This is a genomic window from Methylobacter sp. Wu1 (assembly GCF_036553575.1).
Taxonomy (GTDB): Bacteria; Pseudomonadota; Gammaproteobacteria; order Methylococcales; family Methylomonadaceae; genus Methylobacter.
Genome location: NZ_JAZHOC010000055.1, coordinates 1 through 57671, shown reverse-complemented (window position 1 = coordinate 57671; position 57671 = coordinate 1). Strand labels below are relative to the sequence as shown.

At 52.1% G+C, this 57671-nt stretch carries 46 protein-coding genes and 3 tRNA genes (1 of these 49 running past the window's edge); 32 read left to right on the top strand and 17 right to left on the bottom strand.

Annotated elements, in window-relative coordinates; genetic code table 11:
- Positions 1-912 carry the 3' portion of a glycerophosphodiester phosphodiesterase family protein gene (locus tag V2P20_RS10645; protein WP_331818166.1) on the top strand. The gene continues 9 nt to the left of window position 1, outside the view, so the window shows 912 of its 921 coding nt (coding positions 10-921); the start codon falls outside the window, past its left edge; its stop codon occupies positions 910-912.
- A gap of 108 nt (positions 913-1020) precedes the next feature.
- Here V2P20_RS10645 and V2P20_RS10640 read toward each other — a convergent pair whose 3' ends face one another.
- From V2P20_RS10640 to V2P20_RS10630, 3 genes are all read right to left on the bottom strand, one after another.
- Entirely contained in the window at positions 1021-2142 is a 1122-nt protein-coding gene (locus V2P20_RS10640; protein ID WP_331818165.1) for a glycoside hydrolase family 5 protein, read from the bottom strand.
- Between the two features lie 17 nt (positions 2143-2159).
- Positions 2160-3851, bottom strand: a complete 1692-nt coding sequence (locus tag V2P20_RS10635) for an ABC transporter ATP-binding protein/permease (protein ID WP_331818164.1) — start codon at positions 3849-3851, stop codon at positions 2160-2162.
- Between the two features lie 119 nt (positions 3852-3970).
- Complete coding sequence (locus V2P20_RS10630) at positions 3971-4144, bottom strand: hypothetical protein (protein ID WP_331818163.1); 174 nt, start codon at positions 4142-4144, stop codon at positions 3971-3973.
- A gap of 166 nt (positions 4145-4310) precedes the next feature.
- Here V2P20_RS10630 and V2P20_RS10625 point away from each other — a divergent pair, with 166 nt between their 5' ends.
- Positions 4311-4676, top strand: coding sequence for a DUF393 domain-containing protein (locus V2P20_RS10625; protein ID WP_331818162.1), 366 nt, complete (start codon positions 4311-4313; stop codon positions 4674-4676).
- Between the two features lie 208 nt (positions 4677-4884).
- On the opposite strand, the gene V2P20_RS10620 is transcribed toward V2P20_RS10625, so the two are convergent.
- Positions 4885-5388 carry a YgjP-like metallopeptidase domain-containing protein gene (locus tag V2P20_RS10620; RefSeq protein ID WP_331818161.1) on the bottom strand — a complete coding sequence of 168 codons (504 nt, stop codon included), beginning with the start codon at positions 5386-5388 and terminating at the stop codon, positions 4885-4887.
- Positions 5389-5516: 128 nt separating this feature from the next.
- On the opposite strand from V2P20_RS10620, the gene V2P20_RS10615 reads away from it, so the two are divergent.
- Both V2P20_RS10615 and V2P20_RS10610 read left to right on the top strand, forming a co-directional pair.
- On the top strand, positions 5517-6764 hold the full coding sequence (locus tag V2P20_RS10615) for a glutaredoxin family protein (protein ID WP_331818160.1): 1248 nt from the start codon (positions 5517-5519) through the stop codon (positions 6762-6764).
- A gap of 894 nt (positions 6765-7658) precedes the next feature.
- Positions 7659-9743 (top strand): ATP-binding protein, encoded by a 2085-nt coding sequence (locus V2P20_RS10610; RefSeq protein WP_331818159.1) that lies wholly within the window; start codon positions 7659-7661, stop codon positions 9741-9743.
- A gap of 10 nt (positions 9744-9753) precedes the next feature.
- Here the strand turns inward: V2P20_RS10610 and dapE are convergent, their stop codons facing one another.
- The 6 genes from dapE to V2P20_RS10580 form a co-directional block, all read right to left on the bottom strand.
- Positions 9754-10881 carry a succinyl-diaminopimelate desuccinylase gene (dapE, locus tag V2P20_RS10605; RefSeq protein WP_331818158.1) on the bottom strand — a complete coding sequence of 376 codons (1128 nt, stop codon included), beginning with the start codon at positions 10879-10881 and terminating at the stop codon, positions 9754-9756.
- Positions 10882-10941: 60 nt separating this feature from the next.
- Positions 10942-11403: an ArsC family reductase gene (locus V2P20_RS10600; protein WP_331818157.1), complete on the bottom strand. Its 462-nt coding sequence runs from the start codon at positions 11401-11403 to the stop codon at positions 10942-10944.
- Between the two features lie 7 nt (positions 11404-11410).
- Positions 11411-11653, bottom strand: a complete 243-nt coding sequence (locus tag V2P20_RS10595) for a hypothetical protein (protein WP_194971415.1) — start codon at positions 11651-11653, stop codon at positions 11411-11413.
- Between the two features lie 107 nt (positions 11654-11760).
- Positions 11761-12579: a 2,3,4,5-tetrahydropyridine-2,6-dicarboxylate N-succinyltransferase gene (gene dapD / locus V2P20_RS10590; RefSeq protein ID WP_331818156.1), complete on the bottom strand. Its 819-nt coding sequence runs from the start codon at positions 12577-12579 to the stop codon at positions 11761-11763.
- A gap of 8 nt (positions 12580-12587) precedes the next feature.
- A complete protein-coding gene (gene dapC, locus V2P20_RS10585; protein ID WP_331818155.1) occupies positions 12588-13790 on the bottom strand; it encodes a succinyldiaminopimelate transaminase in 1203 nt (400 codons plus the stop codon).
- Positions 13791-13793: 3 nt separating this feature from the next.
- On the bottom strand, positions 13794-14579 hold the full coding sequence (locus V2P20_RS10580) for a M48 family metallopeptidase (RefSeq protein ID WP_331818154.1): 786 nt from the start codon (positions 14577-14579) through the stop codon (positions 13794-13796).
- Positions 14580-14918: 339 nt separating this feature from the next.
- On the opposite strand from V2P20_RS10580, the gene V2P20_RS10575 reads away from it, so the two are divergent.
- From V2P20_RS10575 to V2P20_RS10560, 4 genes are read left to right on the top strand one after another with little or no spacing between them, the layout of a single operon-like run.
- Positions 14919-16178: a formylmethanofuran dehydrogenase subunit B gene (locus V2P20_RS10575; protein ID WP_331818153.1), complete on the top strand. Its 1260-nt coding sequence runs from the start codon at positions 14919-14921 to the stop codon at positions 16176-16178.
- Between the two features lie 8 nt (positions 16179-16186).
- The gene (locus V2P20_RS10570) at positions 16187-17854 is read left to right on the top strand and encodes a formylmethanofuran dehydrogenase subunit A (RefSeq protein ID WP_331818152.1); all 1668 of its coding nucleotides are present in this window, start codon (positions 16187-16189) and stop codon (positions 17852-17854) included.
- Complete coding sequence (gene fhcD, locus V2P20_RS10565) at positions 17851-18747, top strand: formylmethanofuran--tetrahydromethanopterin N-formyltransferase (RefSeq protein WP_331818151.1); 897 nt, start codon at positions 17851-17853, stop codon at positions 18745-18747. Before V2P20_RS10570 ends, fhcD begins: the two co-directional genes overlap by 4 nt.
- Entirely contained in the window at positions 18744-19559 is an 816-nt protein-coding gene (locus V2P20_RS10560; RefSeq protein ID WP_331818150.1) for a formylmethanofuran dehydrogenase subunit C, read from the top strand. Before fhcD ends, V2P20_RS10560 begins: the two co-directional genes overlap by 4 nt.
- Positions 19560-19664: 105 nt before the next feature.
- Here the strand turns inward: V2P20_RS10560 and V2P20_RS10555 are convergent, their stop codons facing one another.
- Positions 19665-19787, bottom strand: coding sequence for a hypothetical protein (locus V2P20_RS10555; protein WP_331818149.1), 123 nt, complete (start codon positions 19785-19787; stop codon positions 19665-19667).
- A gap of 25 nt (positions 19788-19812) precedes the next feature.
- Here V2P20_RS10555 and V2P20_RS10550 point away from each other — a divergent pair, with 25 nt between their 5' ends.
- The 11 genes from V2P20_RS10550 to V2P20_RS10500 all read left to right on the top strand — a co-directional run bounded on the left by V2P20_RS10550 (position 19813) and on the right by V2P20_RS10500 (position 31367).
- Positions 19813-21321 (top strand): ABC transporter substrate-binding protein, encoded by a 1509-nt coding sequence (locus tag V2P20_RS10550; protein ID WP_331818148.1) that lies wholly within the window; start codon positions 19813-19815, stop codon positions 21319-21321.
- A gap of 167 nt (positions 21322-21488) precedes the next feature.
- Positions 21489-22343 (top strand): radical SAM protein, encoded by an 855-nt coding sequence (locus V2P20_RS10545; RefSeq protein ID WP_331818147.1) that lies wholly within the window; start codon positions 21489-21491, stop codon positions 22341-22343.
- Positions 22344-22684: 341 nt separating this feature from the next.
- Positions 22685-22768, top strand: a tRNA-Leu gene (locus V2P20_RS10540).
- A gap of 119 nt (positions 22769-22887) precedes the next feature.
- Positions 22888-24189, top strand: coding sequence for a trigger factor (gene tig / locus V2P20_RS10535; protein ID WP_331818146.1), 1302 nt, complete (start codon positions 22888-22890; stop codon positions 24187-24189).
- Between the two features lie 8 nt (positions 24190-24197).
- Positions 24198-24836 carry an ATP-dependent Clp endopeptidase proteolytic subunit ClpP gene (gene clpP / locus V2P20_RS10530; protein ID WP_331818145.1) on the top strand — a complete coding sequence of 213 codons (639 nt, stop codon included), beginning with the start codon at positions 24198-24200 and terminating at the stop codon, positions 24834-24836.
- Positions 24837-24927: 91 nt separating this feature from the next.
- Positions 24928-26199, top strand: a complete 1272-nt coding sequence (gene clpX / locus V2P20_RS10525; protein WP_194971426.1) for an ATP-dependent Clp protease ATP-binding subunit ClpX — start codon at positions 24928-24930, stop codon at positions 26197-26199.
- Between the two features lie 171 nt (positions 26200-26370).
- Positions 26371-28782, top strand: a complete 2412-nt coding sequence (gene lon, locus V2P20_RS10520; protein ID WP_331818144.1) for an endopeptidase La — start codon at positions 26371-26373, stop codon at positions 28780-28782.
- Between the two features lie 190 nt (positions 28783-28972).
- Entirely contained in the window at positions 28973-29245 is a 273-nt protein-coding gene (locus V2P20_RS10515) for an HU family DNA-binding protein (protein WP_020160249.1), read from the top strand.
- A gap of 13 nt (positions 29246-29258) precedes the next feature.
- Positions 29259-29334: transfer RNA gene (locus tag V2P20_RS10510), tRNA-Val, on the top strand.
- Positions 29335-29340: 6 nt separating this feature from the next.
- A tRNA-Asp gene (locus tag V2P20_RS10505) sits at positions 29341-29417 on the top strand.
- 78 nt (positions 29418-29495) lie between these two features.
- The gene (locus V2P20_RS10500) at positions 29496-31367 is read left to right on the top strand and encodes a SurA N-terminal domain-containing protein (RefSeq protein WP_331818143.1); all 1872 of its coding nucleotides are present in this window, start codon (positions 29496-29498) and stop codon (positions 31365-31367) included.
- A gap of 64 nt (positions 31368-31431) precedes the next feature.
- Here V2P20_RS10500 and V2P20_RS10495 read toward each other — a convergent pair whose 3' ends face one another.
- Positions 31432-32214, bottom strand: coding sequence for an enoyl-ACP reductase (locus tag V2P20_RS10495; protein WP_331818142.1), 783 nt, complete (start codon positions 32212-32214; stop codon positions 31432-31434).
- A gap of 257 nt (positions 32215-32471) precedes the next feature.
- Here V2P20_RS10495 and V2P20_RS10490 point away from each other — a divergent pair, with 257 nt between their 5' ends.
- The 9 genes from V2P20_RS10490 (at position 32472) to wrbA (ending at position 43783) form a co-directional block, all read left to right on the top strand.
- Complete coding sequence (locus V2P20_RS10490; protein WP_331818141.1) at positions 32472-34664, top strand: ABC transporter substrate-binding protein; 2193 nt, start codon at positions 32472-32474, stop codon at positions 34662-34664.
- Positions 34661-35638, top strand: a complete 978-nt coding sequence (locus V2P20_RS10485) for an ABC transporter permease (RefSeq protein ID WP_331818140.1) — start codon at positions 34661-34663, stop codon at positions 35636-35638. Before V2P20_RS10490 ends, V2P20_RS10485 begins: the two co-directional genes overlap by 4 nt.
- Positions 35638-36984 (top strand): ABC transporter permease, encoded by a 1347-nt coding sequence (locus V2P20_RS10480; RefSeq protein WP_331818139.1) that lies wholly within the window; start codon positions 35638-35640, stop codon positions 36982-36984. Before V2P20_RS10485 ends, V2P20_RS10480 begins: the two co-directional genes overlap by 1 nt.
- Positions 36977-38620, top strand: a complete 1644-nt coding sequence (locus V2P20_RS10475; protein WP_331818138.1) for a dipeptide ABC transporter ATP-binding protein — start codon at positions 36977-36979, stop codon at positions 38618-38620. The genes V2P20_RS10480 and V2P20_RS10475 overlap by 8 nt, the downstream gene beginning before the upstream one ends.
- A gap of 445 nt (positions 38621-39065) precedes the next feature.
- Entirely contained in the window at positions 39066-40121 is a 1056-nt protein-coding gene (locus V2P20_RS10470; RefSeq protein WP_331818137.1) for an AI-2E family transporter, read from the top strand.
- Between the two features lie 394 nt (positions 40122-40515).
- A complete protein-coding gene (locus V2P20_RS10465) occupies positions 40516-41679 on the top strand; it encodes a hypothetical protein (RefSeq protein WP_194971909.1) in 1164 nt (387 codons plus the stop codon).
- Positions 41680-41705: 26 nt separating this feature from the next.
- The gene (locus V2P20_RS10460) at positions 41706-42443 is read left to right on the top strand and encodes a ferritin-like domain-containing protein (RefSeq protein WP_194971910.1); all 738 of its coding nucleotides are present in this window, start codon (positions 41706-41708) and stop codon (positions 42441-42443) included.
- A 184-nt stretch (positions 42444-42627) separates the two neighbouring features.
- Complete coding sequence (locus V2P20_RS10455; RefSeq protein ID WP_331818136.1) at positions 42628-42978, top strand: DUF1622 domain-containing protein; 351 nt, start codon at positions 42628-42630, stop codon at positions 42976-42978.
- 196 nt (positions 42979-43174) lie between these two features.
- Positions 43175-43783 (top strand): NAD(P)H:quinone oxidoreductase, encoded by a 609-nt coding sequence (gene wrbA / locus V2P20_RS10450; RefSeq protein ID WP_331818135.1) that lies wholly within the window; start codon positions 43175-43177, stop codon positions 43781-43783.
- A gap of 340 nt (positions 43784-44123) precedes the next feature.
- Here the strand turns inward: wrbA and V2P20_RS10445 are convergent, their stop codons facing one another.
- The 3 genes from V2P20_RS10445 to V2P20_RS10435 all read right to left on the bottom strand — a co-directional run bounded on the left by V2P20_RS10445 (position 44124) and on the right by V2P20_RS10435 (position 46896).
- Complete coding sequence (locus V2P20_RS10445) at positions 44124-45758, bottom strand: thiamine pyrophosphate-binding protein (protein ID WP_331818134.1); 1635 nt, start codon at positions 45756-45758, stop codon at positions 44124-44126.
- Positions 45759-45925: 167 nt separating this feature from the next.
- On the bottom strand, positions 45926-46318 hold the full coding sequence (locus tag V2P20_RS10440) for a hypothetical protein (RefSeq protein ID WP_331818133.1): 393 nt from the start codon (positions 46316-46318) through the stop codon (positions 45926-45928).
- A 53-nt stretch (positions 46319-46371) separates the two neighbouring features.
- The gene (locus tag V2P20_RS10435) at positions 46372-46896 is read right to left on the bottom strand and encodes a Slp family lipoprotein (protein WP_331818132.1); all 525 of its coding nucleotides are present in this window, start codon (positions 46894-46896) and stop codon (positions 46372-46374) included.
- Between the two features lie 392 nt (positions 46897-47288).
- On the opposite strand from V2P20_RS10435, the gene V2P20_RS10430 reads away from it, so the two are divergent.
- From V2P20_RS10430 to V2P20_RS10415, 4 genes are all read left to right on the top strand, one after another.
- Positions 47289-49022, top strand: a complete 1734-nt coding sequence (locus V2P20_RS10430) for an autotransporter assembly complex family protein (RefSeq protein ID WP_331818131.1) — start codon at positions 47289-47291, stop codon at positions 49020-49022.
- Entirely contained in the window at positions 49019-52468 is a 3450-nt protein-coding gene (locus V2P20_RS10425; protein WP_331818130.1) for a translocation/assembly module TamB domain-containing protein, read from the top strand. Before V2P20_RS10430 ends, V2P20_RS10425 begins: the two co-directional genes overlap by 4 nt.
- A gap of 124 nt (positions 52469-52592) precedes the next feature.
- Entirely contained in the window at positions 52593-53693 is a 1101-nt protein-coding gene (locus tag V2P20_RS10420; RefSeq protein ID WP_331818129.1) for a transglycosylase SLT domain-containing protein, read from the top strand.
- A 369-nt stretch (positions 53694-54062) separates the two neighbouring features.
- Complete coding sequence (locus tag V2P20_RS10415; RefSeq protein ID WP_331818128.1) at positions 54063-55226, top strand: hypothetical protein; 1164 nt, start codon at positions 54063-54065, stop codon at positions 55224-55226.
- Between the two features lie 129 nt (positions 55227-55355).
- Here V2P20_RS10415 and V2P20_RS10410 read toward each other — a convergent pair whose 3' ends face one another.
- On the bottom strand, positions 55356-55580 hold the full coding sequence (locus tag V2P20_RS10410) for a hypothetical protein (protein WP_268117662.1): 225 nt from the start codon (positions 55578-55580) through the stop codon (positions 55356-55358).
- 521 nt (positions 55581-56101) lie between these two features.
- Entirely contained in the window at positions 56102-57193 is a 1092-nt protein-coding gene (locus V2P20_RS10405) for a GRAS family protein (RefSeq protein ID WP_331818127.1), read from the bottom strand.
- Between the last annotated feature and the right edge of the window lie 478 nt (positions 57194-57671).

Below are 57671 nucleotides of genomic sequence, written 5' to 3'. Positions count from 1 at the left end.
GAACTGAATCCGCTACGGACGGGAGACAAGCGCCCGGCCGGCGTACTGAATATCACCCATCGCGGCGCGCGCGCATTTGCGCCCGAGAATACACTGGCCGCGTTCGAGAAGGCGAAGCGCTTCGGTTGCCAGATGTTCGAGCTGGATGTCCATCTGTCGAAAGATGGCGAATTGATCGTGCATCACGACGAACAGCTCACACGCTGCACCGATGCCGGCGTGAGATTTCCGGGCCGCGGCAGTTATGCGGTTTCCGATTTTACCTATGATGAATTACGGCAACTGGATGCCGGCAGCTGGTACGTTGAACAGTTGTCATTGCCGGCCTCCCGGCGGCAGTGGTTTTTGCAGGGCTTGACTGAAGAAGAGATCGAGCAATTTGTCAGCGCGCAGGATCTTATCTTTTATGCATCCGGCGAGATCAGGCTGCCTACATTACGGGAGGCTCTGGAACTGGCGTTGCGTGAAGATCTGATGGTCAATATCGAGCTTAAGGCTTTGCCGCGCATGTATCCGGGCATGGCCGAAGCGGCCGCGGGACTCGTTAAGTCACTGGACATGGAAAACCGCGTTTTGATCTCGTCGTTTGATCACGAACAGCTGGTCAGCGTGCGCCGGCTTTCGGAAAATATAGCGACGGGTGTTTTAACCGGCGACAGGCTGGCAAAACCGGGCGCCTATCTGGCGCTGTTCGATGCTGATGCCTATCACCCTAATACTGATTCAATGGGATTTTATTCGTTGGCACGAAAGCTCGATCCATGCGGGATTATCGATGTGCTGGCATCTGGCCGCGCCGTCAATGTCTGGACCTGCAATGACAAGAACGAAATGCGGCAGCTGATCGCGGCTGGCGTTACCGGCGTGATTTCGGATTTTCCTAACCGGGTTCGTGATGTATTGCAGGAATAATGTGGGGGCGACTTCAGTCGCCTTAGTCGCCTTTTTATGCCTGAATGGGCGAGACTGCTAACAGTAGGCGACTGAAGTCGCCCCCACAGCCGGTTTTATCGCCAGCAGTCAGGCAAAGCGATCAGGCAGCCAGCCTCTATTCACGCATTCCCGAAAACTCCAGCCCGGCATGGTTTCGGTCTTGTAGCTCCAGAAGAACCAGCCCAGGTATTTCTCGAAAGTCGCCAGCTGGGCTGCGGCATAGCCGCGATAAGCAACGGACAGCTGGAACTCGTCCATCTCCGTCAAATTATGATCGAAAGGCCCGTCCGCCCAGAGCGAGACCATTTTTAAATCCAGCCCCAGACTCCATTCGCCCACATAAGTCGGCAGGCCGAGATGGCTGATGATGTCGTCGGCTTCATTTTTCCAGTCAATGGCGGCCTTTTTTATATGTCCGTAAATGTCCGTGTTGACATCGGCAGGGACAAAACACTGGTAACGGTGAATATCGAATACGACATTGCTGAACTCGGGCTCCTGAAGAAAGCCCGCATATTCCGCATAGGAGCGAAAGCCGTCATGGAAGACCACGGCGACATCGCGGGCCTGGCAGTACTGGCGTATCCGTCGGTAGCCATCGGTTGTGTATCGCTTTAACAGCGCCGTATCGATGTCCCAGCGCGGCTCGTTCAATACCTCGATGGCGTGCAGGGCAGGACGGCTATGGTAGCGCTCGGCCAGGCGCTCCAGTACCTGCAGCGAATAATCGATATACTCCGGCTTGGTATGCCATTCGCAGACGTTCTGGATGCCGCCGTTATCAAAACCGTTCTGGCAGCCGGGCGCGGCATGCAGATCGAGCACGATCAACAGTCCGTACTCTTCCGCCCAGTCGAAAGCGCGGTCGAGAATTTCCAGGCCGCCCTGAACATACGGGTACGAAACCGAGCCATAGGCGCGGTGGTAAGGATAATCGGGGCCGATGATCCAATGGCCGACGGGAATCCGGACCGCATTGATGCCGATCCGGGCCAGCCAAACGAAATCCTCGCGCGTGATAAACGTATCCCAATGCCTTTTCAGCACTGACTCGGTGCGCGGGCCGAGTTCCACGCAGAAGGAAGTCTCGTCCACGGCTTGCAGGCCTTCGAAGAGACTCGGCGTCATCCATTTTTCCAGCAGCAGCCAGCCGCCGAGATTGACGCCGCGCAGCTTCTTGCCGCATTTATTGTCAAATACCGTTTTCATTTATCGTCCTGCCGTGATTACAGCACAATCCGGCGCTGATGAAACATCTCAGCCTTGGGTTCATTGCTGATCGTCAGCATGGCGGCATCGGGCAGCATCTGACAGATCAATCGCATCATTTCGGCTTCTCCCTCGGGGTCCAGCGAATCGAACGCCGTTTCCGACAAAATCCATTTGGGTTTCTGCAGCAGCACGCGGACCACGCCCAAACGCTGCTGCTGTTCGCGCGGCAGCACTTTTTCCCAATCATCGATCTGGTCAAGCTGCTCAATTAATTCTGCCAGACCTACAAGCTCAAGCGTTTCTGTGAGCACGGCAGGGCTGAAGTCGTCACAGGAAGACGGATAACAGATGGCTTCGCGCAACGTGCCGGTCGGCAGATAAGGCCGCGGCGGCATGAAAAACATATATTCATCATCGGGCAGTTCTATGCGGCCTTCGCCCCATGGCCACAGGCCCGCTATGGCCTTGAGCAATTTGGAACCGGTAAAGATATTACCGGTAATAAGAACCCGTTCTCCGGCCTTGATCTCGTCAGTAATATGCGATGCACAGACAATGCCGTCGAGCCGGCTGATGCACAGATTGTCGAAACGCAGGGTCGGCTTATCCGTTTTTACCAGTACAATGCGGTGCGGATCAGGACGCACGATCTCGTCTTCCAGATCGTCCAATGCCTGGATCAGGCTCAATACACGCTCAACCGAAGCCCGCCATTGGGCGACCAAGGCCATGTTATCGACCGGCCAGGATAGGGCGGAGGCCACGTGCTGGAATGACTGGGCCGACTGCATCAGCGCGCCCAATGTGATAGTTCCCCAAATGTAGCGCGGCGCCGACACCAGCACAGGGACGGCTGTAGACAACACTGAATAGCCGGAAGTAAAAAGCAGAATATGCGCCCAGGCATGGGTTTGCTGGTGATAAGCGTCAATAATATCCTGGAAAAGTTTCTGAAAATGTTTTTTCTCGTGAGTTTCGCCATGAATCAGAGCAATTGCCAGGGAGCTTTCGCGCGCTTTCACGAGACTAAAACGGTAATTGGCTTCCATGGTTTGCCGGATATTGGTCGTTTGGCTTAAAGGCTGACCGATCAGCCAGCCCAAAGCCGATGCGCCGGCTGCATAAATCAGCGCTACCCAGACCAGATGCCCATAGATAGGCATTTCAATAAAGCCCAGATCAAGCGTGACAACGCCTGAAAGTGTCCAGAGAATTTCAATAAAACTGATCAGGATCAGCAGGCTGTAAAACAGCGAGTGAAACAGGGCAATGCCGTCTTCAGTGGCGATACGTATATCTTCCGCGATGCGGCTGTCCGGGTTATCGTGCCCGGCGGTCTGTAAGTGGGTGATTTGATAATGACGGCCTTTGTTCATCCAGCGATTGGTCACATGATCGGTCAGCCAGGCTCGCCAGCCGATCTGCAGGCGGCGCTTGACCGTTAAATGCAGGCCTGTGGCCGCCATGCTGGCGGCAAAAATCAATATGAGCAGCCCGATCTGTCTGAAAAATCCTGACATCGAGCGCTGCTCCAGCGCATCGAATAACGCGGCGCTCCACTCCGTGATGATGACGGCAATAAACATCTGCACGATGGTCAGCGCAATCAGGGCCAAGGTCAGCTTGCGAATGGTTGCCTTGTCTTCTGAATGCCAGTAAGCGCCGGCCAGACGCATGAATTGGATAAAAAAATCGCTGGATCCCATGGGTGATTCTCCGCGTTGGGGTGAAAATATTACATAAAGCTCAGGCTTGATTTTGTAAGTTTTATGCCTGAATCATGCGAATTCGATGAGTCTTGACGAAATCGACGCAACGCGAAATTCTATTCAGCCTGTGTTTCAGCAACCGCAGAGGATGCTTCGTGTGTGGATGCCTGTTTGGCTTTTTCCTTTTCCTGTTGGGAAATATAAGTTCCTCCGAGGATAAACGCCATGATCGATACATACACCACTGAAGCGATATAGCGGGCCTTTTTGGACTGTTCGTAACTATTCATCAGTATCTAAAAAAATTATTAATTTGAAGGAATTCCCCATTAAATCAATCCTCATAGAGATGGTCAAGCCAATAAACAAGGTCAGGCGTTTGACGGCTTCGTGCTTGATTTGCATTTTGGGATTCGGTTAGGGCGCCGGTCTGGCGTGAGTTTTGTAGGGGGGGTTATGGATAAAGACAAGATTACGGTTTATTACGATGGCGCTTGTCCTAAATGCATTCGCGACAGGCAACATTATGAAAAACTCGCAGGCAAGAGGGGAGAGCAGGTCTGCTGGTTTGACATCACAGGACAGGAGAATCGGCTTCGCGAGCTGGGCATCGATCCCGGCAAGGCTTTGACGGAGCTGCATGTCAGCGATGAGCAGGGCAGAATCGCGTCGGAACTGGACGCCTATATTCTGCTGATGAAGCGAGTGCCGGTACTGAAACCCATAGCCTGGCTGATTGGGTTGCCGTTGATCCGGCCGTTGCTGGCCAGGATTTATCATCGCCAAGTGAGCCGGCGGTTGAGGAAAAGAGGAGGGCTATGAGAGGGGAGTAATTTTGCTTTGCCTCAAGCAGGATGGGGTTTGCAACCCCGTCTTAATGTTTTTGCAATGTCTGAGCTTGGAATCTCCACTTAACCCATGCTGAATTTTTTGGGCGAGGCAACATGCCCCGTCCAGCAAGGGCTTACTGCTGCCAAAAGCTCCGGTGCTCGGTGCTGCAAACGGGAAAAGGTGCCAGTAATAAGATTAGTCAGTAAAGCTTGCCAAACAAATCCACATGCGTCAGATAAAGTCTCATATCAAGCTCATATTGATGATAGGCCGGCTCCATATACTCGCATAACTTGTAAAAGGCCTTGTTATGCTCTTTTTCCTTTAAATGCGCCAGTTCGTGCACGACAATCATGCGCAGAAATTCAATCGGCACCTGCTTGAAGACCGATCCTATGCGGATTTCGTTTTTCGCTTTCAGTTTGCCGCCCTGTACGCGGGAGATATAGGTATGAAGTCCAAGGGCATGGTGCAGGACGTTGATTTTATCGTCATAAATGATTTTGCTGAGCGGCTGGGACTGGCGGAGCCTTTCATTCTTCAGATCGACGACATAGCCGTAAAGCGCTTTGTCCGTTCTGATGTCGTGAGCCACAGGATATTTTTTCAACAGCAGTTCACCCAGCTTGCCGGTATGAATCAGATGCAGTGCCTGGTCAGTGATTTTTTCGGAATAGCCGGCCAGATATTTTAATTCTTGCATGGTTTACCTTGATTACGAGATATTGCCGATCTGCATGACGGCCTGCTTACGTTATGATAGCGGCGATAGCGATGTCAATAAGTCCCGTCAGGGAGCAGTTTGGGTAGTCAGAAGAAAATGAGGATGCGATGGCGAGAAAACGAGTGAAGATGATAGGTTGGGATTTTTTCTTGGCGATGCTGTTCTGGATGTCGATTCTGGGGGGCGTGACGCCAGCCGATGCGCAGGACGCTGCATTGTTGCCGGCCGCTGGTCAAGATGCGGCTCGCCAGGCGCCTGCCGATATTGAAGCTTTCGTGCGCGAGGGCTGCCCGCACTGCGAGAAAGCTGAAGAATTCCTGAAAGCATTGGCGCTTGAGCAGCCGTGGCTGCGCATCGTTGTGCGCGATATCCAGCGCGATCCTGAAGCCCTTGAACGTTTGAAGCAGATAGCCGAAGCAACAGGCGCCAACGTGAGCGTGCCGACTTTTTATGTGCACGGCCAGACTATCGTCGGTTACACCGACCCGTCTACTACGGGAAAGCTGATCCGCAATGCACTGGCTCAAACCCCGCCGGAGCAGAAAATATCGCCAGAGGCGGCAGAGAGCTGCGAAGCGGAAGCAGCACTGTCCTGCGGACCGGAAAGTGTTTCGCCACCGCCTGAGCCGGAGTTTACGTTTCTGGGACAACGCATTACCTTGAAGCAGTTTGGTTTGCCGCTTTTCACCCTTACGATGGGGCTAATGGACGGATTCAATCCCTGCTCCATGTGGGTTTTGATCCTGATGATTTCGTTGCTGGCGCCCATGCAGGACCGCATGCGCATGTTTGCGGTCGCCGGCGCCTTCATTGCTGTAGAAGGCATTGCCTATTTCGTTTTCATGGCCGCCTGGCTCAACCTTTTTCTGATCATAGGCCTTTCGCGCCTGTCGCAGATCATCATCGCCGGCATCGCCATACTGGCCGGCGCGATTAACCTGAAGGATTTCTGGGCTTACGGCTGGGGCGTTTCGCTGTCAATCCCCGAGTCTGCCAAGCCCGGCATTTACGCCAGAATCCGCGCTATCCTGCAAGCCGAAAGTCTGCGCGGCGCCATGATCGGCGCCGTGGTGCTGGCCATCCTGGTACAGATCGTCGAATTTCTGTGCACTTCAGGTTTTCCGGCGCTTTATACCCGCATACTGACGATGCAGCAATTGGACGGAGCAAGCTATTACGGCTATCTGCTGCTTTACAATCTTGCTTATATGCTTGATGACGCTATCGTGCTGGGTATCGGTATCATCACGCTCAGCCAGCGGCGATTGCAGGAAAAGGAAGGACGCTGGCTGAAACTGATCAGTGGATTGGTCATGGTGGGATTGGGTTTGTATCTGCTGATTTCATTGCCTTGAGGCTCTTGGATTCGGCCTGGCAGGAGCCTTCGCGCAGCGAGAGGGCTTCTTTACAGAAGTAGTTCTCTCTGCGCTGGACCGCCATAATCTCCGGCAACTTCGCGATTTGTTGTGGCTAGTAGTTGCTGAACGGACGCTCTAGACGGAATCTTACTACTGGCAACGCGCGCTGGCTGGGGCGTGGATTCCGGCTGTCAGCCTGTTGTAGGCGGCTTGTACGTCCAGCGCCATGCCGCCGCTGACGTGAGCCACTGGGAAAGAAGTGCCGGATACACAGTTATAAAAGAGCGGCATGACGTCGGTTGTTATGATTTAGGCTCCGGCAACGCTCGGGAAAATCCCGCCGTCACAAACGCCGGGGCCGACTGCTGCTAGTGGCGGCCGCCAGCAAGTTAAGTTGCCTCCAGCTATGCCGGAGGCGGAAGAAAACTGCTAGTGTCGAGGAAAGTCCCGAAGGGTATGGGTTAAGGCAGTCAAGCTATGAGAAAAGCGGAATCGTTTCAGTCTCCTGAAGGAAATGTCAACGGTAAGCGCTTCAGGAGCATTCGTATCTGCCGTGCAGGTGCACATTGATTCGCACTGCATAGGCCGGTACACTGGCGTTTGTCCCGCCTCGAATGTCCTGAACGGCAGCACAAGCGCATTCGGCTCTACAACGGCGTAACATCAGTTATTGAACTTTCGGAGCCATTAAGTGACGTACCAGTGATTGTCTGCGAGAGGTAAAAGAGAAAACAATTATGATCAAATATTATTCTGCCATGATTTTATCTTTATCGTCATGAATAATGGCATTTAGTGGGCCGCCGTTTCATGCAAATAAAGCAATGCCGCAATTTCGTGATGCATCAGATATTACCGGCATCAATATAAAAAATTAAGGAGCTGTGAGAAGTGCAAGCGCTGATACAATTTTTATTGGGTGCGGGAGAGTTTATGCCGCATGGTTTCTGTTTTCTCTGGAAGCCTCAGTTATTGTGGCTGTTTGTGGTTTCCGACCTGATTATTTCGCTGGCGTATTTTTCCATTCCTCTTGCCTTGGGTTATTTTGTCCATAAGCGTCGGGATATCGAATACAAATGGGTTTTCGTGCTATTCAGCCTCTTTATTTTGGCCTGTGGAACGACTCACTTAATATCCCTTATCACTATCTGGAAGCCAATCTATGGATTGGAAGCAGGAACCAAGGCTGTTACTGCGCTCCTCTCCCTGGCGACTGCGGTCGTGTTATGGCCTCTCATCCCAAAAGCTGTCCTGATTCCGAGCCGAAATCAGTTAATTAAAGCGAACCGGGAGCTGGAAGAAGAAATCCTTATCCATAAAAAAACTAAAAAAGCATTAAAGCAATTAAATGAAGACCTGGACCGTCAAGTTGAGCTAAGAACCAAAGAACTGCTAAGCGCCAACCAGGCGCTCAAAGGCAGCGAACAACGTTTCAAGCGGGTAGTGAACATTATCCCAGCGGCGATTTTTACTATCGAGCGAACCGATAACCCTAAAATCCCCTGTAAAATTTCTTTTATCAGCGATTCGATTACTACCATTTCAGGATTTGAGCCATTCAGATGGTGTACGGATGAAGCTTTATGGATGGATCATACTTGTTCTGACGGGAAAAATGCGCTGCTTGCCTTCATCAATGCGCTTGAGCTTGATAAACTTCATATAACCGCCGAATCGGTGCACTGCCTGCCGCCTTGGCATAACCAATGGCGGCTATGGCATCCGACCAAGGGAGAAATCTGGCTGGAAGGCTGCTCGATTCCGGAGGTCGAGGCCGATGGCAGTATTTTATGGTATGGCTTTATTCATGACATTACCGAACGCAAGCGCCCCGAGGAAGCACTGCGCGAGGCCGATCGCCGCAAGGACGAGTTTCTGGCGATGCTTGCGCACGAGTTGCGCAATCCGCTCGCGCCTATCCGTAATTCTGTGCAATTGTTGAAAGGACAGAATACGGCCGCCAATCCCATGCTGGAATGGTGCCGTAATGTCATCGACCGTCAAGCCAGCCATATGGCCCGCCTGCTGGATGATCTGCTCGATGTGGCGCGCGCCATGCAGGGCAAGATCTCGCTGAAGACCGAGCATTTCAATCTGGCCGAGATCGTGGATAGCGCCATAGAAACCAGCAGTCCCTTGATTAAAGCCCGTGGGCAGAAACTGGTCATTTTGCACTCGGCAACGCCGCAATGGCTTAAAGGCGATCGCTTCCGTCTGGCCCAGGTTCTCTCGAATCTGCTCAATAATGCCGCAAAATATACCGATGAAGGCGGCCGGATTACGCTGAGCGTGAGTCAGGAAGACTCCATGGCGCTGATCAAGGTCCGGGATACGGGCATTGGCATTGCCCCTGATATGCTGCCGCATATCTTCGATCTTTTCATTCAGGCCGATGGCTCGTTGTCCCACTCTCAGGGCGGTTTAGGGATAGGACTTACACTGGTGCGCAGACTGGTCGAAATGCACGGTGGGAGTGTCAGCGCATCAAGCGCGGGCATCGGGCAGGGCAGTGAATTTACGGTTCGTTTGCCGTTGCTATCGAACGAATATAATGAAGTTGTTGAATCTGCGCCGTCAGGAGGTGCTATGCCGTTATGTTCCAAGTTGCGTATTCTTGTGGTGGATGATTATCCTGATGCATTGGATAGTCTGTCGATGCTGCTCCAGGCGGAAGGGCATGAAGTCGACACGGCCAATAGCGGCGCGAAAGCGATTGAGCGTGCGCAAGCCTTCCGGCCGCAGGCGATATTGCTGGATATCGGTCTCCCCGATATGGACGGTTATGAAGTGGCGCAACGGTTGCGCGAATTACCGGAAACGCAGTTGGCCGTCCTGATTGCCTTGACCGGTTATGGGCAGCCCGAAGACCGCTCGCGCTCAAAGCGCGCCGGGTTCGATCATCATCTGCTGAAGCCGGTAGACCCTGATATCCTGTCCTCCTTGTTGGCATCTTTGACCAACGAAGCCGGCCAGTAAACGGGCTTTCCTATGCCAGCAAGTTAACGAGCATGTTTTCATAGATTCGGGCCAGGATCTCCAGATCTTCCAGGCCGACATTTTCATTGACCTTATGGATGCTTTCATTGAGCGGCCCGAGTTCGATTACCTGCGCGCCGGTCGGCGCGATAAATCGGCCATCGGACGTGCCGCCGCCCGTGTCATCGAGCGTTTCAAAACCGGTAACGGCTTTGATGGCGGCATGGGCCGCATCGATCAGCGCGCCTTTTTCGGTCAGAAACGGATTGCCCGATAAGCGCCATTGCAGCTCATACCGGAAGCCGTGTTTGTCCAGTATGGCTTGCGTACGCCGTTTGATGGTCTCCTCGTCCAGCTCCGTGCAGAAACGCAGGTTGAACTGGATTTCCACACTGCCGGGGATGATGTTTTCAGCACCGGTGCCGCCATTGATATTGGATACCTGCAGGCTGGTCGGCGGGAAGAATCTGTTGCCGCGATCCCAGACTTCTTCGGTCAATTCTTTCAACGCAGGCGCAAAAGTGTGAATGGGATTTTCAGCCAGTTCGGGATAGGCAACATGGCCTTGTATGCCAAGAACAGTCAGTCTGGCGCATAAAGAGCCGCGGCGGCCGACACGGATGACATCGCCGATCTTCTTGTCGCTGGACGGTTCGCCGACCAGGCACCAGTCGATTTTCTCGTTGCGTTTTTCCAGGACTTCGACGACTTTGACGACGCCATTGGTGGCGATACCTTCTTCGTCGCTGGTCAGCAGGATGGCGATAGAGCCTTTATGTTCAGGATGTTGGGCGATAAAGCGCTCAACGGCGGTGATAAAACAGGCGATGCCGCCTTTCATGTCGGCGGCGCCGCGGCCGTAGAGCTTGCCGTCGCGGATGGTCGGTTCAAACGGTGGCGAAACCCAGGCTGCCAATGGCCCTGGCGGCACGACATCTGTATGTCCCAGGAAGACGAATAACGGTTTCGCGTCGCCGCGTCTGAGCCAGATGTTTTGCGTATCCTCAAAATCCAGCCGTTCTTCTTTGAAGCCCAGCTTGTTCAGGCGCGCGGCCAGCAGGTCCTGGCAGCCGGCATCCTTGGGTGTTACCGAGTCGCGTTTGATGAGGTCTTTAAGCAGTTCTAGTGTATCGCTCATGTTGATTTTGAGTTATTAAGGTTTAGCGTCGGAGAGAGCTGAATAAGCGTCGGTTTTCGTCTAGTCTGTTCCCGGCAGGCTTGCGGCATACCCGCCATCCTTGGCGTCCGCCGCACCTGTTCCCGACAGGTTTGCGGCATACCCACCATCCTTGGCGTCCGCCGCACCTGTTCCCGACAGGTTTGCGGCATACCCACCATCCCTGGCGGTAAAACCTACGAGGATCTGAGCGCCGGTATCCAGAACCGGGCGTTTGATCAACGTGGGCATTTCCAGCATCAGTTTCAGGGCTTTGTCCTGAGTCAGATCGGCTTGCTGTTCGGCGCTGAGCTGGCGCCAGCTGGTGCTGCTGCGGTTCAGCAGTTTGTTCCAGTCGACATGGGCGGCAAAATGCGCGAGCTGCTCGGAAGTGAGCCCATCGGTCCTGAAATCATGGAACCGGTAGGTTATGTTGTTTTCGTCCAGCCATTTGCGGGCTTTTTTGACGGTATCGCAGTTTTTTATGCCGTAGAGTACGTACATGGCGGGATTACAGTTGGCTAGTCAGTAATTCGTCGATGCTGGGCAGTTCTTTGTCGGCCTTGCAGCGGGATTTATACAGGTCGACAAATTCCATAAACGCCTGCTCAAGGTCGGACAGTATGTCTTCTTCGTTTGCACGCTCATCAGCGGGGACATCGGGGGATGCCAGGTATTCTTTCTGCAGCGCTATTTCGCTGTTGAGTGCAAGCGTGGCATAAATGATGGCATTATTGGATAAATTTTTGCTCATGGCTGTATGTCCTGCGATCGGAAAAGCATAGTCTGATAAAAAAATAGGGGCGATACAAGTATCGCCCCTAGGTTTATTTTTATTGTTTAGTTCGTTGTTATTGGTATTTAGTCGCGTAACAACTCATTGATGCCTGTCTTGCTGCGGGTTTTTTCATCGACCTGTTTGATGATTACTGCACAGTATAAGCTGTATTTGCCGTCTGCGGAAGGCAGGTTGCCTGACACGACAACTGAACCGGCCGGGATGCGGCCATAGGTGATTTCGCCGGTCATGCGGTTGAAGATTTTCGTGCTCTGGCCGATATACACGCCCATGGAAATCACGCAGCCGTCTTCAACGATAACGCCTTCGACGATTTCGGAACGCGCGCCGATAAAGCAGTTGTCGCCGATAATGGTCGGGTTGGCTTGCAAAGGCTCCAGCACGCCGCCGATGCCGACGCCGCCGGACAGATGCACGTTCTTGCCGATTTGCGCGCAAGAACCGACCGTCACCCAGGTATCGACCATGGTGCCGCTGTCGACATAAGCGCCGATGTTGACGTAAGACGGCATCAAGATGGCGCCCGGCGCGATGTAAGAGCCATGGCGGGCTACGGCGTTCGGCACGACGCGGATGCCGGCTTTGGCGAAATCATCAGGCATATAAGAGGCGAATTTGCTTTCCACTTTATCGTAGTAACGGGTATTGCCGCCTTCCATGATGCGGTTTTCGTTAATGCGGAAAGACAGCAATACCGCCTTTTTCAACCATTGGTTGACAACCCAGTCGCCGTTGACTTTTTCCGCCACTCTAAGCGTGCCGCTGTCGAGCAGGTTGATGGTTTCTTCAACAGCATCGCGAATTTCGGCAGATACAGTGGCTGGCGTGATTTCCGCACGGTGTTCAAAGGCGTCATTAATGATCTTTTCAAGTTGTGACATGTTTTTCTTTACTTTAAGGAGTTAATAAAACTTTTAATGCGGCGTGCCGCGTCAAGGCATTCATCTAACGGTGCAACCAGAGCGATACGGACATGGTTCTGGCCGGGATTGAAGCCGTCGAATTCGCGCGACAGGAAGCTGCCGGGCAGTACAGTGACGTTTTCCTGGGCGAAAAGCCGTTGCGTGAATTCAGTGTCGGCAATCGGCACCTTCAGCCAGATATAAAAACCGGCCGGCGGTTTGCTGATCGGGCAAACATCGGCAAGGATATCGATGACAGCGGTAAATTTTTCGCGGTACAGCTGCCGGTTCTCTATTACGTGAGCTTCATCCTGCCAGGCTTCAATGCTGGCATGCTGCGTCGGCAGTGACATGGCGCTGCCATGGTAGGTCCGGTATTGAAAATACTGCTGCAGAATATCGGCATCGCCTGCAACGAAGCCGGATCTCAGGCCCGGCGCATTGGAGCGCTTGGATAAGCTGTGGAAAACCACGCAGCGCTTGAAGGTGGTATTGCCCATTGCATAAGCTGTTTCAAGCAGGCCCGGCGGCGGATTGTTCTCGTCGTCGTAGAGTTCGCTATAGCACTCGTCGGAGGCAATGACGAAATCGTATTTCTCCGCCAGCCTGAGCAGTTTTTCATAACCGGCCCGCTGCATGACCGAACCGGTCGGATTGCCGGGCGAGCAAACATAGATCAGCTGGCAGCGTTGCCATATTGCGTCAGGGACTGCGTCAAAATCCGGCAAATAGCCGGAGTCTTCCAGCGTATTCAGATAATAAGGCTCGGCGCCGGCCAGCAAGGCCGCCCCTTCATAAATCTGATAGAACGGATTCGGCATGATCACGACCGGCGCGGGACTGGTCGCATCAATCACGCACTGGGCAAACGAGAATAACGCCTCGCGCGTGCCGTTGACAGGCAATACCTGTGTTTCAGGATCGATCAATTCGGACGGAACGTTGAAACGCCGGCTCAGCCAGTCGGCTATAGCCATCCGCAATTCAGGTATGCCTTTAGTGGTCGGATACTTGGATAAGCCATGCAGGTGCGTCAGCAAGGTCTCCTGAATCAGATGCGGCGTAGCATGCGCGGGTTCGCCGATGGATAGCGCAATATGCTCCTTGTCATTGGGCGGGACTATGCCCCGTTTGAGTTGCGCCAGCTTCTCAAACGGGTACGGATGCAGATATTTTAAATAGGGCGTCATCGGTTAGCTGCAACGAGGTTGTTTGCCCATAGAGTGGGCTTGCTGGAACAATCCCATCGCTGCCGGCATATGTTGGTTCAAATCCTGCATACGAGTGCTGTGCGAGGGGTGGGTCGACATGAATTCGATAGGTTGCTGGCCACGCGCGGCCTGATCCATTCTTTGCCAGAGGTTGATGCTTTGCCTGGGGTCAAAGCCGGCTTTGGCCATTAAATCGACGCCGATAATATCGGCCTCGCTCTCTTGTGTGCGGCTGTAGGGCATGAGTACGCCGTATTGCGCGCCAACGCCCAGCAGGCCGAGCGCAGTCTGTCCTAAAGCAGTTTCTGGCATGGTGACGGCCTGGATGAGCGCCAGGCCCTGGCTGACCGCCATTTCTTGCGATACGCGTTCATTACTGTGCCTGGCCAGTACGTGCCCGATTTCATGGCCGATTACGGCCGCTAATTGATCCTGATTTTCGACTAATTGGATCATGCCGGTATGCACGCCGATTTTATTGCCCGGCAGGGCAAAAGCATTAGGCTCTGGATCTTCAAAAACTACGACTTCCCAATTGCCGCTGCCGACTTCGCGTGTGAGCGCTTGAGCAATGCAGTTGGCGGCCTGTATAAATCGGCCGTTATTGCTGATAGGTTTTTCTTGTTTCAAGGTGTCAAAAGCCTGCAGGCCCATTTGGTTGATCTGCGCATCAGGCATGAAGACCAATTGTTGCCTGCCGGTAGGGCTGACAGCGCAGGAAGCTAATATTGATGTAATTACCAGAACAGATAATTTTTTTTTCAACATAGATAAATGGCCAGTAGTTTGAAAATGCCGGCCATTTTAACTTAACTTTTTGTCCGAGGTTTAAAAATGTAAATCGGAATGTGGGTCAAGTCTGACGCCAGCTGAATTTGATCGGTTTTCGACGAATCATCAACTGCCAATTTGATTATTTTCAGGCTGGGCCTTATGTTTATCGGGAAAAGTGGATGAGTCTATGTATATTGAGACAGTGATGGTAAATCAGGGTAGAATGTCTGGTATTTACCCAGCGGTATAGGCAGTCGGACTCAAAAACACAGCGGTAGGCAGACTGCCGGGTAACAACGATTTAATTGTATAGAGACAACAAGAGGATAGCGCGTGAGTGAAGTAACTGAAGTACCGAGTCCTTTTTGCGGTATTGGAACCGACGACCTGACAATCAGAGTCGACGGTCTATCGTTGAAAGTGATTGAAAATGGCTGCTCGGTTAATACGCCTGCTTTCGAACAGGCCATTACCGATACCAGTCCCCGAGTCGATGGCAAAGCCGTCAGTTTCGATGCGGCCGTGGCAAAAGCGGCAGCCTTGTTAAAAGGCACCAATCAACCTGTTATCGGCGGGTGCGCTACCGATGTCAACGGTATGCGGGCTTTGCTGGCATTGGCCGACCGTAGCGGCGCTGTTGTCGATAACATGAATTTCAATGCGGCAAGGCGCAATTTCCTGGCGCTCCAGGATTCCGGCTGGATGAACACTACGCTGGCGGAAGTTAAAAACCGCTGCGATTTGCTTCTGGTTGTCGGTGCTGATCCTGAAAGCTTTGCCCCACGCTTTTTCGAGCGCTATCTCTGGAACGAAGAGGCCATGTTTCTGGAAGATACCGGCAATCGGGAAGTGATCTATTTAGGCAAGGCGCCTTCCGGCGATGCATCGACTTCGCCGAAAGGCAAGAAAGCCCAGGTTTTTGAATGCGGCATGGAAGATCTGCCCGAAGTCGTGGCGGTATTGAGAGCCCTGGTTAAAGGCCAGCCGATCCGGGCTGAATCTGTGGGCGGCATCGCTGTCGCTGATTTGCAGGGCATCGCCGATAAACTGAAAGCGGCGCATTACAGTGCCGTGACCTGGGCGGCAGGCGCTTTGGCTTATAGCCAGGCTGAACTGACCGTGCAGACCTTGTCGGAGATGATCAAGGACGTCAATAATATGAATACGCGTTGTTCGGGCCTGCCTTTGGGCGGCAAGGAAGGCGATCAGACGGCCAATCAGGTTTGCGGCTGGACTACAGGTTATCCGGCGCGCACGCGTTTTTCCAAGGGCTTCCCTGAATATGATCCTTATTTGAATGATATCGAATTGATGATCGCCAATGGCGAAGCCGATGCGCTGGTGTGGGTGCAGGCATTCAACGTCAGTGCCGTGCCGCCGGGCACGAATCTGCCGACGATAGTCATCGGCCGTTCCGGCATGACCTTCTCTAAGGAGCCGGACGTGTTTATCCCGGTCGGCACTCCAGGCATCGATCATACAGGCCATGCGTATCGTATGGATAACGTGGTTGCGATTCGCCTGAAAAAATGCCGCGATTCCGGCCTGCCCAGTACGTTTGACGTGCTGAGTGCCATTGAACAAGCTTTGTAGGTAAATATATGTTGATAAAGTTAACAGGTGGAACTGTCTATGATCCTGCCAGCGGTATCGATGGCAAGAAACAGGACATTTACATCAAAGACGGGCGCATCGTTAATCAACCGGGCCCGGATATTCAAGTTGATAAAGAATACGATCTGGCCGGCAAAGTGGTGATGTCCGGCGCGATCGATATGCACACGCATATCGGTGGCGGCAAAGGCAATATCGCCAGAACCATGCTGCCCGAAGATCATCGCCAGGACCCAGTGCACCGCACCGACGTGACCCGTTCTGGCTGCGGTCATGCCATGCCCAGCACGTTCGTGACCGGCTACCGTTATGCCGAGATGGGTTATACCGCGGCTTTCGAGCCCGCCGTATTGCCGATCAATGCGCGTCAGGCGCACATGGAGATGGCCGATATTCCCATTCTGGATAAAGGCGGTTACGCCATGCTGGGCAGTGATGATTATTTGCTGCGCATGCTGACAGCCAAGAAGGACCAGAAAGCGATCAATGATTATGTAGCCTGGACGCTGAACGCGGCCAAAGCCATCGGCATTAAGGTCGTCAATCCGGGCGGCATCAGCGCTTTCAAGTTTAACCAGCGCAAACTGGATCTGGACGAGAAAAACAGCCATTACGGCGTCAGTCCTCGTGAAATCCTGCAAGTACTCGCTACAGCGGTCAAGGAGTTGGGCGTTGCGCACCCGTTGCATGTGCACGGCTGCAACCTGGGCGTGCCGGGCAATATGAATACCACGCTCGATACAATTCAGGGTATCGGCGGTCTGCCGATGCATTTAACGCACATCCAGTTCCACAGTTATGGCACGGAAGGGGATTTCAAGTTCTCCTCGGGCGCCGCGCAGATTGCCGAGGCAGTCAACAGAAACAAGAACATCACGATCGATGTGGGACAGGTCCTGTTCGGACAGACTGTTACCGCATCAGGCGACAATATGCGTCAGCACGCCAACCATAAACATGCCAGCCCGAACAAATGGGTGTGCATGGATATCGAGTGCGATGCAGGCTGCGGCATCGTGCCGTTCAAATACAAGGATCAGAACTTCGTCAATGCGCTGCAATGGGCTATCGGTCTGGAAACCTTCCTGCTGGTCGACGATCCGTGGCGCATTTTTCTGACGACTGACCATCCTAACGGCGCGCCGTTTACCAGCTATCCGCATCTGATCCGCTTATTGATGGATAAGAGTTTCCGTAACGACATGCTGGCGACGATTCATCCGGAAGCGCAAAAAATGACTACGCTGGCGTCCATAGACCGCGAGTACAGCCTGCAGGAAATCGCTATCCTGACGCGCGCCGGTGCAGCCAGGCTGATCGGCCTGCACGACCGCGGCGGTCTGAGTGCCGGCAACTGGGCCGATATCACCGTTTATACCGATAATGCCGACCGCGAAAAAATGTTCGCCAAGCCGGATTATGTCTTTAAAGACGGCGAACTGGTCGTTAAAGACGGAACCGTAGTCCACACCAAGTGGGGCACCACCCATATCGTTAGACCGGATTGGGACCCATTGGTAGAGAAAGATTTGCAGAAATATTTTGATCGATTCCTTACTATGAAAGTCGGTAACTTTAAAATCAGCGATGACGAGTTCATGGATATTGGCTGCGGCAGCCTGACTGCGCATCCGCTTAAAGGAGAGGTGGCATGATTATCAATGGCGTAAAGATAGATGCAACCTTCGCCGAAGCTTTCCCGATGAAAGCCACACGCGCAATCATTACCGCTCAGAATGAAAAATGGGCCATGATTTCCGCTCAGGCCATGACCGGCTTTGCCACTTCAGTGATTGCCTGCGGCTGTGAAGCCGGCATCGAGCGGGTATTGGATCCTTCCGAAACTCCGGACGGCCGTCCGGGCGTTTCGGTCATGATCTTCGCCATGGGCGGCAAGGGGCTGGCCAAGCAACTGGAGACCCGTGCCGGGCAGTGCGTATTGACGTCGCCGACGTCGGCTCTGTTTGCCGGCATCGACAGCGACAAAAAAATCCCGTTGGGCAAGAACCTGCGCTATTTCGGCGACGGCTTTCAAGTAGCCAAGCTGATAGACGGCAAACGCTACTGGCGTATTCCGGTCATGGACGGCGAGTTTCTGGCCGAAGCCACGACCGGCCAGGTTGATGCGGTAGGCGGCGGCAACTTCCTGGTGCTGGCCAAATCGCAGCCGCAGGCATTGGCCGCCTGCGAAGCGGCGATTGAAGCGATGCGCAGAATCCCTAACGTCATCATGCCGTTCCCGGGCGGCGTCGTGCGTTCCGGATCTAAAGTCGGATCGAAATACAAAGCGTTGGGCGCATCCACCAATGACGCTTTTTGCCCGACCTTGAAAGGCATGACCCGGACCGATTTGTCGCCTGAGGTTGAATCGGTCATGGAAATCGTTATCGACGGTTTGACTAAAGAGGATATCGATAAAGCCATGCGTGTCGGCATACAGGCGGTCTGCGATTTAGGCGCCGAGAACGGCATCACGCGCATCAGTGCGGGCAATTACGGTGGCAAACTCGGGCCGTTCCACTTTCACTTACAGGAGATTATGGCGTGAGCGCTTTAACATTTTCACTGAAACACCGGCCGGATCAGCGTGTGGATATGTCGCCGCTGGTCTGCAATCTGCTGAAGGACATGGAGCCGAGTGAAATTGCCGCTATTGAGCTTCAAAGCGGCAAACGCAAAATCCGTGTTGATGAATTGTTCAAAATTTCCGGTTCCGATACGCAACAGATCGTCATTCAGAACAGTTTCGGCAAGCTCGATTTTATCGGCAAGGAACTTGATGGCGGCAGTATTTTAGTCGAGGGCGATGCCGGCGCTTATCTGGGCCTGGGCATGAAGTTCGGCGAGATCGGCGTAACGGGCAATGCCGGCATTTTTGCGGCTTGCGAAATGAAAAAAGGCTTCATCGTCATTGGCGGCAATGCCGGCGACTTTCTCGGCGCTGCCTTGCCCGGCAACAAGATGGGCATGAAAGGCGGTACGGTTCTGGTCAAAGGCAATGTCGGCGAGCGCGCGGGCGATCACATGCGCCGCGGCAATATCCTCATTGAAGGCAATGCCGGCGATTATTGCGGATCCAGAATGACGGCCGGCACCATCGCCGTCATGGGCAAAACCGGCCGGTATCTGGGCTACGCCATGCGCCGCGGTACTCTGCTGTTATGGAATCAACCGGCGTTATCGGCGAGTTTTAATGATTGCGGCGCCCATACACTGGCTTTTCTGCCTATACTGTTTGCATCATTTAAAAAACTCAATTCCAAATTTGCCGATGCTTCTGTGGCATTTAACCGCGTGCAGCGCTATGCCGGCGACATGTCGGAAATTGGCAGAGGCGAAGTGTTAGTTAAAATAAGCTAATTTAGTCGAAATTCTATTTTAATAATGCAGAAAGCCCCGTTTCGGGGCTTTCTGTTAATGCTAACTCTAAACAGACGGCGAAATTATACTCAAGACCCTTAAGCGTTATGCTGATAAATCATATTTATGGCGTATTGGCCATGCCACCGCAACGTTGGCAACCTTCATGATTTCCATCAGGGTGAGGTTGGCGTTTTGTGTTTCATTGCTAGGGTCTTTTTCCAGCATATTCGCCGAACCTGTTCATATACAATTGGCCTGGCACCATCAGTTTCAATTCGCCGGTTATTACGCGGCATTGGAAAAGGGTTTTTACCGGAAAGCCGGTCTTGATGTGATAATTGATGCTGTCTCACCGGAGAAAAAACCATTGACCCAGGTGCTTCAAGGCCATGCTCAGTATGGCGTTGCCAATAGTGAGCTATTATTAGAGCGCTTGCGCGGTGCCCGGTTGGTTGCTTTGGCGGCGATATTTCAGCATTCTCCGTCTGTATTGCTGGCCCGCAAAGAGGCCGGTATTTTCTCTCCGCATGATTTGGCCGGCAAGGCTATTATGGTGTCGGACCAAGCTATTTTGGCTATGATGCATAATGAAGGCATCAAAAGGGCTGATATTCATGTCATTCCAAACAGCTACGATATTCAAGATCTCATTGATGGAAAGATTGCCGCCTTTAATTCTTATCTGAGTAATGAGCCTTATTATCTGAGCCAGCAAGGCATCGATTATACGGTGCTTAATCCGCTTAACTATGGTGTGGATTTTTATAGTGATATTCTCTTTACTACTGAGGATGAAATAAAAAAGCATTCTGACCGGGTGAAAGCATTGCGCGATGCCAGTCTCGAAGGTTGGCGATATGCCATGGATCATCCTCGGGAGATCATTGACCTGTTAGTGGATAAATACAAGGTCGGTAAATCCAGAGCGCAGCTGGAATTTGAAGCAAACGCAATAAGGCCATTAATTGCTCCGGATTTGGTTGAGCTGGGGCATATGAATCCCTGGCGCTGGCGGCGTATGGCCAGCACTTTCGTGCAGACCAATATGGTCGAAAATGATCATGCCTTGGAAGGATTTCTTTATGATCCTGATTTTAAGGTGGACAAGGAGCGGTTGTGGCTGTATTCGGAGATTTTTTTAGCGCTGGCGATAGTGGCGGTCTTTGTTATCGTTGTTTTGTTTGTTTCATATAGAACTGCAAGAAGAGAGATTCGTTTGCGTTTGGCAGCTGAGCAGGAGATCAAAAAAATCGCCTACCGGGATACTCTGACAGGTCTTGATAATCGCCATCATCTGTTTCTGCTGGCGGATCAGTTTTTAAAAATGGCTCAAAGGGAGCGTTATAAGGTTGCCGTCTGCTTTATTGATCTGAATCAGTTCAAAAATATAAACGATACATTGGGGCATAAAGCGGGTGATAATGTGTTAATTCATGTGGGACACACGTTGCAAAACTTTATACGTCAATCGGATGTGGCGGCCCGTTTCGGCGGCGATGAATTTGTACTGCTTCTTAATCATGTCAAAAACAAAGAAGACATCACAGAGATGCTGCTGGAAATGCAGCAGGCTATCTGTCAGCCGGTAAATTACCAAAATAAGCAACTTTATGTGTCGGCAAGCATGGGTGTGGCTTTTTACCCTGATGACGGCACTGATATCGATGCGTTAATCGATATGGCGGATTCAAAAATGTACCATGTGAAATTTGAAGACAAGGAGTCTTTGGACTCTGAAGTTAAGAACGCCGTATATTGAGTGACTATTTGGCAAAGGGGAGGGCGACGGTTCCTGGAGAATTGTTCTACAAGCAAAGTTTTGCCTTTAAAGAATCCAATTATTTCGCTTATGCCTTCTGCAAAAACTTAAATGAAAATTACAGGTCGACGTGAAATAATACAGCTTAAAGTTGCTTGAGCAGAGTTATGGCGTCAACATTAACAACAATCAACCATAGTCGGGATGTGGCCGGCTTAAAATATGTTTATCCGGTACTTTCCAGGCGGGCAGGCGGCTTGTCTATCGGAATTAACTTCAATACCAATAATGCCTGTAATTGGCGCTGTATCTATTGCCAAGTCCCTGATTTGCAAGCTGGCGCGGCGCCTGAAATGGATTTTCAGCTACTGGAAGACGAGCTAAGGTTTTTTCTGGATGATGTGCTCAACGGAGATTTCTATGAGCGGTTTTTGATACCGGACGGCAATCGTGTCATCAAGGATATCGCTATTTCCGGCAACGGCGAACCGACCAGTTTAAAAGAATTTGCCAGCGCAGTGGCTTTGATCGGTGAAATAGCGACGGAAATCGGCGTTTTGCCCCAGAGCAGTTTCGTACTGATTACCAATGGCAGTCTGGTGCATCAGCCTAGAGTTCAGGCTGGGTTGAAGAAGTTAAAGGAATATGGCGGGGAAGTCTGGTTTAAGTTCGATAGCGCTACTGAAGCAGGCAGGCGGCTGATCAATAATGCAAAGCAGAGCTATCAAGCTAGCCTGGAAAATTTAATGCTTTCTGCAAGATTGTGCCCTACAAGGCTGCAGACCTGTTTGCTGGATTATGATAAACGGGGTTTGTCAGAAGAGGAAAAGCAGGCTTATCTGGATATGCTGAAGACAATTAATAAGAAGCATGTAAGCCTGAAAGGTATTATGTTGTATACAATAGCCAGGCCTTCCATGCAGCCGGAAGCGGCACTGTTGGAGAAATTATCAGTCGAGTCATTAAATGCCTTGGCTGATGAGATCAGGCAGCTGGGTTTCGACGTATCAGTCAGCGTTTGATTCAGGCTAGGATATTCGGCATAACCTCGAGCATAGGCTAGCCTATCGTGAACGTTTAGCCCTGATGGTGTCTTTAGTTTCATAATTCCCAAAACTCGCTATTGATTCGGGCATGCCGATAAGGTTGAATTTCGGGCGGCTGGCCCTATTGTCTTTATACAGATGACATAGCGGGTTTCCTGTTTCGTATGGTTAAAGGCATCATAATGTTTTGGCGCAAGTGGCGTGATTTTTCGCCGAAGGGAGGGAAACCGTATATTCACTATTGATGTGTAAATATTTAAATTTATAACTTGTTGCCATAGTGGAATTAGGGCTATAATGCCGCGTTCTTTCAACGTGCGAATGTGGCGGAACTGGTAGACGCGCTGGATTTAGGTTCCAGTAGGTTTCCTGTGAGAGTTCGAGTCTCTCCATTCGCACCACTAAATTCAAAATATTTACATACAAAATTAACGAGGCCAATCGTTAATTTTTCAAATCCTTGAGCCGATTCCGGTATCCTATATAAAAATTCTATCCATAATATTGTTGAGGTAAAGAAATGCAAGTTTCTGTCGAAAAGACATCAGAATTAAGCAGAAAAATGACTGTTAGCGTGCCTGAAGAAGTTGTCCAGGAAAAAATGGCGGCGCGTTTGAAGTCGTTGGCGCGCGAAGTTAAAGTCGATGGCTTTCGTCCGGGTAAAGTGCCTCAGCATGTAGTTAAAAAGATGTTTGGCGATAGGGTTCGCGGCGAAGTTGCCGGCGACCTGATTCAATCTACTTATTTTGAGGCATTGCAGGATCAAAATTTAAGACCTGCCGGCCATCCGCATATTCATCCGTTAGACGAGGCGGAAGGATTTAAATATACTGCCGAATTTGAAGTCTATCCTGAAATATCGCTGGAAGGCGTGAATCAAATCGAGGTAAAACGCCCTGTCGCTACCGTCGCTGAAGCCGATGTCGATGACATGATTGAAAAACTGAGAGCGCAGAGAAAAACCTGGAACAAGGTAGAACGCGCATCGCAGGAACATGACCGTATAACAATCAGTTTTTCAGGCACTGCCGACGGTGAGAATTTTACTAACGGCAAGGTAGAAAACTATCCGGTTGAAATTGGCGGAAAACAGATGATTCCAGGTTTTGAAGACAACCTGATCGGTCTTGAAGCGGGCGCTAACAAAACATTTGAAGTATCTTTTCCAGAGCAATACGGCAATGAAAAATTGGCCGGCAAGGCAGCTCAGTTTGAAGTTGAAGTGAGCGCTGTTGAAGAACCGGTATTGCCTGAAATTGATGAGGCTTTCGTGAAGGCCTACGGTATCGAAGATGGCTCTGCAGAGTCTTTTCGTGAAGACGTCAGAAACAATATGGAAAGAGAGCTTGAACAGGCATTGCGCGGCAAGCTGAAAAATGCCGTCATGGATGCTTTGTATGAGACGATTCAGATTACTGTTCCGAACACGCTGGTCGATCAGGAAGTCGAAAGTATGATGAAGCCTTATATAGAGACCGCTAAACGGCAGAAAATGAAGCTGGACGATCTGAAGTTGCCAAGAGACGCGTTTGAAGAACAGGCCAGGCGTCGCGTGGCTTTGGGATTGATCTTGGGCGAAATCATCCAGAAAAACGATATCAAAATTGATGCGGATAAGGTAAGGTCTGCTATTGAAAATATGGCAAGAAGTTACGAACGCCCTGAAGATGTGGTTAAATGGTATTATGCGGATGAAAGCCGACTGGATGATGTCAGACAAATGGTGCTGGAAGACCAGACCGTTGAATGGCTGGTTGCCCAGGCAAAAGTATCTGACGAGCCGATGAAATTTGACGATGTAATGAATCAACAGCAAAGGTAAGGTATCGAATGTATAAAATGAATCAAGCAATGGCTCCCCAGGCTGCGGGTGGATTAGTTCCTATAGTTGTTGAACAGACTGCTAGAGGTGAGCGCTCCTTTGATATTTACTCAAGACTATTAAAAGAGCGCGTTATATTTCTGGTTGGTCAAGTGGAAGATTACATGGCCAATCTGGTTGTTGCCCAGTTGCTTTTTCTGGAATCAGAAAATCCTGACAAGGATATTCATTTATACATCAATTCGCCCGGCGGCTCAGTAACCGCCGGGATGTCAATTTATGACACAATGCAGTTTATCAAGCCCGATGTCAGCACTATGTGCATCGGACAGGCCGCCAGTATGGGGGCTTTGCTTCTGGCCGGCGGCGCTAAAGGCAAACGGTATTGCCTGCCTCACTCGCGAATGATGATTCACCAGCCGCTAGGCGGTTTTCAGGGGCAGGCCTCTGATATTGATATCCATGCCAGAGAGATCCTGGCAATCAGAGAAAAGCTGAACAATATCTTGTCCGCCCACACGGGGCAGCCGATAGAAAAGATCCGTCTGGATACGGATAGGGATAACTTTTTGAGCGCTAGTGATGCGGTCAGCTATGGGCTCATTGATAAAGTGTTAACAAATCGCGCAATCGGTTCTGATAAATAAGGGTTGGTATTTTTTTTGTATTTAGATATATTCTTTGCTTCATCAAAAGCAAAAAAAGCATCAGTTTCTGGATGTTTGCAGGAGTCAATTTATGAGTAATGACAAAAACAGCAAAGACGACGATAAACTGCTTTATTGTTCTTTTTGCGGTAAAAGTCAGCATGAAGTCAGGAAGCTTATTGCAGGGCCGTCAGTTTATGTATGCGACGAATGCGTAGAGCTTTGTAATGACATCATAAGAGACGAATTGCAAGACGACTCTTCTTCTTTCGGCGGTGAATTGCCTAAGCCGAAAGAGATCAAAGCGGAACTCGATGAATATGTTATCGGGCAGGAAAGTGCGAAAAAGATTTTGGCTGTCGCCGTCTACAATCATTACAAGCGCTTACGCAGCAAGTCAAAAAAGGATGGCGTCGAGCTAGCCAAAAGTAATATTTTACTGATTGGCCCGACTGGTTCAGGGAAAACGCTGCTGGCTGAAACATTAGCACGCTTGCTGGATGTGCCGTTTACTATTGCTGATGCGACTACGCTGACAGAAGCCGGCTATGTAGGAGAGGACGTAGAAAATATCATTCAGAAGATTCTGCAGAAATGTGACTATGATGTAGAAAAGGCTGAAACCGGCATTGTCTATATCGATGAAATCGATAAAATCTCCAGAAAGTCTGATAATCCGTCAATAACGCGCGACGTTTCCGGTGAAGGCGTACAGCAGGCGCTGCTGAAATTGATCGAAGGCACTATTGCGTCAGTGCCTCCTCAAGGCGGCCGTAAACATCCGCAACAGGAGTTTTTGCAGGTCAATACCGCCAATATTCTGTTTATTGTCGGTGGCGCATTTGCCGGACTGGACCGTATTATTAAAGATCGCTCGGAAAAAGGCGGCATAGGCTTCTCGGCAGAGGTAAAAGCCAAAGATGAGACTAAAAATGTCGGGCAGCTTTTTGCTGAGGTTGAGTCCGAAGACTTGATCAAGTACGGATTGATTCCGGAATTTGTCGGTCGTCTTCCGGTAATTGCCACTTTAGAAGAACTCGATGAGCAGGCCTTGGTCCAAATATTAACGGAGCCCAAAAACGCACTGATCAAGCAATACAAACATTTGTTTGAAATGGAAGGTGCTGAACTGGAGTTCAGAGAAGACTCTTTGATCGCCATTGCCCGTAAATCCATGGAAAGAAAAACCGGTGCTCGCGGATTAAGGACTATCGTTGAAAGTGTTCTGCTGGATACTATGTATGAATTGCCATCATCGGAAAATATCTGCAAGGTGGTTATTGATGAAAGTGTTATTCTAGGTGAGTCTGAACCTCTTCTGGTTTACGAAGCGGAAAAGAAAAAGGCCTCGGCCGAATCTTAAAATTTATCCGGGACAGAAAAAAAGGGAGCTTTATTTTTTAGCTCCCTTTTTTTTGCGCTATAGCCAAGCTAAAGACTGTGTTTTATGGTTTTAGCGCTTGCTATTTTATTTATCGGCCCCATATCTTTTTTTCAAAAATTGCTAAAGGTTCCAGTTATGGAAACGCACAAAATGACAGAGATACAACAAACAGATGTTTTGATTCCGGTTTTGCCGCTCAGGGACGTCGTGGTTTATCCGCATATGGTGATCCCTTTATTTGTTGGCAGGGAAAAATCTATTGACGCTTTGGATGCGGCTATGAAGGATAACAAGCAGGTCTTGTTGGTTGCCCAGAAAGAAGCTGAAATTGACGAGCCGGATTTTACTGATCTTTATCAGGTCGGTACTTTGGCCAATATTCTGCAATTGCTAAAATTGCCTGATGGCACTGTTAAGGTGCTGGTCGAAGGAAGTCAACGCAGCAAAGTTTCGTACTATAAAGAAACGGACAGTTTTTTTTCCGCCTCTGTAGTCAAGATCGACGATATTTTAAATATATCCGAACGGGAGCAAGAGGTACTGCAGCGGACAGTCATCAGTTCGTTTGATCAATACGTCAAACTGAATAACAAGATTCCGCCGGAAGTCATGAATTCGCTTGCCGGTATTGATGATCCAAGCCGCCTTGCCGATACTATGGCCGCCCACATGACGCTAAAGGTCAATGAAAAACAGGCGATTCTGGAAACCGCGGATATTGCGAAACGGCTGGAAAATCTGATGACTCAGATGGAAGGAGAGGTTGACCTTCTGGAAATGGAAAAAAGAATCCGTGGACGTGTTAAGCAGCAAATGGAGAAGAATCAAAAGGAATATTACCTGAATGAGCAAATGAAGGCGATTCAAAAAGAACTTGGCGAGATGGAAGATGTTGCCAATGAAATTGAAGAGCTTGAAAAGAAAATCGAAAGTGCCGGCATGACCAAAGAGGCCAAGGCAAAGGCTGAAGCAGAGCTTAACAAGCTTAAATTAATGTCACCGATGTCTGCCGAGGCCACTGTCGTGCGTAATTATATTGACTGGATGGTCAGTATGCCTTGGAAGAAAAAAACCAAGGTGCGGCACGATTTGAAGCTGGCCGAGCAAGTTCTGGAAACAGAGCACTATGGTTTGGAGAAGGTCAAGGAGCGCATTCTCGAATATCTGGCTGTGCAACAGCGAGTGCAGCAGCTCAAAGGACCTATTTTGTGCCTGGTCGGCCCTCCAGGCGTAGGTAAAACCTCATTAGGCGAGTCTATTGCTCGAGCTACCAATCGTAAATATGTGCGGATGGCTTTGGGTGGTGTGCGTGACGAAGCGGAGATTCGCGGGCATCGTCGAACTTATATAGGCTCTATGCCGGGCAAGATTTTGCAGAATCTGGCTAAGGTAAAAACACGCAATCCTATGTTTTTACTTGATGAGATCGACAAAATGGCAGCCGATTTCCGAGGCGATCCGGCTTCGGCATTATTGGAAGTGCTGGATCCCGCGCAGAATCATACGTTCTCGGACCATTATCTGGAGGTGGATTTTGATCTGTCCGATGTGATGTTTGTCGCGACAGCCAATACGATGAATATTCCGCCGGCCTTGCTGGACAGGATGGAGGTTATACGTCTTGCCGGCTACACTGAAGACGAAAAGATTAACATCGCATGCCGCTATCTGATCCCGAAGCAGATCAAGAATAACGGGCTGAAAGAACAGGAAATCGAAATTGCAGAAACAGCGGTCAGGGATATCATTCGCTACTATACGCGAGAGGCTGGTGTTCGCAGCCTTGAGCGGGAAATCTCGAAAATCTGCCGTAAAGTGGTCAAAGACCTGCTGCTGAAACCGAGCAAGGACAAAGTTGAAGTTACTTCTGAGAACTTGGATAAATATCTCGGCGTTAAACGGTTCCATTACGGGCTTGCAGAGGAACAGGATCAGGTTGGGCAAGTGACCGGCCTGGCCTGGACGGAAGTCGGCGGCGAACTGTTAATGATTGAAACAGCCGTTATTCCCGGAAAGGGCAAACACTCCGCCACAGGCAAACTGGGCGACGTCATGAAGGAATCGATTGAGGCGGCGATGACCGTGGTAAGAAGCCGCTCTGAAATCCTGGGAATAGACCATGAGGTGTTTCAGAAAAATGATATCCATATTCATGTGCCTGAAGGCGCTACGCCAAAAGACGGACCTAGTGCCGGCATAGGCATGTGTACGGCCATTATTTCGGCATTGACTAAAATACCAGTAAAGGCAAGTGTGGCCATGACCGGCGAGATTACGTTGCGAGGCGAGGTATTGCCGATCGGCGGGTTGAAAGAAAAGCTATTGGCTGCTCATCGCGGCGGCATAACAACAGTTGTCATTCCCGCGGAAAATGAAAAAGACCTGGTCGAAATTCCTGAAAATATAAAGCAAAACCTGGATATCAAGCCTGTCCACTGGATAGATGAGGTGCTTGAAGTGGCGTTGCAATATATGCCGAAGCCAAGCGACAAGAAAGAAGTCGAAGAAAAGGCTAAAAGTGAAGGTAAGCTAAAAAAACAGGGTCTTGTTACTGCTCACTAGAAAAGTTTGCGGTTTTGCTTAAATCCGGCAAAACCGCAAAAATCATGGGCTCGGGGGCTTTAATGCTTGACACTGCCTAAGAGCTATTGATATAAATACCAAGCTTTCTTATGCGGCCAGGAATCGCGCATAAGAATCATACACTGGTTGTGCAGAATACAATTTAAAAAATACTTCCTAAGGGGGAATGATGAATAAATCAGAACTAATCGATGCTATTGCAGAGTCTTCTGAATTGACAAAAGCGGACGCTGGACGTGCTTTAGATGGTTTCATTAGTGCAGTTACGGCTGCTTTGAGTAAAGGTGATTCTGTTGCTTTAGTTGGTTTTGGTACATACTCTGTAAAGGAGAGAGCAGAGCGCAAAGGCCGTAATCCGCAAACAGGCGAAGAGATTACAATTAAATCTGCGAAAATTCCTTCATTTAAAGCTGGTAAATCTTTAAAAGATGCTGTAAACTAGTGCTTCTTTAGTCGGGTGCTTAGCTCAGCTGGGAGAGCATCGCCCTTACAAGGCGAGGGTCGGGGGTTCGAACCCCTCAGCACCCACCAGACTTTGGAGTGGTAGTTCAGTTGGTCAGAATACCGGCCTGTCACGCCGGGGGTCGCGGGTTCGAGCCCCGTCCACTCCGCCAAATTAAAGCCCCGTACCGGTATCTGGTTCGGGGTTTTTTTTTGCTTAAATTTAAGCCGTTTTGTTTAGGATAGAGCATATGCTGACAAGAATTAGAGAAAAAGCGCAAGGTGCTTTCGCATGGGGTATCTTGATAATAATTTGCGTGCCTTTTGCTTTATGGGGTATTCAAAATTATTTGGATACAGGGAAAGAACCGCCGGTCGCTTCCGTTGGCGATAGGGATTTTTATCAGCAGGATGTCAACAGGGCTTATGAACAGTACAGCCAGAATCTCCAGGGACTCAATATTGATGAACAGACTTTGAAAGCGCAGGCCTTAGACAAGCTGATCAAGGATGAGGTTTTGCTGCAGCATGTGCGTTCCGAAGGGCTTGTCACCAGCGACAACAGGGCGCGCGACTTCATTAAATCTCTGGAATACTTTCAAGTAGACGGTAAGTTCGACGAGAACCGTTATAAAGCTTTGCTGAATTCGCAAAGGATGACATCCGGCGAGTTCGTAAACAGAATCAAGAACGCGCTGGTAATGGAACAGTTTCAGCGTAGCATTATCGATAGCAGTTTCGCTACTCAGCATGATGTAGAAAGCTTTTTTAAAATTCAGAACCAGCAGCGTGACGTAGCTTATGTGACCGTTCCGGCACAGAAACCGGCAGAGCAGCCTTCAGAGGAGGAGGTGACGGCTTATTATCAGCAGCACCAGGATCTATATAAGGTGCCTGAGCAGGTTTCCGTAGAGTACGTAGAGCTGTCATTGGAGGATATCGCTAAAAAAGTTGCCGTAACGGATGAAAAGTTGAAGGCATTCTATGAAGAGCATAAGGATCAGTATGCGACTCCGGAGCGGAGAAAGATCAGTCATATCCTGTTTGCCGTCAATGATAAACAAGATGAAAAAACAGCGCTGGAAAAAGCGTTGCAGGCAAAAAAAGACCTGGCGAATAAAGACTTCGCTAAGTTAGCCGCTGAAGTTTCAGACGATAAATTAACCGCTAACAAGGGCGGCGATTTAGGTTTGTTTACTTCCGGCGCAATGGAAAAACCGTTTGAGGATGCAGCAAATGCATTGAAACTCGGCGAAGTGTCAGAGCCTGTTAAAACAGCATTCGGCTACCACTTAATTAAAGTAACTGAATTGGTGCCGGGCGAGGTCAAGCCATTTGAGGCTGTTAAGCCGGAATTAACCAAGGCTTATCAAAAAACGCAAGCCGAAAATACTTTTTACGAGTCCGGTGAAACATTGACCGAAATGAGTTATGAAAACCCTGACAATCTGCAAACGGTAGCGGATGCGTTAGGCCTAACCATTAAAAAAACAGGGCTGTTCACCAAGGATAAAGGTGAAGATATTGCCAGTGACCCAAAAGTACGCAGTGCTGCATTTTCTGAAGAAGTTCAGCAGGGCAATAACAGCACGCCTGTAGAATTGGGTTCTGAGCGCTTGGTGGTATTACGCATGCTGGAGCACAAGCCTGCGGCTACGCGTGATTTGAATGAAGTTAAACAGCAGGTCATAGAGACCTTGTTGACTGAAAAAGCCAAACAACAGGCTGTTGAAAAAGCGCAGCAGATAAAAACGCGTCTGCAGGCTGGCGAATCCATTGATACGGTAGCGGCTGAAAGCAACTTAACGGTCAAGAAAATGGCCGATGTAACACGCAACAACGGCGAATTGCCCTGGCAGCTGAATCAGGCAATCTTTAAGGCGGCCAAACCTGTTGGCGATAAATCGACAATCTTTACGGCAGCATTGCCTTCCGATGAGCAGGCGGTAGTGAGCTTGTCGAAAGTCAAAGAGGGCGTCATGAGCGAGGATGATAAAAAGCAGCTCGAGCTGGCGTCAAAGAATATTGCCAGGGCTTTTGGCCAAAACGAGTTCAATGCGGTCATGAACAGTTTGCAGGCAAAAGCCGATATTTCGGTGAAGAAAGCTCAGGCTCAGAATTAGCCGCTGGACAAGCAATAAAAAAGGGAGCGTAAGCTCCCTTTTTTGTGCCATGGAAAATGAAAGCTTAAGAAGCTACATAGCCGGCAATATTATAGCCGGCGTCAACATAAGTGATTTCACCCGTAATGCCGGAGGCCAGATCCGAGCACAGAAATGCCGCCGCATTGCCGACTTCTTCAATCGTGACGTTTTTCTTCAACGGCGAAGCATCGGCCGCTTTGCTGAGCATGGTTTTGAAATCGTTGATGCCTGATGCTGCCAGTGTTCTGATCGGGCCTGCGGAAATCGCGTTCACGCGAATGCCTTCGGCGCCCAAAGCGACAGCCATATAGCGGACGTTGGCTTCCAGGCTGGCTTTGGCCACGCCCATGACGTTGTAGTTGGGCATGACGCGCTCCGCACCCAAGTAGCTTAAGGTCAACAGAGAGCCGTTACGGCCCGCCATCATTGCCCGGCCGGCCTTGGCCAGAGCAGTAAAGCTGTACGAACTGATATCATGGGCGACTCTAAAATTTTCCCGGGTCGTGGCAGTGACGAAGTCGCCTTCCAGCGCATCGCGTGGTGCAAAAGCGACTGAATGCACGATACAATCCAGGCCGTCCCAGTGTTCCCCAAGCTTTTTAAAAACGTTTTCAATTTGTTCGTCGTTGCTGACGTCGCATTCAACAGTAATGTCGGAACCGCACTCCGCCGCCATGGTTTCAACCCGGCTCTGAAGTTTGTCATTTTGAAAAGTAAAGGCCAGTTCCGCGCCTTCCCGGTGCATGGCTTGGGCAATGCCCCATGCAATGGAACGGTTACTGGCCAAGCCTACGATCAAGACCCGCTTGCCTTGCATAAAACCCATTATCATCTCCCAATGTTTTTGTTGCTACAATAGAGCTTCAATTATCTATGTTTGTTTCAATCCACACCAACCTGTGACCGGTCGATGATAATATCCGCCCATGAATAGCAGATGACGGATCTGGATCTCCCTCATCATAATGAAGGGAATCGAAAAGGATAGCCTTGCTTACGCAGGACTGTCAAATTTTAACAATACCCTTAAAAAAAGGGATTTTTTTCAGGCTGCAAGGTATTTTGATGTTTAGTCTTTTTTCTATGAAGATACATATCGGCCAAGTTCATGTGCTAGGGCTGATATTGCTGATAATATTGTTGAACGCCTGTGTCGGCTCGGAACCCAATGATCCTTATCCACCGGAAGAGGGCAATCAGTCGGTTCTATATGAGTCCTTTTCAGAGCGTCCCAAGCATATGGACCCGGCTGTGGCATACAGTTCCAACGAATATGCGTTTATTGCACAGATTTATGAGCCGCCGTTTCAATATCATTACCTGAAAAGGCCTTATGAACTGACGCCGCTGACGGCGACCGATATGCCCGAAATCGAGTACCTGAATGCCAAAGGCGAGAAACTGGCTTCGACTGCCAATGACAGCGACATTGCCTATACCGATTACTTAATCAAAATCCAGTCCGGCATCCGCTATCAGCCGCATCCGGCTCTGGCGAAAAATACTCAAGGCGAATATGCCTACCATCATTTGACCGGTGCGCAAATCGACAAGCTCGGCACTTTGCAGGATTTGCCCGAGACCGGCTCGCGCGAACTGACCGCCGAGGATTATGTGTACCAGATCAAGCGTCTGGCGCATCCGAAAATCCAATCGCCCATCGCCGAACTGATGAAAAACTACATCGTCGGCTTTGACGAATTTTCAAAACAGGTTGCAAACAAGCAGAAGTTTGAGATCAGAAATGTCCCGATGACGGGCGTTACAGCGCTGGACCGGTATCAATACCGCATACGCATCAAGGGCAAATACCCGCAGTTCATTTTCTGGCTGGCCATGCCGTTTTTCTCACCGATGCCGTGGGAAGCCGATGTCTTTTATGAACAGCCCGGCCTGAACGATAAAAACATCACGCTGGACTGGTTTCCGATAGGCACCGGTCCTTATCTTCTGGCCGAGAACAATCCGAACCGGCGCATGATCCTGCTCAGAAATCCGCTGTTTCATCATGAGGCGTATCCATCCGAAGGCGAGCCCGGCGACAAGGAAAAAGGCCTGCTGGCCGATGCCGGCAAACCGCTGCCGTTTATCGATAAAGTCGTTTATATGCTGGAGAAGGAAACGATTCCTTACTGGAACAAATTCCTGCAGGGGTATTACGATGCATCCGGCATCGCCTCCGACAATTTCGACCAGGCCATACAGTTCACCGGCAGCGGCGTGGCTACCCTGACTGACACCATGAAAGAAAAAGGCATCCAACTGGAAACAGCGGTCACAACGTCCATTTTCTATCTGGGCTTTAATATGCTCGATCCCACAGTCGGCGGTGACAGCGAGAAAGCGCGCAAGCTGCGCCAGGCCATCGCCATTGCCGTCGATTACGAAGAATACATCGCTATTTTCGCGAACGGGCGCGGCGTCGCGGCCCAGGGTCTGATACCTCCGGGCATATACGGCTATGCGGAAGGCAAGGAAGGCATCAACCCTTATGTCTATGACTGGGTAAACGGCAAAGCTTCCGCTCCTGCTAACGCGCCTTACCTACATCCTGTAGGCAAGGCGCAGCGCAAAAGCATAGAAGTTGCCAAGCAATTGATGGCCGAAGCCGGCTATCCGGGAGGCATCGATCCTAAAACCAAGCAAGCCCTGATCCTGTATTTCGATACGACCGCAGTCAGCGTCGACGATCGCCCGAGAATGAACTGGTATCGCAAACAGTTTGAGAAGCTGGGGATCAAACTGGTTATTCGGGGCACCGACTACAACCGGTTCCAGCAGAAAATGCGCGACGGCAATGCGCAGATTTTCTTCTGGGGCTGGAATGCCGATTATCCCGATCCGGAAAATTTCTTTTTCCTGCTCTACGGGCCCAATGCCAAAGTCGCGCACGGCGGAGAGAATGCGGGCAATTACCAAAACGCCGAATTCGACCGCCTGTTCGAGCAAATGCGCAATATGGCGAATGGCGAGCAGCGCTACCGTCTCATTCAGCAAATGCAGGAACTGGTGCGCCGCGATGCGCCATGGGTATTCGGCTTTCATCCCAAGAGCTTTTCGCTATATCATGGCTGGTATAAAAATCTGAAGCCTAATCTCATGGCCAATAACCAGCTTAAATATACGCGCATCGATAAGGCGGAAAGAGCCGAGAAAAGAGCCGAGTGGAACAAGCCCGTGTTCTGGCCTTTGCTGGCAGCTCTTGCCGTGTTTGTGTTGCTGTTGATACCGGCAGTTCAGGCTTATCGCCGCCGCATCAGGGAAACGATCCAATGACTCAATATATTATCCGTCGAATCTTATATGCCTTCCCGTTGCTGATGGGCGTCAATATCCTGACGTTCGTACTGTTTTTTGTCGTCAACAGTCCCGATGACATGGCGCGTATGCAGCTGGGGCAAAAACATGTGACCGAAAAGGCCGTGGAAAACTGGAAACAGCAGCGGGGCTATGATTTGCCGCTGCTGTGGAACAGCAAGGCCGAGGGCGAAGAAAAACTGACCAAAACGATCTTTTACCAGAAGTCAGTCGGCCTGTTCCTGTTCCGCTTCGGCGTATCCGACAGCGGCAGAAACATCGCGGCCGATATTCAGCAGCGCATGTGGCCCAGTCTGGCCGTCGCATTGCCGACGCTGATGGTGGGGCTGCTGGTCAATATCACCTTCGCCTTGATGATGGTGCTGTTCCGCAACACTTATCTGGAACATGCCGGCGTCGTGCTGTGCGTGGTCCTGATGTCGGTTTCTTCGCTGTTCTATATTATCGGCGGCCAGTTCCTGATCGGCAAACTGCTGAAGCTGGTGCCTATCTCCGGGTACGATAGCGGGCTGTCGGCACTGAAGTTTCTGATACTGCCTGTAGTGATCGGCGTCTTTTCCGGCATCGGTTCCGGCGTACGCTGGTACCGGACCCTGTTTCTGGAAGAAGTTGAAAAAGACTATGTTCGCACGGCGCGCGCGAAAGGCCTGACCGAAACCCGCACCCTGTTCCGGCATGTGCTGAAAAACGCCATGATTCCGATTCTGACAGGCGTCGTGGTCGTGCTGCCGTTATTGTTTATGGGCAGTTTGATCATGGAATCGTTTTTCAGTATTCCGGGCCTGGGCAGTTATACGATCGATGCGATCAACAGTCAGGATTTCGCCATTGTACGAGCCATGGTCTTCCTGGGTTCGGTCCTGTATGTGATCGGCCTGTTGCTGACCGATATTTCCTACACCCTCGTTGACCCTCGGGTAAGGTTGTCCTGATGATCATATTATGGACCGATGCGCTGATATTCCTGTTGATTGCCGTAATGCTCATACTCGGCTTTTATCTGCGCGGCAAGGAATACATTAAACGCCCCCTGCAACAGATCGCCCGCAGCAAAGTAGGCATGGTTTCGCTGACCGTACTGGTTGTCTTTGTCCTGGTCGGTCTGCTGGACTCGATTCATTTCAAGCCGTCGGGCGGCCGCGGCAATGAAATCATCAGCGCGCTGGATTACTGGGCCACGCCGTTGCGCGAACACGACGAGAAAACCTACTCGGCGCCATTTGCCGCCTATCTGTACAGCAAGGAAATGATGACCTTGCCGGACGGCACCGAGCAATGGGGCTATCCGCGCCTGCAATTCGGCGGCGCGCATCTGGCCAATCCCGAAACCGAACTGGCGCAAGATGTATTGAAGAAAGCGTTTTACGGCTGGATTCAAGGCGCCAGCCTGGTGATATTTTTTCTGGTTTTGTTAGGAAGCCTTTTAAGAAGAGAACCGCATAAGCGCCTCATCGTGAGCCCGACGGCCAAGGCGGTCTGGGCCGTGGTGTTCCTGATCGTTTCGGTCAATTACATGCTGGTCTATCTGTCGGCTTACTATCATGTCTTCGGCACCGACAAGGTCGGGGAGGACGTGTTTTATCAATCCATAAAAAGCATTCGCACGGGGCTCGTGATCGGCACGCTGACGACCTTGGTCATGCTGCCGATGGCTCTTGTATTCGGCATCCTGGCGGGCTTCTTTCGCGGCTGGGTCGACGATGTCATTCAATATGTTTACACGACGCTGAATTCGATCCCCAGCGTGCTGTTGATAGCCGCCTCCATCCTGATGGTGCAGGTGTACATGGCCGCTCACGAGGAAGCCTTTACCAGTGTGATCGTGCGCGCGGACATGCGGCTGCTGTTTCTCTGCCTGATTCTGGGCGTAACCAGCTGGACCGGGTTATGCCGGTTGCTTAGGGCCGAGACGCTCAAGCTGCGCGAGATGGAATATGTGCAGGCGGCGCAGGCGCTGGGCGTGCGCCGCCGCGTGATTCTGGTGCGCCATATCCTGCCCAACGTCATGCATATCGTGCTGATCTCGGTTGTGCTGGATTTCAGTTCGCTGGTACTGGCCGAGGCGGTGCTGTCCTATATCAATATCGGCGTCGACCCGACGACCTACAGCTGGGGCAATATGATTAACGGTGCGCGGCTGGAAATGGCGCGCGAGCCCGTGGTCTGGTGGTCCTTGACGGCCTCGTTCGTGTTTATGTTCGCGCTGGTGCTGGCCGCGAACCTGTTTGCCGATACCGTGCGCGATGCATTCGATCCAAGACGAGGCGCCTATGAATAAGCCAATCCTGTCCGTAGCGCATCTCAGCGTCAGCTTTAACCACAGCAGCAAGGTCGTCGACGACATCAGCTTTGACATTTATCAGGGCGAGACCTTTGCGCTGGTCGGCGAATCGGGCTCCGGCAAATCGATCACGGCTTTGTCCGTGCTGAGGCTGCTGCCGCCTAACACCCGTATCCAGGCCAGTGAAATCAGCCTTCAGGGCGACAATCTGCTGCGCAGAGCCGAATACGAGATGTGCCAAGTTCGCGGCCGACGCATCGGGCTGATATTCCAGGACCCTATGTCGTCGCTGAATCCGGTCATGACTATCGGCGATCAGATCGAGGAAGTCATCGAGCTGCATTTTGACTTGCCTCAACAGGCTGTCAAGCAGCGCGTACTGGAATTGCTGCGGCAGGTGGAGATACCGAAGCCCGAGCAGCGCATCAGCGACTATCCGCATCAACTGTCGGGCGGCCAGCGCCAGCGCGTCATGATCGCGATTGCGCTGGCCGGCGAGCCCGATCTGCTGATTGCCGACGAGCCGACCACGTCCCTGGATGTGACCATTCAGGCGCAGATCCTGAATCTGCTGAAAACCCTGCAAAAACAGACCGGCATGTCCCTGTGGCTGATCAGCCATGATCTGGCCCTGGTGTCCAATATGGCCGATCGCGTAGCGGTCATGCAGCAGGGCAAGATCGTCGAAACCGGGCACTGCGATGAGTTCTTCCGCCATCCCAAACACCCGTACACGCAAAAACTGCTGAGCGCGTTGCCGTCCATGCAAAGCTGCTTAAAACACAGCAGGCAGGAAAGGCCGCCGCTGTTGCAGGTTGACGATTTCAAAGTCCATTACCCGATCAGGAAAGGCATTTTCAAGCGCGTCGTCGACCATGTGCGGGCCGTCGACGGGGTCAGCTTCACCATCCAGCAGGGCAAGACGCTGGCTTTGGTCGGCGAATCCGGCTGCGGCAAGACCACGCTGGGCAAGGGCTTGCTGAACCTGATACCGGGCACTGCAGGGCAGGTGAGAATAGACGGCGTGGCGCTCGATACGCTGCAGGGCGAGGCGCTGAGGCAAAAACGCGCCGATATGCAGATCGTGTTTCAGGACCCTTTTTCCTCGATGAACCCGAGGATGCTGGTCGGCGATATCGTCGCCGAAGGCATCCGCGCTCTGCATCCGGACGTCAGTGCCGTCAACAGGCAAGAAAGAGTCAGGCAGTTGCTTAGGCAGGTCGGCCTGCCCGAAGATGCCGCGCAACGGTATCCGCATGAATTCTCGGGAGGCCAGCGCCAGCGCATCTGCATTGCCCGGGCACTGGCAGTCGATCCGAAGCTGATCATTTGCGATGAACCGACCAGCGCACTGGATGTATCGGTGCAGGCGCAGATTATTGAACTGTTGAAGTCGCTGCAGCGGGAAAAAGGCGTCAGTTATCTGTTTATTACCCACGATCTGGCCGTCGTGGCCGAAATAGCGGATGAAGTCGCGGTCATGCATCAAGGCAGGATCGTCGAGTACGGCAGCGTCGCGCAGGTGCTGACCGAGCCGCAACAGGTTTATACAAAGAAGCTGCTGGGCGCGGTGCCTGTATTAAGGACAGACATTAAGCCGTCTGCGCAACAGGACAAGGAAATCGCCTTGTAGCTCCGCCGTTTGATAGTGAAGAAACTCCCTGCTGCGATCGCCCGATGGCGCAGCAGGGAAGTCTGCAGTCGCTACGATCCTTTCCTTTAAACCTTCTCAAAGGCTGCTGCCCAATCAGCGCCATCCAGTTATCAGATCTCCCTCGTTTCAGGACATTAGGGTCAAGTAGGACGCCAGTTTACTCATCGTTTTTCTATTCTTGCCGGATAGCGGTAACTCTTTTGGCAAAGCAAGTGGAACGATTGACCAGGGGGTAGAGTCTTTTGGGCAGGTAGCGTTGAAATTCTTATTCCTGAGGAGGCGTTATGGCCGCAAAACTGTGCAGTTCGAAGGAAGTTTTTCTACGTAAACGATGGATGAAGGCAAGGGCAGGACTACCGTCATGGAGGATGCCGCTATGAGCTTTTGGGATAGAGGCAGGATGCCGGAAAGCGGAGGGGCGGATATGGATAGATTCGGAGCCCGGAGCATAAGCGGATTGCTGACAAAGCGGACGCTGATCGTGGCGGCTGCGGCGGCGGCAATCGTCGTGCTGCTGTTAATGGTCTGGCAGGTGGCCCAGATTTTACTGCTGATTTTTGCGAGTATGTTGCTGGCGCTGCTTCTGCGCTCCAGCGCAGTTGTGATTAGCGAGAACACGGCTTTAACCGTAAATGCCTCGCTGATACTGGTGGTCCTGATTATGACAATGGGGGTCGCACTGATCGGGTCACTGTATGGTCCCGATATTGCCACTGACTTCTATCAATTGACGCTGCAATTGCCCAGTACAATCGACAGGATGCGGGATAGCCTCGGGCAATACGAGTGGGCGCCTGCAGTGCTGGAGGCGATGGCCAGAGTGGGGCATGCCCTGACCAATCCTCAACAGTTGGCCAGAATCGCCGGAGTTTTTTCGACCGCCTTCGGGGCGCTTGGCAGTATCCTGATTGTTATTGTGCTGGGGCTTTATTTCGCTGTGGAGCCGAAGACCTATATCGACGGTGTTGCGCGCCTGTTTCCTCAATATCATCGAGGACGTGTCTATGAGGCCTTTGAGCGGATCGGAAGTGCGCTTCGCTGGTGGCTGCTCAGCCGGCTTGTGTCGATGGTGGCTGTGGGCCTGTTGACCGTGATCGGACTGGTCATGCTGGGGATGCCGCTTGCTTTCATCCTGGCTCTCGTGGCCGCTATCATGGATTTTGTACCTCACATCGGGCCGATTCTGGCAATTGTTCCTGCGGTCATGGTGGGCCTGGGCCAGGATGGATCGACGGTGTTGTACGTCTTTATTCTTTATACCGTTATTCAAGGCTTGGAAAGTTATCTGCTCACGCCTTACCTCCAGAAGCAGATGACATCGATTGCGCCGGCCTGGCTGCTGGCCGCCCAGCTTGTGCTGGGGACCGGTTTCGGCATCCTGGGATTTCTGCTCGCGCCTCCGTTGGCGGTCGTGATCATGGTGCTGGTACAGATGTTCTATGTACGGGACGTGCTGGGCGAAAAGATGGAACTGCCCTGATAGCCTGGTTTCACTAGCCATTCTTTATCTGGCTGAGGGGGAGCTCGGCTGGCGCGTCCATAAGCTGTGCCGCATCCCCCGCTTCATCAATAACTTGTAGGCCTTCTTCTCCAAGTCGGCCATATATCTAAGTATTTGCCCGTCTGCCTCGATTAGTTGGATTGTGATATGTTCACCCATTACGGAAAAAAATCATGATGCATATCCCATGGGCCATAGGCCGAAATGGCGATTGATGCACCAACAATAGAAAGGCTAAATTGACGGAAAAATCTCGCCGTAGTGGGGCAATTTATCCTGGCATCATGATGAAATGTAAACAAAAGGATCGCACGGAGCCCTGTTTACTCAACAAGTAACCGTGAATTTATTCCTTAATGGTTAAGGAGGCGATATGTCTGTAAATCTATTCGACTCGAAGGGGATGTCTCTCGAAAAACAACGAATGACCTGGAAGGACATGGTACAGCCGCCCATCAGCAAGCTCGACGATGAAGCTTTTACTCGCGTGAGAATTATCCTCACTAATGGGCTGGAAGTAGAAGCGCTGCGCTTCCAGCACCTGTGCGCACGCATGAACAAAGACCTGCAGGTGCCGCTGGCGAAAGTCCGTCGCGTCGAGCAACAGCAACAAACGACCATCAATTGGCTCATTTCGTCCGACCACTCTCCGCTGGAAACTACTATTGCTTATGAGCAGGTCGCCGTCGAGGTTACGGCCGCCGTGGCGCAAAACGAGCCCGATCCTTATTTGGCCCAGGTCTACCGGTTCGGCTTGCTGGAGGACTTCGACCATCTCTACCGGTACTCGGCACTGCTCGATCGTCTGGAAGGCAAGGATGCGAACAACATCCTGCAATCCCATACCGACATCATTCCGGGCCGGCCTACCGTGGACGAGCACCGGGCGCCCGAAAATGATCTGCGCAATCCTTATGATCGCACCAAAGCGGATACGATCAGCAAACTGCACGCCACGACCATCATGGCAGCCGAGTATCAGACCCATGATTATTATGCCAATATTGGGCCGACCTACGCAGACCCGGTCGCGCGCCAGTTGTATGCCGAGATCGCCTCGATCGAGGAGCAGCATGTCACGCAATATGAATCGATCATCGATCCTGATGAAACCTGGCTGGAGAAATGGTTGATCCATGAAGCGACCGAAGTTTACAACTACTACAGCTGCGTGGAACAGGAAACGAATCCGCGCATTAAGGCGATCTGGGAACGCTTCCTGGATTATGAGCTCGGGCACTATGCTTATGTATCGGAACTGGTCAAGCAGTATGAGCGCCGGGACCCGTCCGAGATTATTTCGCAAACATTGCCCGATCCGATGCCGTTCAAGAGCAACCGCGAATTCGTACGGCAAACGCTCAAACAGGAAGTGGATCTGCGCACCAGCGGCACGCAATTCGTCAGTAAAGACAAGGAGGACCAGGCATCGCTGGCTTACCGGCAGCACATCAATTCTGATGGTTCGCCTTCTCAAACGGTCGCTGAAGGATACCAGTGGACTCCCGGCACAGAACTGAATCGTAAAGTTGCTTAACTACAGACTTGTGTAGGAGCTGAAAAATGAACCAACCCGTTGAAATGAGCATCCGAAACCGAACCGGCATCGATATGTCGCCTGTCGACAGCCAGAAGATGATCGATGCGGCCAACGCCTACTTGCCGAGCTCCCGCGGAGACGGGGCAGGTATCGCAGCCGTTGAGGCCAACTATATCAAAGAAGCCGAACCCGTGGGTTCGGTCCCTGTTCCGGGTACGTTGAAAGGCGCGGCCCAGGCAACTATGCAGTTACTTGCCGGCAGGAATGCCCAAGTTCTGATCGACAAGCTGGGCGAGCGCCTGGCTTTTGAACGGACGGGCACACGGCTCTATGATTACTTTATCAATAAATGTCAGACGGCACCTAAACCGGATGACTCGCCGATTTCCATCGATATGCTCAAACGATTCAGGCATGAGGAAGCCTTGCACTTCAAGGTAGTTGCTGGCGCGCTAGAGTCTTTGGGAGCCGATGCCACTGCGCAGACGCCCGGCGCCGATGTCAGCGCCGTAGCATCAAGCGGCGTGCTTCAGGTCTTGAGCGATCCGCGCACATCCGTGGATCAATGCCTGGAAGCGATGCTTAATGCCGAATTGGTCGATAATGCCGGCTGGGACCTGCTGGTCAAGCTGGCCGACGACATGGGGCTTGATGACATGTCGAAAGACTTTCAGGCGGCGTTGAATGAGGAGGATGAGCATCTGATGGAGATACGGCAGTGGTATGAACAGATCACGCTGAAACAGGCGGGCGCGATATAAATCAGGCAGCCGTTTTTGAGCCTGTGATGGCTTGCCTGATCAGGCCTCATTTTTATGAAAACTCAGTGAAGCATTCGAAGGGCGCGAAGACTTTGACTTTATTTTGCTTCGCGCCCTTCCTATCTTCGCGGTGAAAATTCTTTAGTTACGCACAGCATTGCAGGTTTTCTTTGGAAACGGCGATATGTCTGAGTCTGTAAAACGGATAGGTGAGTGGTGCACTGTCATCATCGAAGCGGTCGGCGTCGGCCTGATTGCCGTATTGGCCTTTTATGCGTTAGCTTTTGCAATATTCCAGTTATACAGGCGCGTAGAGACTGAAAGAATTTTTCGCGATACGCGCCAGCGTCTTGGGCGCGGCATCTTGTTGGGCCTGGAGTTTTTTGTTGCGGCCGATGTCATTCATTCTGTCGTGGTGGAGGTCAACTTCGAGACGGTGGGCGTATTGGCCATCATCATGCTCATACGCACATTCCTGAGCTTTTCGCTGGAAGTGGAGTTGAACGGCCGCTGGCCCTGGCAGCACAGAGAATAGCGGCTCAATGCTTATACAGTGCATGGCGGACGCGCCATCTACTCTCACTTATGTGTGATACAGCACTGAACCGCAGGCACATTTATCTTATGTTCTTCCTATGCATGATAGAGGCCTGCCTTACACGGATAACATTTTTTCATTATATCCAATAGCGAATCAGGCAGTGGAACAGCACATTTTTAGGAGAAGAACCATGACCAAAGTGCTTGTATTGTATTATTCATCCTACGGCCATATCGAGCGCATGGCCGAGGCTGTCGCCGAAGGCGCGCGAGAAGCCGGCGCCGAGGCGGTCATCAAGCGCGTGCCGGAACTGGTGCCGGAAGAAGTCGCCCGCAAGTCCGGCTATAAAATGGACCAGCCCGCGCCTATCGCGACTGTCGATGAGCTGCCCGAATACGACGCCATCATTTTCGGCACCGGCACGCGCTACGGCAATATGACCGCGCAGATGAAGAATTTCATCGACCGGACCGGATCGCTCTGGCTGAACGGCTCGCTGGTCGGCAAGGTCGGATCGGTCTTCACATCCACGGCAACGCAGCACGGCGGCCAGGAGTCAACCATATTGACGTTTATTCCGGTGCTTCTGCACCTGGGCTTCATCATCGTCGGCCTGCCATACGCCTTTCAGGGGCAGATGGGTGTTAATGAAGTGATGGGAAATTCGCCCTACGGCGCTTCGACCATCGCCGGCGGAGACGGAAGCCGCTGGCCGTCGGCCGTGGAACTGGAAGGCGCCCGCTACCAGGGCCGGCATGTGGCGCAGATCGCGGCGAAGCAGAGTGCGGGCGGGCGTTAAAGAGTGAACAGAGATGGCGGGCAGATGTGGGGCGACTTTAGTCGCCCATAGACATCTTGGGCTGATAATTAACCACGGAGAACACGAAGTTTTATTTTTTGTGTTGCTGCTAGCTGGACGGGGCATGCTGCCCCGTCCGAACTGTTCGACATTGGTTATGCAGCCTTTTAGCTCAGACATCGCAGAAACGTTAGGAATGGGGTTGCAAACCCCGTTCCACTTGAGCACGAAGTTTTTACCTTGATTTTCTTCGTGATCTCCGTGTCCTTCGAGGTTTTACGTGACAAGGCTAAATATATAAATGGGCGACTAAAGTCGCCCCCACAATTCTCCATAATGCTTAAACGCGCTTGCCAAGTCGCTCGGCTAATCCCCGCATGGCAGGGGATGGATCATCCTTCGATAGATACACATTGATGAGACTAGGCGATGACTGCTGCGCAAAAGCCTGGTTCAGGCAGTACTCAAATTCATCCTCGGTTCTGGCCGAATAACCAGCCAGTGGGCCAAATACCTCGCCCAGGCGCTCGAACTGCCAGCATGCAATGTCATTGAACGGACCGTCGAGAATATAGCGTTCGGTGCTGTAGCCGCAGTTGTTGAAGACAATCACGATCGGATTGAGCCCGAAGCGGGCTATCGTCGACAGTTCGGTGCCGGTCATCTGGAAGGCGCCGTCCCCGACCAGGACCAGCGTACGGCGCGTGGGATTGGCGATCTGTGCGCCTAGCGCGGCGGGAACGGCGAAGCCCATGGTGGTGTAATAGGCCGAGGCCAGGAATTCGCTGTTTTCATGCACCCTCAGGTCGATTGCGGCAAACAGGCAGTCGCCGACATCGCTGACGACGGCCATGTCAGGCGTCAGGAAGCGATTGAGCCGCGCGATGAGCCGGGCGACTTTCATCGGCTGATTCTTGATGGGGAAATCGAATGCCGCAGGTTCCGCCGCGACTGCAGGCCCAATCTCGGGGCGCGGCGCAATCCGCTCGTTCAGCATGGTCACGAAATCGCTTAGCAGCACATGCGGATAGCGATGATGATGGATAATGACCTCGTCCTGGGTGGCGCGTATGATCCGGTTGGCGTCGAGCTTGGCCGTAAAAATACCCAGATCGATGTCATTCATTGTGACGCCCAGCATCAGCAGGAAGTCGGATTGTTCCACGCGATCGCGGGCCAGCGTCGATCCCATCGCGCCTTCATAAATGCCCAGATAGTAAGGGTGGCGCTCGCCCAGAACCGACTTGCCGGTCAGCGTCGCCGCGACCGGCAGATGCGCCTTATCGACCAGATTGAGCAGCTTGTCCTGCAGTCCGCGTCTGTGCAGCTCAACGCCGGCGATCAGCACCGGCGATGCGGCTTTGCCCAGCAATTGCAGGGTCTCTTCCACGGCTTCGTTAAGCGAGCCGGCATCGCTGGCGGTCGCAGGCCTCGATTCCGAGGGCATTGAATAACCCTCTACATCCACCCTGTCGCGGGGCAGTTCGATGTAAACGGGTTTGCAATGCTCGCGGGCCGCGGCCAGTGCGCGGTCGATCTGGCGGAAAGCCGTGTAGGGATCGTCAAGGACCGCAACGGCGCAGGTTATGCGCTCGAATATTTCATGCTGAAACCGGAACGGCCCGAAACGGTGATGCAACAGAGGATGTTCGTGCCGTTCCTTAATGCCCGGCGCACCGCTGATGACGACTACAGGCGATGATTCGGCATAAGCGCCGGCGACCGCATTGACGACGCTCAGAGCGCCTACGCCATACGTGACGGCCATCGCCCCCAGTCCCCGGCAGCGGGCATAAGCATCGGTAGCGAAGGCGGCGGTATCTTCCCGGGTCGTGCCGATATGCTGGATAGGGCTTTCCGACAATTGCTGATAAAAGCGCAGGATGTAATCGCCCGGCACGCCGAAGACATGGTGGACCCCGGACTCGTAAAGGCGAGTTAAAAGGTAATGGCCGATGGAAGGATGCGATGACATGAAAAGTACCTCCGGAACCCGCTTGTCCAGCCTACGGTGGACGCAGTCAGTTTTACTGTTTATAAGGTATTGTTGCCCGGCCTTGACACGAGATCAATACGTGCAGCCGCCTAACGGATGAGTATATGATGATCCTATAACGCCGGCAAACCGGTCTGAACCAACACCTAACGGTATCGGCGCTCAAATCTTGGATCTTCTCCCCATCCCGGCGCTCTTCGTTGAAAGGAGCGGTAAGGAGGCCGCTGAGGATAATCATAATAGCGCTCATAATAATCCCGCTCGTAGTAATAAGGCGGCCGCTTGTATCTAGGCACATAGCGATACTGGTCATAGCGTTGAGGCGGTCTGGGATAACCGTAATACTGCCTGTATCCGGGATAACCGTAATAAGGCCTGTAAGGAGGATAAGGTCTGAATCCGGGCCTGTCGCCGATTTTAAGAAACAGCCCGCCTTCAGGATAGAGGCCCATGCCGGTATCGGCTGTTGCCGCACGGGTAGTCAGGAGGCCGACCAGCAGCGTAAACAACGCTGCCGTCAGGATAGTTGATTTTCTCATAATAACCTCTGCTATGCAGGACGAGATTATCGTAAGGAGTCGGCCTGAAAAGTTTAATACCAGGGATAATAGTAATAGCCAAACCGACTGTAGGGATAGTAATAATACGGGTAATAACCCATATAAGGGCCATAATAGACGTCCCGATAGTCCTCTTCCGGCCAGAGATAGATATTGCCGATTTCGACCAGCGGCAACGCCAGCATCTTCTTGCCGACGCCGCGCTCGACTGAGCCCTTGAGAGTGCCGGTTACGGTGATTATCGAGTCTTTTTTATAGATGGCCGGGTCCAGGAAACTCGGGCTACTAACAATGAATCGTCCTTGCGTTTTTTTATCAATGCGTGGGCGTGCCGAACTGTCCAGCGGATAATAGAGAACCTGTATTTCCGTGGCGTCCGTTTCGTTTTCGACTTCGATGATCGTGCCGCCCCAGCGTACGGGAGTACCGCGGTAACGGTCGGGGTTATTAAGCGCTTCTCCGAGATGGACATCCATGGCCGGCGCGTTTTTCAATACAGTCGGCATACTTGAACAGGCGCTCAACAAGATACTTAATAGCAGTAATAAATGTTTCATAATATTCTCCATTCCCTAACCTGGAACTATTAACCGGAAACACATACCCAAGCAAGTAAAACTATTTCAAAAGTTAGGACTTATTTTAATAATTAAAATTCCTTATGCTGAATCCCTGAATAGTGGCAAACTCCATTGCCATCGGCCATTTGATAGCCAAGCTCCAATTCATGGTTTGACCAGTTGACTGCGAGTGGAGACTTGCTCATGCCGCTGAGCCGGAACGCCTGAGCTGGCTGATTTTTATTTCTCTGATAGGCCGCAATCCGGCAATGGTTAATTTAAGCGCGACAATACAGAAGGAACCTATGAAAAAATCAACTGCTCACTATCCGGCCGTTCCGCAGCCCATCCCCGTATGGCGCAACCTATAGGAGCCTGGGCAGAACCTTATGCGCCTGAAGTCTCCGGTTCTGAGAGCCGCGCCACTCATGCTGATGCTGTATTTGCCTGCTTCCGTGGCAGTTGCCGAGGTGTCGGTCAAAGGCGTTAAAGGGCAGGCCAAGGACAACGTACTGCTTACGCTGTCGCTGGCAAAGGAAGGCTGCGATGCGCCGGAGTGGAAAATACGGAACCTATACGCGCAAGCCGATCAGGAAATCGACGAGGCCTTGCGGGCATTGGGCTATTACCATGCCGCCCTCGAAAAATCGCTGACCTTTAACCGGCAATGCTGGCAAGCCCGCTTTGACATCCAGCCTGGGCCGCAGGCTGTCGTCAGCGCTATCGATATCGCGATTACAGGCGAAGCCCATGACGATCCTGAGTTTCAGAAATTGCGCAAAAACTTGCCGCTAAAGATCGGCAGTCCCGTCCATCACGGCCAATATGAAAGCTTGAAGCGGCGCTTTGAAACGCTGGCGCTGGAGCGCGGCTACCTGAATGCGAAATTCACCGAGAGCAGACTGCTGATCGACAAGGCGCGCAACAGCGCCAGGATCGAACTGCTGTTCGATGCCGGAAAGCGCATGTATTTCGGCGATGTCACTGTCAAACAGGATATTCTGAATCCCGGCTTCGTGGAAAAATATATTTCCATAAAAAAAGGCGATTACTACAGCACCGAGCAATTGGCTAAAACACAGAGCGCACTGTCGCAAAGCGACTATTTCGACAGCGTGGAAATCATCCCGGACACCGAACACATCGAACAGCAGCGTGTGCCGGTTTCGATCACGCTGTCTCCAAATAACCGGCATCTGTACAGCTTCGGCCTGGGATTCGACACCGACATTGGGCCTCTAGGCAATGCGACTTACAAGAACCGCCGCCTGAACCGGCGCGGTCATTTTCTGAACGCCAATCTCGACATCTCGCCGGTACTGTCGATTGCCGATGTCGAATACAGCATTCCGATGAAAGATCCGGTCCATGACGTGCTTAGTTTCGGCGGCGGCTTCAGATACGAAGATACCGACACTTTCAAGTCCAAAAAAGCTGCGCTTTCTGTACGCTACAAGAAAGCGCAGCCCAACGGCTGGAAGCAGACGCTCTATCTTGACTACAGTTATGAGGAATTTGAAACCGAGACTGAATCGGGCGAAGCGCTGTTATTGGTGCCCGGCGCCAGCTGGCTGCGTTCGGTGGCCGACAGCATCGTGCGGCCGACCAAGGGCTACAGGGCCGAGTTCGAAGTGAGAGGCAGCTATGAAACTCCGTTTTCCGACGTCAGCTTTCTGCAGGGCATTTTTTCGGGCATCTGGATGCAGTCCCTGCCCGGGGACGGCAAATTCATCGGCCGGACCAATCTGGGCGCGACACTGGTCGATGACCTGAGCAGGCTGCCGACCTCATACCGTTTTTACGCAGGGGGCATCAATAGCATTCGCGGCTATGATTACAAGGAGCTGGGGCCGAAGGACGGATTCGGCCATGTCAAAGGCGGCGAGTTCCTGACAGTCGTCAGCGCCGAATACGAGCATCCCGTTCTCGATGACTGGGGCGCGGCGGCCTTCGTCGACAGCGGCAATGCCTTCAATGCCGGCGACATCAGCTTCAAGACCGGCGTGGGCCTGGGCATCCGCTGGTATTCGCCGGTCGGTCCGGTGCGCCTCGATTTCGCCGTGCCGTTGAACGAGGCCGATTCTTCGTTTCAGATCCATTTTTCCGCAGGCGCCAGACTATGAAGAAAGGGCTGCTGATCGTTTTGCTGGTCGTGCTGATGATCCCTGCCGGCCTGTTCGGGCTGGTCAGCAGCGAAGCAGGTAGCCGCTGGCTGCTGCAGCAGGTTTTTTCAAGCCTGCCGGCACAGGTGACGGCCGCAAAGATAGAGGGCCGGCTGATCGACCGCATCATGCTTAAGGATCTTCATTATCAGAGCGATACCGAAACCGTCGCCGTTAAAAGTCTGGCCTTTGCCTGGCGCCCCCGCGAGCTGCTTTCGGGTACGGTGAACATAGTTGATCTGACGCTGAATGGCGTCGCCGTGACTATCAGGAAAGCCGAAAAGCCCAAGGACGAGGCGCCGTTCGATTTCCGGACCGAACTGCGGCTGCCGGTAGAGATTGCGGTTGAAAACCTGCTGCTGACCGATGCGCGGCTGCAGTCGGGCGAGCAGGTGTACGAACTGGGCAGACTGCGCCTGGCGGCGGCGACCGAACAGGGAACGCTTAGCGTCCGCCTGCTGGACATCAACGCCAAGCCAGTCGCCGCGACCGCACAAGGCCAGGTGACGCTGGGCAAGGGTTTTCCTTTCAGCCTACAGGCCGACTGGCAGGTCAGCACCGAAAGCAACGGCGTATGGCAGGGCGCATCCATCGTCCACGGCAACATCGACAGGATTATTTTCGATAATCGATTATCTACGCCATTCGCCGCCAGCCTGACAGGCAATCTGGAAGATGCGCTCGGCAAGCCGCGTATAAACGCCCGCGGCGACTGGCGCAACCTCAAATGGCCGCTGACTGCCGCCGAACCCCAGCTGAAGAGCGAGCAGGGCGCATTCGAGCTGAGCGGTTTGCTCGATGACTACCGGCTAACCGTCAACAGCCGGCTGACGCAGCAGTATCTGCCCGAAAGCAATCTGGCATTCAAGGGCACAGGCAGCCTCGAAGCCATGGCCATCGAAAGACTGGAGCTGAAATCCAAAACCGGCTTGTTTCTGCTGGCGGGCAATGTTTCATGGAAGGAGGCGCCGGCGTTTGACCTGACAGCCCAGGGCCAGCATTTCAATCCGGCCATTATCATGCCGGAAGTGCCCGGCGATCTGACCTTCAGCACACATATCAAAGGCAAACTGGCCGAGCAGGCGCTGCAACTGGAAGCCGATATCAACAAACTGACCGGCAAGCTGCGCGATTATCCGGTGAGCGCCGATGGCAAACTGTTTCTGGCCGGAGATCAGCTGACAGTCGACTCGCTGCGCATCAATTCCGGCGTCAACAGGCTGGCCGTGGATGGTACACTGGGACAGGAACAGGGCGCTTTGGACGTTACAATCAATGCGCCCAAACTGGATACGCTGTGGCCGGGACTGGGCGGCAGCCTGAAAGGCGAAGGGCGCCTCAAGGGCGCATGGCGGCAACCCACGGTTGAATTCCAGGCCCAGGGCAGGCGTCTGCGCTTCGCCGGATACAGCGCTGCGGAACTGAATGCCGATATCGGCTATCGCCCCGAAGCAACGTCAAGACTGAATCTATCAGCGGCCACCATCAAAAGCGGCGCTATCGAGATAACCCGACTGCTGGTCGAGGGCAGCGGCACGCAGGCCGCTCACAGCCTCAGTGCCGACCTGCGTTCAAACAAAGGCGACCTGTCAGCCGGACTGACGGGCGGCATCGAAAACGGCCGTTGGCAGGGTAGTTTATCGAGATTGGCGCTGAATGTGCCCAATCAGGGCCGCTGGCAGCTTCGGGAGCCCGTGGCGATGACCGTAGCGCCGCGCGAGGCGGGTGTCGATCTGGCTTTAGAGCAGGGTTGTTTGGCCCGGCAGGCTGCTTCCGCCTGTGTGCAAGGCCACTATCAGGCCAGCGGCGACTTTCAGGCGGAATTGAAGGCGTCGGCACTGCCGCTCGCGCTGCTGCAGACTTACATGACAGAACAGGTGACGCTGAGCGGCATCCTCAATGCCGATGCCCAACTAGCGCGGCGCAAAGGCATGCTGGCCGGGCGTTACAGTCTTCAGATGCCGGCCGGGACTAAAGTCTTGTTACAGGCTAAGGAAACTACTACCACTATCCCGCTGGGCGCCTCGTCCGTGACCGGCACGGTAAGCGGCAATGTGGTGTCGGCCGATCTGGATCTGGCCTTGGCCGGCCGGGACTTCGTGCGCGGACAACTGCAGGCCGATATCGGCCCGAGCCAGACCGTCAATGGCCGCATACAGGCCTCGGTGGCCGAGTTTTCGCTCTTCAACGCTTTGGTGCCGGATAAGGTGTCCGGCCTTAAAGGCCAATTGCAGGCGGACCTGACGCTGTACGGAGCCCTGCAAAAACCGGCGGCGGAAGGTTCGGTACGGTTTTCCGGCGGCGCTGTCGATATTCAGGAGCTGGGCCTGAAACTTCGCGATATCAACTTAGAGATCGCGGCCGCCAGGGACAATGCCGAGCGCCTGCGCATACAGGGCGCGGCCAAATCGGGCACCGGCTCTGTCTATCTGGACGGTTTTGTGCTGCTGCAGCCCGAGTCAGGCTGGCCGGTTGAGCTGACGCTGACGGGCAATGATTTTGAAGTCGCGAAGCTGCCGGAAGCGCAAATAGCCGTATCGCCGGCATTGAAAATAGCTTATGCGGACGGGCAGGGCAAAGTGACGGGCAAACTGGGCGTGCCGACGGCGATCATGAAGCTCAAGCAGCTGCCGGAGCAGACCGTCAAAGTCAGCGAAGATGAGATTATTGTCGGCGAGGAACCAATCGAGAAAACAGCACCGGCCGTGCCGGGCTTTGATATCGATGTCGACGTCGAACTGGGCAAGAATGTGAAATTTTCAGGGATGGGGCTGAAGACCGACCTGGCAGGCAAGCTGAAGGTCGTCCAGAGAGCCGGAAAAATGACCATGCACGGCACCGTCGACATGAAGGAGGCCCGCTACGAACAGTACGGGCAGGATCTGACCGTGCGTAAAGGGCGCTTCGCCTTCAACGGCCCGGTCGACAATCCTTGGCTGGACGTTGAAGCCGTCCGTGTTTCCAATGACAAAAAAGTGACGGCGGTGCTCAGCGTGAGCGGATCATCGAAAGCGCCCAGAACCCGCATTTATTCGGAACCGGCGCTGCCGGAAGCGGAAGCGCTGGCCTACCTGATCACGGGCCGGCCGCTGAATCAGGCCAGCGAATCGGAAGGCAATATGATAGCCGGCGCGGCGCTATCCTATGGGGCGGGCAAGGTTGCCTGGCTCGCCAACAAGTTCGGAGCCGATCAGTTTGAGGTTAAAGAAGGCAAGACGCTGCAGGATACGCTGCTGGCTGTGGGCCGGCATCTGACGCCGGAGTTTTATATCGGCACCAAGGTCGGCTTGTTCAACAAGCAGGCGGTGCTGGTTTTGAGGAGGATGTTGACCAAGGCGCTCAGTGTGGAAACCGAGGCCGGCACGTCGCAAAGAATCAAGCTGAACTATCAGATTGAGACCGATTGACAGGGAAAAACCGCTATTTTGTAAATGCGCTCCATACAAAATGACATGAATAATTAAAACTCAATCCAAACCTCCTCTATAATTTCCCTGATTGGATGACTTTACCAGAATCTGACTTTTTACTATGAACAAACCGGCAATGCGAGGCCGTCCGGCATCTAAAAAGGCCACAGTACCGCCTCAAGTCAAACCGCGTCCGCGCACGGCACGGCCGGCAGTAAAAAAGCCGGCGTCCAGGCCGATGATCAATCATTTCAGGAGCCGGTTGTCGCTGATAATGCTTGAAGCGACCAGTCTTGTCATTACCGTCGCATTGCTGGTTATCGTGCTGCTGGGTTATTCGGCCGACAGATTTTCAGGCACGCGTTTTTTCACCAGCCTGCTGCCATTCGCGGTCGGCGTGGTCGGGCTGATCCTGGCCGCAGCGGCGCTGCTGATCGGCTGGTGGAAACTGCGAACACAACTGCGCGCCTTCTCATCGTTATTGCCGCCGATGCTAGCCGTCGGACTGGCGCTCATGGTCGGCTGGTTTGCGATGCAGGGTGAATTTTCCCTGGCTTACGGATACTTCCGCTCACTGGTCGGGGGCAGGCAGGAAGCGGCCCGCATTACGCTGGCTCACCAGGTCTATGCGGCTTACCGGCGGTACGATACGGCGCAACTGCTGCGACTGGTGAAACGCGCGGAAGAATACAATGCCGTTATCGGAGAAGCAGCCAAAGCGTTCGATCTGGATCCGAATCTTCTGCAGGGCGTTGCCGCGGCAGAGTCTTCGTTCATGCCGCGCGACAGCCAGGATGGCGGGCGTGGCCTGTTTCAGATCACACGTGTGCCCAAAGTAGCTACAGAACAGGCCGGCAGCCGCCTTGGCGTGGATAAATTGTCTTTGCTCGACCATCGGCACAATGCCTTTATTGCCGCCGCTACCTTAAAACACTATCTGGCTGAAATGAAAGGCGATCTGTTTCTGGGCCTTCTGGCCTACAACATTGGGCCCACCAACGGCGGCCTGCGCTTCATTATGCAACAGTATGGCGTGACGGATTTCGTGACCATCCAGCCTTATCTGCAACAGCTGCCGCGCGATTATCCGGTGCGCGTTTTGTCATATTCCCTGGCTTTCAGGCTCTGGCAGCATGAAGGCCAATTGCCGGCTTACGAGGAAGGCAGGAATGCCATCCGGATACAGCGTATCGGCATACCCGGATTGCAAATGGAGCTTTGAGCTGTTTTATAAGATGTTCCGCAGGCAATTGACTCAGGCACCTGAAGATTCAGCTAAAAATAATTTCCGATACCCGATCAGATTAAGGCCCTTTCCGGCCAATGGCCGCCCCTGTGGGAGCGATGCTTACATCGCGATTAAAAACCGCCCGGCAAGTCGCGATGTAGGCATCTCTCACCCCGGTTGCCCGAATTGAAAACAAGGCCATTATTCAATGCCAAATCCTAGTCAGCCATAAAGTTACACTGGACAGCAGGCAAGGAACAAGGGGACAAAGGCACCGGTCTTAATGTGTATAGGGTGCGCAAGCCGTTCATTGCCAGGTTGCGGCGTGCCCGGTTTATCCTTTGTTTTGCAAGGAAAATTATCATGTCAACAATGCAGTGGCAGCGTTTCATGGGAAGAATTGACGCTGAGAAGATAGCCAAGCTCGAAGGCTGCGAATTACTGAAGCCCGTCTATGGGCAGCGCGGATTTCTTCCCGAAAATGATCCTCTGACCGCATTTCCACATGATTCGCGCTATGCCATGCTTGATGAGATCGGCCATGATCTGCCGAGCCTGCTCTATGACAAAGACTTTCGGGTTTACGTTCGGGAGCTGGAAATCCCGAGATGGCAGGGGCCGGTCACCGAGGAGAATCTTCCTCAGCTTCGCCTGTATTATGTGCGGCTCAGCTTTCTTGCCTCCGCTTACGTCAATCAGATCGGAGAGGAGCCGGTCAAGATTCTGCCGTATAACATCGCGGTGCCGCTGGTGCGGGCCGCCATGCTGCTCGATCGCCTGCCCATTCTGAGTTACGACGGCTATGCGCTCTATAACTGGAAGCGCTTTCGCAAAAATCAACCGATCCGGCTGGGCAATATCGATACCCTGCAAAACTTTGTTCACCTGTATGACGAGCATTGGTTCATCATGGTGCACATAGAGATTGAAGCGATCGCGGCCGATATTCTGGCTGCGATCGCATCAATCAAGCGCAAGCTGGTGGAGAGCGATGATGCCGACCTGAGCCCTGAGCTATGGCTCATTGCGGATGCTGTGCAGCGACAGGTCGAGGTGATCAAGCGCATTCCGGAGCACATGGATTCCAGCCTTTACTACAAGACTTTCCGGCCTTATATCCGCTTTTTTGAAAGTATAGCCTATGAGGGCGTGGATCTGGCGCCGATTCTGTTCCGTGGGGAGACGGGCGCCCAGAGCAGTATTATGCCGACTCTGGTCGCCTTCATGAAAATTCCGCACCAGCGATCCGTGTTGACGGACCATCTGGCCGATATGCGCAATTACATGCCGCTCAGGCACCGGTTGCTGATCAAGGAAGTCGAAGCCATGCCGGATATCAGAAGCCCTGAATATAAGGACCCTTATAACGCCATTCTGGATGCCATGGCGGCCTTCCGGCGAGTCCATTACGGCTGGGCGCAAGAATATATCAACCGCTGGACGGATGATCCAAAGGGAACCGGCGGCACTCCCTATATGCAGTGGCTCAAACAGATGCTGCAGGAGACTGAGGCTCACCGTCTTTAAAATTGCGTGCGGATCTTTACAGACAATATTACATCTTTTCGCCGGTATCGATTATCCAATCCCTGACGGACTGCCATGAGCAAACTTATCCTCTGCTTTGATCTGGCTGCGACGAAATGTCAGCAGGACCTAATGGCGATCGAACCAGACATGTTTGGTATATCCATCCACATGCTTGCAAAGCAGCTCTAAATAATCGCCGTGGATGGGGCCGACTTTATAGTGATGATCAGGGTTCAAATCGTAATGGCTCAAATCATGAACCATGAGCGGCAGATCTTCATTGTCTATATAACCCGTGCTTACGACTTCGTTTCTTTCCAGATCTTTGATTTCTATTTTGTGAGTTTCCATAATATTCGCTCTTTAAAGTCAATGAGAAAAATGACAGGATTTATGGTTAGAAACCAGCCTTGCCTGATTATTAGAAAATAAACCTTTGTTACGGTTCAAACTCGCAGTCCTTTGCGACAGCGCCGTTAGTCCTCGCACACCAAGGGGCAACACATAAAAAGTGAACGTCTAAGAAGACGTTTGGGAACGCCCGCTTCAGGCCAGACGCATCAACATAATGCAGCGCATGACGATATACCCCCGTTTCATCGGTGCAAGTGATACGCTCGTAACTTTTGCTGAGACGGCGTGAGTGATTCAGTCAATTGAAGGTACGTTCGATCGGCCAATGATGGGGAAAGAGCACAAGCTGGCTTGCTTGGGGCGTAGCACCACTGCCAGGCAGAACTTGAAACGTTCTGCTGGCCAAGCTATTAACCGAAAACGGTAGTCATCATCCACCTAACTCTTTAACCCCAATCAGAATAACGGAATTGCTTCTAAGAGAATTAACGCAACAGAACCATTTTTTGTACTTGAGCCTAAAGGGTTGCATGCAGGATGGACATCATATTGATGCCTTTATGGCCTATGCTAAGACGACCTGGGGAGTCCTGCCGGCAACTGATTTCCTTCGCCTTCCATGTTTCATCTACATTCACTTGTCTGCCCATGCGAAAGCCGGTTTTGGCAAGATACTCAAGCCAGCGGGAGGTGCATTCATGACGTTCAAAGCGCTGCTCTTCGGGGTGAGAAACCACATCATCGATTTCTCTGGCAAAAAACGCCTTCAGGCCATTTTTTTCGGATTCGCTGATATCGAGCTGATCGATAATGCTGAATACATTGCCATAATGCGCATAGGCATTTTCTACCCTCAGACACCAATCGCTCTCCATATGGTTGCTGTCCGGTTCGGTCAACAGAAGGGCATCGGGATGCAATTGGCGAATCATATCAAAAAATGCGATACGCTCTGCTGTGCTGGGGATATGATGGGCGATCAGTGAAGCATTAACGGCAAGTTTATTGAATTGTTTGGGGAAGGCGGAAAACAATTGTTCCGGCATCAGCTTTTCGACCAGGCAATCCAGCGGGAAAAAGACGACTTTGAACGGTACTTTCGCCGCCGCTTTGGCAATCATTTGGCCGGCATGAGTTAAAGCCTCATGAAACGGCTCGACACCGATCACTGTCAAGGTTTTCAAGCAAGTATTCCCGGACATGGACTGGATAAGCTTGGAGGTTTGAATGCCCCGGCCTATGCCGATATCAATCAGTACCGCATGCGGACCATCGGCAATGACATGCTTGATGGCATCGTTAACAATGCCATGGCTCATGCTGACCAGCGGAAACTTGTTGATAAGGATGTCAAAAAGCTCAATTTGTGGAATTTCGAAGCGTTTCAGATAAATATGCCCGCGCTCCCCGTCATGAGGGATGAATCGGTTCTGGATAGCGTTGAGGAACAGCATGTCCAAAAAAGCTTGCGGTTCATTTGCAGCGCGTTCCGCGTTGTATTCGATCAATTGCCGTAATTGGGCGAGCTGATGCGGAGCAGGATTGCGATCAAGTTCGCCAAGCAAAGCTTTTAAATTGCTATTTATTGAAGAATCGTGAGCGTGTTGCATAGTAAGTTAACTCCTAATAGTAATAATAAAGTTTTTAGGTATCTTTCATACTCTTAGCAGCCGGCAACAAATTACGATGTTAGTCAGGTTTGTTGAAGGTATATCTACCGTTCCAATGATTGATAATTTAATAAATAAAAAATCAATCTGACTGCCGACCTTTGGCTGTCGCTGTGTCCTTGTTGGTACTTCATTCAACAGATCATCACAGCAATTGCTTACTATGGTACGGCCGCTCAGTACAAGCCTCAATGAACAAACTCACATCTACGATGTGAAATATTGCACAACGTATCGTCAGAAATTTGGTTTTTTGAAACATGCGAACTGTCTGGACGCATCGGTCGCGATTGATGCGCTGAGCTATGCGCAAATCTGGTGTATGGAGAATCAAGCGGCGTCCTGTTGTAGATCTCCGGTTTGTTTAATGCCGTTGACGAATTTCACGCCGGTAATGACCTCGGCTAACTGTTGATAG

Coding starts and splice junctions, on each gene's coding strand:
- tig (WP_331818146.1), top strand. CDS start 22,888: ATGCAAGTTTCTGTCGAAAAGACATCAGAATTAAGCAGAAAAATGACT.
- V2P20_RS10515 (WP_020160249.1), top strand. CDS start 28,973: ATGAATAAATCAGAACTAATCGATGCTATTGCAGAGTCTTCTGAATTG.
- V2P20_RS10405 (WP_331818127.1), bottom strand. CDS start 57,193: ATGCAACACGCTCACGATTCTTCAATAAATAGCAATTTAAAAGCTTTG.
- V2P20_RS10630 (WP_331818163.1), bottom strand. CDS start 4,144: ATGAATAGTTACGAACAGTCCAAAAAGGCCCGCTATATCGCTTCAGTG.
- fhcD (WP_331818151.1), top strand. CDS start 17,851: ATGATTATCAATGGCGTAAAGATAGATGCAACCTTCGCCGAAGCTTTC.
- V2P20_RS10420 (WP_331818129.1), top strand. CDS start 52,593: ATGAACAAACCGGCAATGCGAGGCCGTCCGGCATCTAAAAAGGCCACA.
- clpX (WP_194971426.1), top strand. CDS start 24,928: ATGAGTAATGACAAAAACAGCAAAGACGACGATAAACTGCTTTATTGT.
- V2P20_RS10640 (WP_331818165.1), bottom strand. CDS start 2,142: ATGAAAACGGTATTTGACAATAAATGCGGCAAGAAGCTGCGCGGCGTC.
- V2P20_RS10415 (WP_331818128.1), top strand. CDS start 54,063: ATGTCAACAATGCAGTGGCAGCGTTTCATGGGAAGAATTGACGCTGAG.
- V2P20_RS10435 (WP_331818132.1), bottom strand. CDS start 46,896: ATGAAACATTTATTACTGCTATTAAGTATCTTGTTGAGCGCCTGTTCA.
- V2P20_RS10615 (WP_331818160.1), top strand. CDS start 5,517: ATGGCGAGAAAACGAGTGAAGATGATAGGTTGGGATTTTTTCTTGGCG.
- V2P20_RS10455 (WP_331818136.1), top strand. CDS start 42,628: ATGTCTGAGTCTGTAAAACGGATAGGTGAGTGGTGCACTGTCATCATC.
- V2P20_RS10425 (WP_331818130.1), top strand. CDS start 49,019: ATGAAGAAAGGGCTGCTGATCGTTTTGCTGGTCGTGCTGATGATCCCT.
- dapC (WP_331818155.1), bottom strand. CDS start 13,790: ATGACGCCCTATTTAAAATATCTGCATCCGTACCCGTTTGAGAAGCTG.
- lon (WP_331818144.1), top strand. CDS start 26,371: ATGACAGAGATACAACAAACAGATGTTTTGATTCCGGTTTTGCCGCTC.
- V2P20_RS10620 (WP_331818161.1), bottom strand. CDS start 5,388: ATGCAAGAATTAAAATATCTGGCCGGCTATTCCGAAAAAATCACTGAC.
- V2P20_RS10485 (WP_331818140.1), top strand. CDS start 34,661: ATGACTCAATATATTATCCGTCGAATCTTATATGCCTTCCCGTTGCTG.
- V2P20_RS10580 (WP_331818154.1), bottom strand. CDS start 14,579: ATGTTGAAAAAAAAATTATCTGTTCTGGTAATTACATCAATATTAGCT.
- V2P20_RS10600 (WP_331818157.1), bottom strand. CDS start 11,403: ATGTACGTACTCTACGGCATAAAAAACTGCGATACCGTCAAAAAAGCC.
- V2P20_RS10440 (WP_331818133.1), bottom strand. CDS start 46,318: ATGAGAAAATCAACTATCCTGACGGCAGCGTTGTTTACGCTGCTGGTC.
- V2P20_RS10460 (WP_194971910.1), top strand. CDS start 41,706: ATGAACCAACCCGTTGAAATGAGCATCCGAAACCGAACCGGCATCGAT.
- V2P20_RS10495 (WP_331818142.1), bottom strand. CDS start 32,214: ATGGGTTTTATGCAAGGCAAGCGGGTCTTGATCGTAGGCTTGGCCAGT.
- V2P20_RS10545 (WP_331818147.1), top strand. CDS start 21,489: ATGGCGTCAACATTAACAACAATCAACCATAGTCGGGATGTGGCCGGC.
- dapE (WP_331818158.1), bottom strand. CDS start 10,881: ATGAGCGATACACTAGAACTGCTTAAAGACCTCATCAAACGCGACTCG.
- V2P20_RS10570 (WP_331818152.1), top strand. CDS start 16,187: ATGTTGATAAAGTTAACAGGTGGAACTGTCTATGATCCTGCCAGCGGT.
- V2P20_RS10500 (WP_331818143.1), top strand. CDS start 29,496: ATGCTGACAAGAATTAGAGAAAAAGCGCAAGGTGCTTTCGCATGGGGT.
- V2P20_RS10490 (WP_331818141.1), top strand. CDS start 32,472: ATGAAGATACATATCGGCCAAGTTCATGTGCTAGGGCTGATATTGCTG.
- V2P20_RS10475 (WP_331818138.1), top strand. CDS start 36,977: ATGAATAAGCCAATCCTGTCCGTAGCGCATCTCAGCGTCAGCTTTAAC.
- clpP (WP_331818145.1), top strand. CDS start 24,198: ATGTATAAAATGAATCAAGCAATGGCTCCCCAGGCTGCGGGTGGATTA.
- V2P20_RS10410 (WP_268117662.1), bottom strand. CDS start 55,580: ATGGAAACTCACAAAATAGAAATCAAAGATCTGGAAAGAAACGAAGTC.
- wrbA (WP_331818135.1), top strand. CDS start 43,175: ATGACCAAAGTGCTTGTATTGTATTATTCATCCTACGGCCATATCGAG.
- V2P20_RS10480 (WP_331818139.1), top strand. CDS start 35,638: ATGATCATATTATGGACCGATGCGCTGATATTCCTGTTGATTGCCGTA.
- V2P20_RS10625 (WP_331818162.1), top strand. CDS start 4,311: ATGGATAAAGACAAGATTACGGTTTATTACGATGGCGCTTGTCCTAAA.
- V2P20_RS10445 (WP_331818134.1), bottom strand. CDS start 45,758: ATGTCATCGCATCCTTCCATCGGCCATTACCTTTTAACTCGCCTTTAC.
- dapD (WP_331818156.1), bottom strand. CDS start 12,579: ATGTCACAACTTGAAAAGATCATTAATGACGCCTTTGAACACCGTGCG.
- V2P20_RS10555 (WP_331818149.1), bottom strand. CDS start 19,787: ATGCTGGAAAAAGACCCTAGCAATGAAACACAAAACGCCAACCTCACC.
- V2P20_RS10635 (WP_331818164.1), bottom strand. CDS start 3,851: ATGGGATCCAGCGATTTTTTTATCCAATTCATGCGTCTGGCCGGCGCT.
- V2P20_RS10595 (WP_194971415.1), bottom strand. CDS start 11,653: ATGAGCAAAAATTTATCCAATAATGCCATCATTTATGCCACGCTTGCA.
- V2P20_RS10430 (WP_331818131.1), top strand. CDS start 47,289: ATGCGCCTGAAGTCTCCGGTTCTGAGAGCCGCGCCACTCATGCTGATG.
- V2P20_RS10465 (WP_194971909.1), top strand. CDS start 40,516: ATGTCTGTAAATCTATTCGACTCGAAGGGGATGTCTCTCGAAAAACAA.
- V2P20_RS10470 (WP_331818137.1), top strand. CDS start 39,066: ATGGATAGATTCGGAGCCCGGAGCATAAGCGGATTGCTGACAAAGCGG.